The organism is Pseudomonas sp. PI1 (assembly GCF_000812405.1).
Lineage (GTDB): Bacteria > Pseudomonadota > Gammaproteobacteria > Pseudomonadales > Pseudomonadaceae > Pseudomonas > Pseudomonas citronellolis.
The window spans coordinates 1-57,121 of sequence record NZ_JWMC01000068.1; the positions used below are offsets into that span (position 1 = coordinate 1).

Sequence of the window (57,121 nt, forward strand, 5' to 3'; positions counted from 1 at the left end):
GGTATTCCTCCCCCGTAGGAGCGGACCTTGTCCGCGATTAGCCGGAACCTCCGGCGCGATTCGCGGATGAGATCCGCTCCTACGCTGCCCCACCCGCGTCATTCCATGTAGGAGCGCGCCCTGCGCGCGATTTCGCGGGCAGGGCCCGCTTACAGGTTGCCGGGGGACACGGTATTCCGCTTCTATGCCACCCGCGCCGGCAGCACGTACTGCCACACCGCGATGAAGTGCAGCAGGCTGCCGGCGATCACGAACAGGTGCCAGATGCCGTGCCAGTGGCGGAAGCGCTCGTCGTAGGCGAAGAACAGGATGCCGATGGTGTAGCTGGCCCCGCCGGCCACCAGCCAGGCCAGGCCGCCCGGGCCGAGGGCGCGGTACAGCGGGCCCAGGGCGATCAGCACGATCCAGCCCATCACCGCGTAGATGACGATGGACAGCACCCGCGCCTCGGAGCGCGGCTTGAGCTCCTGCAGCATGCCCAGCACCGCCAGGCTCCAGACGATGCCGAACAGCGTCCAGCCCCAGGCGCCCTTGAGGCTCACCAGGCAGAAGGGCGTGTAGCTGCCGGCGATCAGCAGGTAGATCGACAGGTGGTCGAGCTTGCGCAGGATCGCCTTGGCCCGCCCGCGCACGCTGTGGTAGGTGGTGGAGACGCTGTAGAGCAGCAGCAGGCTGCCGCTGTAGACCGAGACGCCGACTATCTTCAGCGCATCGCCGAGCAGGCTGCTGGCGATCACCAGCCAGGTGCCGCCCACCAGCGCCGCCACGGCGCCGAGCAGGTGGGTCCAGGCATTGAATCGTTCACCGTGGTACACGTTCTCCCCCCTGACGCGACCCAGGCACGGCGGGTCGCCTACCAGGATAAGTTAAAACGAAAAAGCCCGGCTGCAAGCCGGGCTTTCGTACGAAGCGACGAACTCACTTCAGAGCGAGGGTGCCCTTCATCATTGCCGAGTGGCCCGGGAAGCTGCAGAAGAACATGTACTGCTCGCCTTCCTTGAGCTTGGAGACGTCGAAGCTCACCGAGTCTTTCTCGCCGGAGCCGATGATCTTGGTGTGGGCGATCACGCGGGTGTCGCCGTCCTTCAGGTAGTTCTTGTCCAGGCCGGCGGCCATGCCGTCGGCGACCACGCCCTGCATGTCGGCGGCGGTGGTCAGCACCCAGTTGTGGCCCATGACGTTCTTCGGCAGGGCGCCGGGGTGGGACAGGTTCACGGTGAAGGTCTTGCAGCTCTTGTCCACGCTGATGGCGTTGGTGTTGAACTGCATCTGGTCGTTGCCTTGAATGTCCACCGAGCATTCGGCAGCCAGCAGCGGGGCGCTGAACAGACCGAGCAGGGTGACAGCAGCGAGTTTGTGGAACATACGAGCCTCCTGGGCAGGTTGGGCGGAGAATCCGGAACGGCAGACTGCCCGATAGTCGGGCGGCGCCTGCTGATCCAGGTCAATTCGGTGCGGGCGGCGCCATAGTCTTGCCAGCATGCAGTTCTATCAGGCTGATACGAACTTTCAACGAGGCAAATTAGCGCGCCCCGTCCAGCATAGACCGTCACGGATGCCTGACGGAGAGCGTCGCCATGCACGACAAATCGGATACAAACATGTATACAATTTTTCAGCAAGTCCTCGCGTGCTATGCCCAGGGCGCCTGCGGCGGCTAGGTCGGCCATGGCGGCTTGGAGCGCGGACACGCAGCAGTTACTCTGACGACCGTTTTGACGGTCACGGAGTTCCAGACAATGACCTTGCGTTCCATCTGCGTATTCTGCGGCGCCAGCCCCGGTGCCAGCCCCATTTACCGCGAAGCGGCCGAGAGCCTCGGCCGGCACATCGCCGAGCGCGGCCTGCGCCTGGTCTATGGCGGCGGCGCCGTGGGCCTGATGGGCATGGTGGCCGATGCCGCCCTGGCCGCCGGCGGCGAGGTGCTGGGGATCATCCCGCAGAGCCTGAAAGAGGCGGAAATCGGCCACAAGGGCCTGAGCCGCCTGGAAGTGGTCGACGGCATGCACGCGCGCAAGGCGCGCATGGCCGAGCTGAGCGACGCCTTCATCGCCCTGCCCGGCGGCCTGGGCACCCTGGAGGAACTCTTCGAGGTCTGGACCTGGGGCCAGCTGGGCTACCACGCCAAGCCCCTGGGCCTGCTGGAAGTGAACGGCTTCTACGACCCGCTGCTGAGCTTCCTCGACCACCTGGTGCAGGAGCGCTTCGTCCGTGCGGAACACCGCCAGATGCTGCAGCGCGGCGCCACCCCGGCCGAACTGATCGACGCCCTGCAGGCCTGGAAGCCCCTGGCCGCGCCCAAGTGGGTCGACCGCGCGCCGACCTAGCGCCAGCACTCGGCGGTGGCCGGGCTACGCTGCCCCAGGGCGTTGAGCGTCAGGGGGCCGCAGCGGGGGTCGTTGCGCTTTGGCGTGACCTTCAGCAGGTAGCCACCATCGCCATCTTCACCGGCCGACAGCGTCAGGACGTAGCGCCCATTGCGCGAGGTCGCCTGCAGGCCGAGAGAGGCGATTTTTTTATTGTCCACCATATAGCGGCGGTTCTGCGCAAAGAAGCGTTCCTGGCGCGCCGCCGCCTCCATCAGCAGGGCCTGGCCTTCGGCGCGGTCGGAACGCCGCGCGTATTCCACGTAGCTGGGATAGGCGACGCTGGCCAGGATGCCGACGATGACCACGGCGATCATCAGCTCCAGCAGGCTGAAACCCCGCTGCCCGCTCATTCCGATGCCTCCATCTGGCGCCAGCTCTGCCGGCCCGGGCGGATGCCGTCGTAGAAGCGCACCGCCCCTTCGCTGCCGTGGGCGACACCCAGGCCGCTAGACAGGTCGAAGCCGAGGGACGCCCCGCCCAGGCCGCCGGGGAGCAGCATGCCTGCGACCTTGTTGCCGTCGTCACGGTCCCGCGCATCGACCACGCCGTCGTTGTTGTAGTCCAGCGCGTCCGTCAGCGGCGCCCCGCCAGTCAGGGGGTTGAGCGCCAGTAGCCAGGTGCTGACGCCATCCTGGCAGGGGTCGGCGTTCGGCGTCAGGGTGGCGAACAAGGCCAGCCGGCCGCTGCTGGCCGGGTCGGCGACGACCTGCTCACCGGTCTTCGGCAGGTCCAGCAGCCAGCCATGCACGCCGTTGCCGCCCGCGCCGGGCTTCTGCGCAACGGGCGCCCAGGCCAGCGGGTTGCTGCTGAGGCTTCGGTAGCTGTCGGCGATCTTGGTGAACTCCTGGGCCTGGAGCCTGCTGCGCGTCACCGTCGAGTCGTTGCCGCCCTGCTCTCCCGCGACCAGCCGGTCCCATATGCCGTAGAGGCTCATCGCCCGGCTGGTGTCGGCCTCGGCGTCGTGGACCTCGAAGTATTTGCCGGTGCCCAGCAGCGCCAGCACGCCCTGGCCCGAGGGATGGCGGACCAGCCAGGGCGCCGCGGTGATGGGCTGTACCTCGCCCTCTTTGCTCGGAGCAAGAGGGGCAAGGCGGGCGCGGAACAGCGGCCGGCCGGCCAGCCCGACCCGGTAGTCGGAGGCGCTGGCGGAGTCGGGGCCGCCATATCCGCCCTGGCTGGTGGCCTTGTAGAGGTCGAAGCGCCAGAGGTTGCCGAGCAGGTCGCCGGCGTAGGCGTGGTCGACGATGCCGTCGCCGTCCATGTCCGCGGCGCGGGGGCTGGACAGGCCGTTGGCGGCATCGCCGCCCTGGCTCACGTTGAGTTCGCGCAGCAGCGAGCCGGTGGCGATGTCGATCAGGTAGAGCACCGCCATGTCCTGCAGGCCGTCGTAGCCGTTGGCCGCCAGCACCGCCCACTGGCCGCTGTGCAGGCGGGTGATGACCGGGCGCGCCAGGGTATGTCCGAGGCGTGCGAACGGGCCGGCGCCGCCTTCGATCTCCCAGAGCAGCTTCGGCTGCTGCGGGTCGGTGACGTCCAGGGCGAAGAGCGCACGGCCGCCGGCGCCGAGGCCGCCGACCAGCACGGTGCGCCAGGCGCCGTCGAAGAACACGTCTTCGGCGACCAGGGGGCCGTCCACCAGGTAGCGATGCTCCGCAATGGTGTAGCGCGGATCGGTCAACCGGTACATGCCGGCCAGGGCGGGACGGGGCACGAAGGCGAAGACCTCTTCGCCGGTCTCGGCGTCGAAGGCGTGCAGCATGCCGTCGTTGGCGCCGACGTAGATCATGCTGCGCCGCGAGGCCTGCGCCGCCTTGAATTCGCTGTAGGCGTCGTCCCTGCTGCTCAGGCCGTCATTGTCGGGGCTTTCCAGGCGGTCGCGCGGCAGCGCCGGGCGGGACGGCGCCGTCACCAGCAGCGGCGCCGAGTTGACGATGTCGCCGAGCAGCCCGCCGCGCACGCGGAACTCGCTCCCTTCGAGGTCGCGCTTGCCGGCCAGGTACTGTACGCGTGCTTCGCCGCGGGAGTCCTGGTCGCCGGAGAGCGTCTGGTTGAAGACGCGCCGCTGCCCGCTGTCGAGGTTGCTCCAGGCGAAGTCCACCAGGCTCTTGCCCTTGCCCATGAGTACCCGCCGCGGGTTCTTGCGCGCGTCGAGCAGCGCCTTGGCGCTCCACAGCTGCTGCCGGCCGGCGTTCGCCGGTTGCAGGTACTTGACCAGGTCGCCGCTCCAGTCCTCGCTGGAGAAGGAGGCGACGTAGACATGCGCCTGGTCCTTCACCTCGCCGGCCGCCACCGCCGGCCGCGCCGCCGAGGCCGCACGGTTGACGATGCGCGAGAGGATGCTGGCGAAGGCGTCGACCATCTGCTGCGGGTCCTCGGCGCTGAAGAACTCGCCGCGGGAGTTGATCGCCGCGTGCCAGAGGTCGTAGACGTTGTTTTCATGATCGGAGCTCGCTGGCGGCCAGGCGATGCTGCCATTGGCCAGGCCCTGGTAGCCGGCCCCCTCGAAGGTGCCGCCGGACCATTGCGGGCTGAGCAGCGAGTGCCCCAGGCCCAGGCCCATGGTGAAAGTCACCAGGTGCTGCCAGGTCGCCGGGTTGTTGCGCGGGTCCCAGTATTGCCGGGTGGCATCCGCCTGGGCGAAGGGAACGTAGGGCTTCAGCTCGTTGGCAAGGTCCGTGCGCGCATCGGTGGCCCAGTAGTGGAAGGCCAGGTCGGCCAGGGTGTTCTTCGCCCCGTCCTTGAAGGGCGAGCGGGCCGCATAGTGAGCGCCGTCCGGCAACGTCCTGCCACTACCATCGACGTTGCCGCCCACCGAGCCCGCCCTGCCGTTCCACAGCCCATCGGTCATCATCAGGTGATAGCTGGGGCGACAGGTGAATTTCGGCTCTTTCTTGCCGCCGGGCTCGAAGTCGTAGGCTGGGCCGTCCTCGTCGGCGATGAATTTGCCGGCCCGGTCCAGCGCCTGGCGCAGAGGCGTACCGCCGCTGAACCTGACGCTCGACAGCCAGTGGAAGAAATCCGCGCGGTGCTTCTTGGCGAATGGACGAAACGGGTTGCCACCGCTGTAGCTGATGCCGTTGCACCCCCACTGCCCGTCGAGCTGGCTGCAGCCGTTCAAATCCTGCCAGGTCAGCCGGATGGACTCGGGCAGGCTGTTGAAGGCCAGGTTGGCGGCGCTCTGGGTGGCCAGGGCGCGGTTGCGGTAGAAGGCGTACCAGATGGCGAAGTTCTCCCGTTCGTCCTCGCCGTTCGGGCCGGAGTTCGCGCCGACCTTGACCAGTTTGTAGCACTTGTCGTCGGTCGAGGACGCCGAGCAGCCGCTCAGGCTCGCGTCGAACCTGTAGTAGTAGGCCGGCACACCATGCTGGGTAAGGTCCACCGTGGAGGTGCCTGCGAGCACATTGTAACTACAGGGAACCCACCTGCCGTTGAGATGCCCATCGCACGAGAACCACCCCGTGCGCTTGATCTCCAGCCTAAGGCCGGGAGCGAGGTCACCATCCCAGGTCTGCCCGGTGGACAGCGAAGCGCTGCGCTTGAAGTCGCTTTCGGGATTCTTCGTCTGCTCGAGATCGCTCGACGAATCCGGAGAATAACGCCAGGTCACCCGGTACTCATTGGCCAGGTCGATCGTCTCGCGTCTTTCATCGAAGCCGTTACGCCTGACCCGGGTGAAATCGAAACCACCGCCCTGGCTGACGGGGTATTCGCGCACCGTCAGTCGACCGTTGCTGAAGGTGACCTGCTTCGGCACCCGGTAGGTCAGTTGGGGGTTGTAGTACATCGGGTTGTAGCTGGCCGCCTTGGCTCGACGACTATCGGCGTGCTTACCGATGGCATCGGGAACGTAAGCCATGTGCATGCTGCCGGAACTGTCCATCGTCAGGATCAGGTTCGGCGCCACCGTCTGGCTGAGGAACAGCGGCTGCTGGCTGATGTGCAGCTTATCGGCGCTCGCCGGCATAGCCAGCCAGGCCGCTGCCAGGCCGAGGAAGAGACGGGGGTAGTGGCGGCGAAGGCTCATCGGTTTTCCTCAGTTCACGTAGCGCCGGGCGAAGACCGATTGCAGGAGCACCGGCGTGCGCCCGTCATCGCTCCCGGCATAGACGTCGGCGTAGTAGTAGTCGGTGCGCAGCTGCGGCTCGTCGAGGTTGCCCAGGTTCAGGCCGTCGCCATCGCTGGCGAAGTAGGCGGCGTGCTGGCGCAGCGTCCGGTCGAAGCCGCTCTGGCCGTCGGCGCCGCGGTAGTCGATGGCGTTCTGCGCCTTTCCCCACCACGCACCCGGATCGCTGCTCCAGCTCCACTGCCAGGCGCCCTGCTCGTCGACGCGCCGCACGCTGTCCACCTGCAGCACGCAGAGGCCCTGGCGCCCGGCGCAACTGGCGCCGCGCAGGTCGTCGCCGCCGGCGATATCCGCCAAGCGCCGCTCGACGTTGCGCAAGGCCGATTCGGCCGCGTTGAAGGCGCGCACCTGTTCCGCGCGGTTGCCGGCCAGGCGGAACTCCAACTGGCTGGCGGAGATGCCGGACAGGGCCAGCACGGTCATCAGCAGCAGCATGACCAGCGCCACGACGAGCACGGCGCCGCCCTGGGCCGTTGCGCTTGCACGGACATTCATGGCTTCAGGTTCCTCTGGGCGATGGCGGCGAAGGCGATCTGCAACGGACGGGTGTCGCTGGCGGCGATGGCGGGGGCTCGGCCACTCAGCGCCTGCCAGTCGTTGCGCACCCCGCTGACGATGCCGTCGCCCTGGCCGCCCTTGCCGGCGAACAGCAGGTACAGGCCGACCTGCTGTACTTGCTCGGTGCTGTCGGCCAGCGGCTGGAAGCTGAAATCCACCATGTCCTCGACCAGCACGCTGGCGGAACCGGGGCCGCTTCCCCCTTCGACGAAGGAAGTGCAAGTCAGCTTTCCGGCGTTGCTGTCCAGCGCCAGGTGGGCGACCACGTTGAGCGGTTTCGTCGAGAAAGGCAGCGACGCGCCGCTGCAGTCCGCCTCTTGCGCCTCCAGGCCACGCTGGTAGCGCACGCACAAGGCCGCGCTCCTGTTGCCCTGGGCCAGGGCCAGCGTCTGCCCGGCGGCGAAAGCCGGACAGCCATGGACGGCTCCCCGTGCCGGGAAGGCTTCCTCGGCTATTTGCGCCTGGGGCCTGGCCCGGTAGCCGGCGCGTGCCACCAGGCGCTCGATGGAGTGGGTGGCGAAACGGGCATTGCCCTGGTTGGCCAGTTGGCCGAACTGGAACTGGGCGTGGCGCTTCTGGTCGAGGAACAACTGGGTGACACCGATGATCAGCACGCTGCCGAGCAGCAGCGCCACCATCAGTTCGACCAGCGACAGGCCCCGCTGGCCATGCTGCAGATGGGAGGCTCTCATTTCACAGCTCCGCGCGCAGCACGTAGCTGCACACGCCCCCGTCGCACATTTTCGAACGCTTGTCGGCCCAGGCGACGCGGATCATCACCAGGGAACCGGCGTCGGAACAGGCTTCGCCCGAAGCGCTGCGGCAGACCGCGAACTCCTTCGTCAGGAGGTCCGCGGTCACCGGCAGCAAGCGCTCGATCCGGCCACGCCAGCAGCCGAGGTCGGCGGTGGCGACGCCGTCGCCACCGCTACCGCGCTGCCGTGTCCCGCAGTTGTCTGGTATGGCTGGAAAGACGGACTTCTCGGCCTTGAAATACTTCGACTCGCCGTTCAATTGCCCCGTCGCGTCGAGCACCGCGTCGCGGTTGCTGCGCATCATCTCCAGCAGGTCGTGGGCGAGCATCACTGCGTTGCCCTGCAGGATGGCCGCCTGGGTGTTCTGCACCGCCTGCGACTGCAGGGCGAGCATGCCCAGGCCGCCCACCGTCAGCACCAGCAGCGCCACCAGCACCTCGATCAGGCCGACGCCCGCGCATGCGGCCCTCATGAGCAGCCTCCACTGGCCGGCAAGGCTATCTGCCCGCTGGCGAGGATGCGGATGCGCTGGCAGGTCGCGCCGTCCACGGCCGGGCAGATGCTGATGCAGGTCGCGTTGCCGCCCAGGCGCCCATCGGCGCGGAAGACGATGCTGTTAGCAGCGCTGGCCAGGACGACGGTATCACGCAGCGTCACCTGCCGCAGGCTGGTGCTGCCGGCCGTCACCGTCAGAGTCCCGCGCCAGGTACTGCCCTGGGCCGGCTTCAGTGTGACGGAGCGCCCGCGGCTGGCCGCCTCGCTGCGGGTATAGAGCAGCAGCGCATACAGCTCCTGGGCGGCGCCCTGCACCTGCTGGCTGCGTACCAGTTGGGTGAAGCCGGGTACCGCGATGGCGAGGGTGATGGCCAGCACGGCCAGGGTGATGAGCAGCTCGATCAGGCTGAAAGCGGCGAAACGGGAATGGCGTGGCATCGGGCCCCCGGGCGATGAAGACGGCGACCGGCGCGGGAAGCGTCGGTCGAGGTCCACCCAGGGTGCGCTTGTCGACGGGGGGAATATGCAGGATGAATCGCCAGCTTCGGCGGGGCCTCCCCACTCGCGGGAAGGTGAAATTTCCTATGGCGGCAGGAAAGCTCCTGCGCACTCACCGGCTGTCGAGGATTGACGACCGCCCATCCCCAACGGCGTAGGAAAACGCATTCGGAAGCACCAGGGGCACCCTTGCGGTGCCCCTGTGTGTGGCGCGGCGATCAGTTGGCGGATTGCTGCTGCACGATGATGGTCTGCGCCGGCATCGGCGCCGGGAAGCCGGTGCCCAGGGCTTCCTTGATGGTGCGGTTGGTGTCGAAGTAGACCTGCCAGTAGTTGTCGTTGTGGCAGTACGGGCGCACCGCCAGCACCGGGCCGACCAGGTTGAACTCGAGGATCTCCACCTCCACCGGCGGCTCGTCGAGCACGTTGGGGATCTGCGCGATGCGCTCCTTGAGCAGGGCCGTGGCGGCCGCGTAGTCGGCGGCGCCGGACAACTGGGCCTTGAGTTCGACGCGGCGGAAGGGGTTGTGGCTGTAGTTCTGGATGGTGTCGCCGAAGACCTTGTTGTTGCCCACCAGGGTCAGCACGTTGTCCGGGGTGTTGATGGCGGTGGAGAACAGGCCGATCTCCTTGACCGTGCCGGTGACGCCGGCGGCGGTGATGAAATCGCCGACCTTGAACGGCCGCAGGACGATGATGAAGCCGCCGGCGGCGAGGTTGGCCAACAGCCCCGACCAGGCCATGCCGATGGCCACGCCGGCCGCGGCGATTAGCGCCGCCAGGCTGGTGGTCTGCACGCCGAAGTAGCCGAGAATGCCGATCACCAGGACGATGTTGAGGGTCACGGTGATGAAGGAGCCGACGTAGCGCAGCAGCGTCGGGTCGACGCTCTGCCGGGCCAGGGCCCGCTCGACCATGCCCACCGCCAGGCCGATCAGCCAGCGGCCGATCACCCAGAAGGCGATGGCGGCGAGGATCTTGATGCCGAAGGCCAGGGCGTACTGCTGCACCAGCGACCAGATTTCGTTGAACTTCTCCGTACCCACGTTGACGATGTTCGTGTCGCCCATGGCCTGGCCCATCCGTTGATTGGGAAATGACCAGGGAAAAGCTAGCACGCCGTTTGCGGCTTGCCCGGCGGGTGGGGTTGCCAGGAGCAACTAACTTGCCGGCTGCGCAGAGGCGCTTTTCGTAGGATGGGTTGAGCTTGCGAAACCCATGCGGCCTTGGTGATGGGTATCGCTTCGCTCAACCCATCCTACGACGGCGTTTCTCCTGCACCACCCTCACCCCAACCCTCTCCCGCAAGCGGGAGAGGGGGCTGTCCTGAGCGGGTGGGGAATCCGAGGTCGTCCTGGTACACCTGGCTACGAACAGCGCTTGCCCGTAGGGCGCAAGATCGTAGCGGACCTTGTCCACGATAGCCGGAACCACCGGCGCGATTCGCGGATGAGATCCGCTCCTACGCTGCCCCACCCACGCCATTCCCCTGCGCGCGTTTCGCGGGCAGGGCCCGCTCCTACAGGCTGACGCCGAACCTCCAGCCCACGCCGAACGGCCCCCTCTCCCTCCGGGAGAGGGCTGGGGTGAGGGAGCGGAGTCAACCGGATACACAGCAGCCACCCGCAAGCACCGTTCGCGAGCAAGCTCGCTCCCACAGGCTGGCGCCGAACTTCCAGCCCACGCCGAACGGCCCCCTCTCCCTCAGGGAGAGGGCTGGGGTGAGGGAACGGAGTCAACCGGACACGCAGCAGCCACCCGCAAGCACCGTTCGCGAGCAAGCTCGCTCCCACAGGCTGACGCCGAACCTCCAGCCCACGCCGAACGGCCCCCTCTCCCTCCGGGAGAGGGCTGGGGTGAGGGAGCGGAGTCAACCGGATACACAGCAGCCACCCGCAAGCACCGTTCGCGAGCAAGAACTAGGCGTCCCCCTCGATCCTACGGAGAGCACCTCGGAGCCTGGCCTTGGCCGCTCTGCTACACCGCCAGCTCCCAATGCGGCATCACCGTCACCCGCACTTCCGGGTCGTGGCTGCCGCCGCCGAGGATCACCCCGCGCAGCGGCGAGACGTCGGCGAAGTCGCGGCCCCAGGCCAGGGTGATGTGTTCCAGGGCCGGGAGGATGTTGTTGGTGGGGTCGAAGTCCACCCAGCCGTTGGCCGGGCAGTACAGCGAGACCCAGGCGTGGGAGGCGTCGGCGCCGATCAGGCGGGGCTGGCCGGGTGGCGGGCGGGTCAGCAGGTAGCCGCTGACGTAGCGTGCCGCCAGGCCGCGCGAGCGCAGGCAGGCGAGCATCAGGTGGGCGAAGTCCTGGCACACGCCGCGGCGGCGCTCCAGTACTTCGGTCAGGGGCGTCGCCACCTGGGTGGCTTCGGCGTCGAAGGCGAATTCGTCGAAGATTTTCTGCATCAGCGCCGCGGCGCCTTCCAGCAGCGGCCGGCCGGCGGGGAAGCAGTCGGCGGCGAATTCGGCGAACTGGCGCTTGATGCGCACATAGGGCGATTCCATGCGGAAGCGGCAGGCTTCCAGTTCCTGCGCCGACAGGGCGCGGCCGCTGAAGGCCAGGTCGGCGGCCACTTGTTCCCAGGCCGGCGAGGCGTGCAGCGGCGGGCGCGGCAGCACTTCGATCTGCAGGCGGGCGTTCACCTGCAGTTCGTCGTGGGGCCGTTCGAAGGCCAGGCGCGTCAGCGGGTTGCCGAAGACGTCGAAGCCGTCGCTGCGCTGGGTGGGCACGGGTTCGATCTGCAGTTCGCGGCCCAGGCAACGCTGCCGCGGGCAGTCGCGCGGCCACAGGTGCAGCAGTTGCTGCGACAGCGACACCGGCGCGGCATAGCGGTAGCGGGTGTCGTGGAACACCTGGTAGCGCGCCACCGGCGCGGGCGTTGGGGAAAGCTGGGCTTCGGCCATCAGGTGGATACCGTGCGCTGGCTGATGTCGTCGACGTGGGCGAAGTAGCGCAGGCCGAGGCGGTCGGATGCCTGGCCGGCGCCCTGGGCCAGTTCGCGCAGCAGGCGCGCCAGGCCGGCGAGCACTTCGTCCTGCCCGGCGCTGCCGAACAGCGGGTTCTCCAGGGTGGCGAAGTCGAAGGCCAGCAGGCGCGCGGTGAGCAGCGCCAGTTCCTGCTCGCGGGGCATGCCGAATTCCTGATGCAGGCGTTCCAGGGAGCGCTCCAGGGCCTGCAGCTGGAAGTACAGGGCGTGGGGATTCTGCTCGTGCAGCAACAGCAGGTCGAGCACCGGGATCAGCTGCGGCCCGGCGAGGTAGCGCGAGCGGTAGGTGATGGTGCTGTTGCCCAGCTCCAGCAGCCATTCCAGGGCGCCCGGGTCCCAGGCCGCGCCGCCGTCGAGGAAGCCGGCGATGGCGTCGGCGAAGAACTGGATGCGCTCGATGCGCCGGCCGATCATCAGGAAGCGCCAGCCGTCGTCGCGGGTCATGTCGTCGAGGGCGAAGCCGGACAGCGCGGCCAGGGACATCAGCAGGCGGTTGAGGAAGTCCAGGGCGTCGCCCAGTTCGGTGTCGCGCGCGTCCAGCGCCTGCAGGTCGCGCTGCAGTTCCATCAGCGCCAGCCAGTTCTCCCGCGACAGGCGCCCGCGCACCTGGGCGGCGGCCCAGTGCAGGCGGCGCAGGTTGGCGCAGAGGCTGTTGCTCCAGTGCTCGTCCAGCAGGGCCGCCAGCAGGCGCTGCTCCAGCGGCGCCTCGCCCCGGGGGATCAGGCCCATGGCGCCGGCCAGGTCCAGCGCGCTGCGCAGGGCCTGCTCGTCGCCATCGGCATCGACGTAGCGCGACAGCACCACGCGCAGCAGCCGGGCGTTGTCGTCGCAGCGCTCGGCGTAGCGGCCGAACCAGTAGAGGTTTTCCACCACCCGCGAGGGCAGGTACGGGTCCTGCCGGATCAGGTCGCGCGCGCCTATGTTGCGCGGCCGCAGCGGCTCGCCGTGGACCGGGCGGTCGGCCAGCACCCAGGTGTCCTTGCTGGCCCCGCCGCGCTGCATGGAGACCACTTCGGCGTCCGCCGCCGAGGCCACCCGCGTCAGGCCGCCGGGCATCACCCAGTAGCGGCCGTCGCTGGCGGCCACGGCGAACACGCGCATGCCGATGGCGCGCGATTGCAGTTCGCCGCGCGCGCCGGCCTGCTGCCACACCGGCGCCTGGGACAGCTGCGCCTGGCGCTGCGCCACGTAGGCGTGGGGCTGCGCGCGCAGGCGCTGGCACAGCTCGGTGCGGGCCGCCGGGCCCAGGGTGTGGCCGAACAGCGGCTCGAAGCTCTGCGAGGGGAAGGCCGGCTTGATGACCAGGCGCGCCAGCTCGCCCAGCGCCATGTCCAGGGCGCCCGGTTCGCCGCACCAGTGGGTCTGCACCGCCGGCAGCAGCAGGTCTTCGCCGAACAGCCGGCGGCTGGCCGCCGGCAGGAAGCCCAGCAGCCCCGGCGATTCCAGCACGCCGCTGCCCAGGGCGTTGGCCACCAGCACGCGGCCGCGGCGCACGGCGTCGAGCAGGCCGGGCACGCCGAGGGCGGAGTCGGTGCGCAGTTCCAGCGGGTCGCAGAAGTCGTCGTCCAGGCGCCGCAGCACCGCGTGCACGCGCTTCAGGCCGCCGAGGGTCTTGAGGTAGAGGGTGGCGTCGCGCACCGTCAGGTCGTGGCCTTCCACCAGCGGGAAGCCCAGCTGGCGCGCCAGGTACAGGTGCTCGAAGTAGGTTTCGTTGAAGCGCCCCGGGGTCAGCAGCACCACCAGCGGCGTCTCGCCGTCGGCCGGGGCGCAGTGGGCGAGGGTTTCCTGCAGGGTGCGGAAGTAACCGGCCAGGTACTGCACGCGCAGTTCGCGGTACAGCTCCGGCAGGGCGCGGGAGATGATCTGCCGGTTCTCCAGCGCGTAGCCGGCGCCCGAGGGCGCCTGGGTGCGGTCGGCGAGCACGTGCCAGCGGCCGTCGGCGTCGCGCGCCAGGTCCACGGCATAGCTGTGCAGGTAGATGCCGCCGGGCACCGGCAAACCGCCGCAGGGCCAGAGGAAGTTGGGGTGGCCGTAGACCAGTTCGGTGGGCAGCACGCCCTCGGCGAGCAGGCGCTGCTCGCCGTAGAGGTCGGCCAGCACCGCGTTGAGCAGCCGCCCGCGCTGCGCCACGCCGGCGGCGATGCCGGCCCATTCCTCGGCGGACAGCAGGTTGGGCAGCAGGTCCAGCTCCCAGGGGCGGTCGGCGCCCTTGGGGTCGGCGTAGACGTTGTAGGTCACGCCGTTTTCCTGGATCTGCCGCGCCAGCAGGGCCTGGCGCTGCTCCAGCTGCGCGGCGCTGGCGCGTTCCAGGCGCTGGACCAGGCGTTGCCAGTGCGGGCGCACGCCGCCCGCGGCGTCCAGCAGTTCGTGGTATGCCGTGGCGGACAGCGGGTAGTGGGCGAGCAACTCGGACATCAGGGACTCGGCGTGCAAGGCGGCCTGTTCACTTTAGCGGGCGGCGGCGCTCATGTCCGCCGCAGGTCGAGGGTCATCGGCAGTTCGGCGTCGGCGCGCGGCGCCTCCACGTTCAGCTTGCCGGGCGTGTGGCCGTGGCGGAAGAAGCGCGCCAGGCGCCGGCTCTCGGCTTCGTAGGCGTTCACCGGGAAGCTGTCGTAGCTGCGCCCGCCGGGGTGGCTGACGTGGTACTGGCAACCGCCGAGGGAGCGCTGCATCCAGGTGTCGACGATGTCGAAGACCAGCGGCGCCTGTACGCCGATGGTCGGCTGCAGGCAGGACGCCGGCTGCCAGGCGCGGTAGCGCACCGCGGCGACGTATTCGCCGACCTGGCCGGTGGGCCGCAGCGGCACCGGGCGACCGTTGCAGGTGACCACGTAGCGGTCCGGGGCCATGCCGGCAACCTTCAGTTGCACGCGCTCCAGGGACGAGTCCACGTAGCGCACGGCGCCGCCGGGGGCGCCCTCCTCGCCCAGCACGTGCCAGGGCTCCAGGGCCTGGCGCAGTTCCAGGTCGATGCCCTTCACCGCGTAGTCGCCGTATTTCGGGAAGCGGAATTCGAAATGCGGGGCGAACCAGTCGCTGCGCAGCGGGTAGCCGAAGGCGTTGAGTTCGTGGACCACGTCGGCGAAGTCCTGCTCGACGAAGTGCGGCAGCAGGAAGCGGTCGTGCAGCTCGGTGCCCCAGCGCACCAGCTTCGGCGGCGTGTAGGGCTCGGCCCAGAAGCGCGCCACCAGGGCCCGCAGCAGCAGTTGCTGGGCCAGGCTCATGCGCGCGTGGGGCGGCATTTCGAAGGCGCGCAGTTCCAGCAGGCCGAGGCGACCGCTGGCGCTGTCCGGCGAGTACAGCTTGTCGATGCAGAATTCGGCGCGGTGGGTGTTGCCGCTGACGTCCACCAGCAGGTTGCGCAGCAGGCGGTCGACCAGCCACGGCGGGCAGTCGGCGCCCGGCTCGGGCATCTGGGCGAAGGCGATCTCCAGTTCGTAGAGCGCGTCGTTGCGCGCCTCGTCCACCCGCGGCGCCTGGGAGGTCGGGCCGATGAACAGGCCGGAGAACAGGTAGGACAGCGAGGGGTGGTTGTGCCAGTAGCTGACCAGGCTGCGCAGCAGGTCCGGGCGGCGCAGGAAGGGCGAGTCCGCCGGGGTGGCGCCGCCGAGGACGAAGTGGTTGCCGCCGCCGGTGCCGACGTGGCGGCCGTCGACCATGAACTTCTCGCTGGACAGCCGCGACTGGCGCGCCGCCTCGTAGAGGAATTCGGTGCGCTCGACCAGTTCGTCCCAGTTCGCCGAGGGGTGGATGTTCACTTCGATCACGCCCGGGTCGGGGGTGACGCGGAAGTTGCTCAGGCGCGGGTCGGCCGGCGGCTCGTAGCCTTCCAGCAGCACCGGGCAGCCCAGTTCGCCGGCGGTGGCCTCGATGGCGGCGACCAGCTCCAGGTAGGCCTCCAGCTCCGCCAGCGGGGGCATGAACAGGTACAGCCGGCCTTCGCGCGGCTCGGCGCACAACGCGGTGCGGGTGATCCAGCCGGCGGACTGGTGCAGCAGCGGCTGGCGCGTGGCGTCCGGGCCGCCGGGCATGCGCTCGCGTACCTGTTGCAGTTGCGCGGCGCGGCGCAGCGGTGGGCGCGGCTGGCTGGGGTCGGCCGGGTTGACGTAGGGGTAGTCGGCCTCGCTGGCCCAGGGCTGCGAGTCCAGCGGCAGGCGGTAGCCCAGCGCCGAGTCGCCGGGGACCAGCCGGCAGTGCTCGCCACGGAGGAACCAGCGGCTGCTTTCCCAGGCGTCGCCGGCGGCGCTGCGCGCCAGAGGCAGCACATGGCCGACCTCCTCGCCCAGGCCGCGCTCGAACACCCGGCACAGGCGTTCGCGCTCCAGCGGGTCGGCCAGGCGCGGGTCTTCCGGGGTGACGTTGCTGGGTAGCCGGCGCTCGCGCCAGAGGTAGTAGAACCAGTCTTCGTAGGCGGCGAACAGGGTGTCGCCGGCCAGGCCCAGGCGCCCGGCGAGGCGGCGCAGGAAGCGTGCGGCCAGGGCGGCGTCGGCGCCGTAGCTGCGGCCCTCCTCGGCGTAGAGCATGGGGTTGTTCCACAGCGGCTCGCCGTCGCGCCGCCAGTAGCAGTTGAGCGCCCAGCGCGGCAGTTGCTCGCCCGGGTACCACTTGCCCTGGCCGAAGTGCACCAGGCCCCTGGGCGCGTAGTGGCGGCGCAGGCGGTGGAACAGCTCGGCGGCCAGCCGGCGCTTGTTCGGGCCCAGGGCGGCGGTGTTCCACTCGGGGTCGTCGGGGTAGTCGATGGCGATAAAGGTCGGCTCGCCGCCCATGGTCAGGCGCACGTCCTGTTCGGCGAGGTCGGCGTCGATGCGCGAACCCAATTCGCGGATCGCCTGCCACTGTTCCTCGCTGTAGGGCTTGGTCACCCTCGGCGCTTCCCACACGCGCTCCACGCGCATCTGGTGGCTGAACTGCACCTCGCATTCCTCCAGCGCGCCGGTGATCGGCGCCGCCGAGGACGGCTCGGGGCTGCAGGCCAGGGGGATGTGGCCCTCGCCGGCGAACAGCCCGGAGGTCGGGTCCAGCCCCACCCAGCCGGCGCCGGGCAGGTAGACCTCGGCCCAGGCGTGCAGGTCGGTGAAGTCCACTTCGGTGCCGCTGGGGCCGTCCAGGGCCTTCTGGTCGGCGCTGAGCTGGATCAGGTAGCCGGAGACGAAGCGCGCCGCCAGGCCCAGGTGGCGCGCCAGCTGCACCAGCAACCAGGCCGAGTCGCGGCAGGAGCCGGAGGCCAGCTCCAGGGTCTGCTCGGGCGTCTGCACGCCGGGTTCCATGCGGATGAGGTAGCGCACGTCGCCGGCCAGGCGCTGGTTCAGCGCGACCAGGAAGTCCACGGTGGGGCTGGCGTCGCGCGGCACCGCGGCGAGGTATTCGGCGAACCGCGGGCTGGCCGGCTGGCGCGCGAGGTAGGGCGCCAGCTCGCGCTGCTCGTCGGCGCCGTAGGAGAAGGGGAACTGCTCGGCGTAGGGCTCGAGGAAGAAGTCGAAGGGGTTGAACACCGCCATCTCGGCGACCAGGTCCACCTCCACCCGCAGTTCCTCGGTCTTCTCCGGGAACACCAGGCGCGCCAGGTAGTTGCCCTGCGGGTCCTGCTGCCAGTTGATGAAGTGCTTGCCCGGGGCGACCTTCAGCGAATAGCCGAGGATGCGCGTGCGGCTGTGCGGCGCCGGGCGCAGGCGCACCAGTTGCGGGCCGAGGTTCACGGCGCGGTCGTAGCGGTAGTGGGTGACGTGCTGCAAGGCGACATGGATCGACACGGCGGGCCTCCTGCGGGCCTGGGCGACACAGCTTCCGCGCAAGTCCCGTGCCAGCCGCCAGGGGCCGTGGAACGGGCTGCGCACGGGCGCCGGGCACCATGGCGGGGCCAGGGGGCGCATGCCGGGCATGGGGGCGCACGGAAATGGGGCGCCGGTGGGGGATAGCCTAGACGGTGGGGTGGTCTTTCGTAGGAGCGAGCTTGCTCGCGAAGGGGGAATTGCCTGGGGGTTTGGTGTTGGGCTGTAGAGCGCCCTCTCCCCAGCCCTCGGCTGCGCGCCCCGCCCTGAAGGGAGAGGGGGCTTGTCCGTGCCGAGAGAAGGAATGGTTTCAGCCGGAAACCGACGGGGCTGCCGGCTAACTCCAGAACACCCAGCCCTACCCAACGGTCCCCTCTCCCTTCAGGGAGAGGGTTAGGGAGAGGGAACGGAGTCCCCCCACGCACCGAAGTCGAAGGGAAACTCCAGCCTCAACTACATCCCCCCGCCAACCCCGCAATCCACCGCTCCAGCACCTCCAACCCCTCCTTGTGCACCAACGCCCGCCCCAGCTCCGGCATCATCTCCCCAGGCTTGTCGCTCCCGACGCGGTAGGTCAGCACCGACAGCTCCGGATGTCCCGGATGAATGTCCTCGCGACGCCCGCCGGTACCATTGCCCGCCGCCACCGGCTGCTTGCAGAACCCGTAGTTCACCCCCAACTCGGCACTGGCATCGATATACAGCCCCGACGTACGCGCCGCCCCCTTCGGGTTGTGGCAATGACCGCAGTTGGCGTCGAGATAGCTGCGCGCCTGCTTTTCCAGGCTCTCGCCCTCACGCGGATGGCCCCACAGGGCGTTCTGCGGCACCTGCACCAGCTCTGGCACTCCCTGCAGAAAACCGCGTGCCTGCCAGTGGCGCAACTGGTTGTCGCTACCCTCGGCGTAGGCGAAGTCCTTGTTCAGGTGGCGGGCCTTGGGGCCCAGCGGGGCAATGCCGGCGCCCTTGGTCTCGGCGTGGCATTCGGAGCACTGGTTGGCGTCCGGCACCATGTAGGTAAAGGCCACCTTCTGCCCGGCCGCATCCTGCAGCTCCAGGGCCTGGCTGTCGCCGGCCAGCTCCAGGTGCGCTTCCTTCTGCTCGGCGTCCCACACGTAGGGCAACGCCGTCCAGCCGTCCCTCTGCTTCACCAGCACGCGGGTCTCGACCAGGCGCACCCTGGCCAGGTCCAGGCCCTGCTGCGGGTCACGGTCGTCCTGCGCGTTCTCCAGCAGTTGGCCCTTGCCGTCGGTGGGGTAGTAGAAGGTCTTGGTCAGCACCGTGCCCAGCGGGTAGTCGAAGTGGCCCTCGGCGTATTTCGCCGCCTGCCCCTCGGGCATCCACACAGTGCGCAGCTTGTGCGCATAGTCGGTGAACAGCGGCGTGTTGAGGTCGTAGGGCAGCACCTCGGGCGCAGGCGCGAGGTGGCCGCCGCCCAGGCGCAGCATGCCCCAGCCGCTCAAGGTCTGCGGGTAGTCGTCGCCCTCGGGCTGGTAGCGCGGCTTCGCCTGCTGCCCGCACCCGGCCAGCGCCACGGCCAGGGCGAGCGACAACCAGGCGCAGGCGGCTCGCGTCATGCCTTGCCTCCCTTCTCGCCCAGGCCGGCCTGTTCGATCTTCGGCAGCGGCTTGAGCTTGCAGCGGTGGCCGCTCATGTCGGTGCTGATGTTCTTGTAGCCGTTGGGGCCGTCGACGTTGACGATGCCGGCCTCGCCGTTGTCGATGCAGATGGCCAGCTCCTCCGGCAGCTTGCCGTCGACCAGTTTCTTCTGGTTCACGTAGCCGTCCCAGAGGATGTCCGGCAGGCGTCCGCTGAGGCCGAACTTGGCGATCTTCAACGCCTTCAGCTCCAGGTGGTCGGGGCTGTCGCCGCCGGGGCCGAAGGTGTTGCCGTGGATGTAGATGCCCTCGGGGTAGGGGTCGAAGTTCGGCTGCGTCGCCTTGTCCGAGTAGTTGGTGCTGTAGTAGCTGCTGATGATGACGTTGGCGGTCTTGTGGTCGCCGATCCTGTTGTCGAAGATTTCCACGTCGTCGTTGGAGTTGACCACCACCCCGGAGCCGGCCGGGACGCTGGCCACCGGCGTGCCCTTGTGGCCGAAGTTGTCGTGGTTGTTGCCCTGCACTTCGTTGTTGTAGACGCGGGAGCCACGCCCCGGCTGCTGCAGGTTGGGCATGTTGAAGACGAGGATGCCGCCGGTGTTGCCGGTGGCGACGTTGTCGTACACGTCGGCGCCGATGGTGTTCTCGATCTCGATGCCGGCGACGTTGCGCTCGGCGCGGTTGTTGCGCACCACCACGTTGCGCGACTGGCCGACGTAGATGCCCGCGTCCGAGGCGCCGATGGCCACGTTGCCCTCCAGCAGCACGTTCTCGGTCTGCACCGGGTACAGGCCGTAGGCGCCGTTCTCGGTGGCCGGGCCGTTGGTCCATTCGGTGCGCACGTTGCGGATCACGATGTTCTTGCCGCCCAGCACCTTGAGGGCGTCGCCCTTGCTGTCCTCGATGGCCAGGTTCTCGATGGTGAAGTCCGAGGCGTCCACCAGCAGGCCTTCGGCGCCGGCCTTCTGGTTCTTGAAGCTGAGGATGGTCTTGTCCATGCCGTCGCCGCGGAGGGTCACGCCATCGACCTTGAGGCTGAGGCCGCGGTCGAGGTGGTAGGTGCCGGCGGGGATCGCGATGACGTCACCGGGCTTGGCCTTGATCAGCCGGGCCTGCAGGTCTTTCTGGAAATCCGCGCTGACCGCGGCGGTGGGTTTGTCCTGCTCGCCGCAGGCGGCCAGGAGCACGGCGAGGCTGATAAGGGACAGGGCGGCGCGACGCATGGCGGGGTCTCCGGTCTTGTTTTTATGATTTTGGAACTATAGTACCAAAATGTTTCGGTGAATAGACCGGACGCGGCTTCCTTCCTGTAGGAGCGAGCTTGCTCGCGAACCGTGCCTCCCGGGGGCTTTGGGGATTGGGCTGTAGAGCGCCCTCTCCCTAACCCTCTCCCTGAAGGGAGAGGGGACCGTTCGGTGCGCGTTGGTATTCCTGAGTCAGCTGGCTAGCGCAGAGATTGCCAGCTGAAACCAGGCCATTTCTCGGCACGGACAAGCCCCCTCTCCCTTCAGGGAGAGGGCTGGGGAGAGGGTGCGGAGGTCGGTCTGATGCCGGCGTATCCGGGAAACTCTGTTCGCGAGCAAGCTCGCTCCTACGAAAGCAGCCCCGGAAACGAAAACGGGGCCTTGCGGCCCCGTCGTCGGTCATGCACTCAGCGCGGTATGTTCGGCTGGCGCTTGGTGGTGCGCTTCTTGCCCTTGGCGTAGGCCGCGGCCTTGCCCTCCTCGCCCTTGTTCCACGGGCGCGAGCCGTCGCTGGCGCGGGGCGGCAGGCCGGTGTGCTGGGTCAGCAGCGGCTTGCCGGCCTTCTTGCTGCCCACCGGGGTGGAGTTCTTGCGCCGGGCGCTCTGGTAGCTGCCGTCGGCGTCGGGCTGGTGGGTGGGGATCAGTTGGTGCTTGCCGTTGCCGATCAGGTCGGCGCGGCCCATGTCCTTGAGCGCCTCGCGCAGCATCGGCCAGTTGTTCGGGTCGTGCCAGCGCAGGAAGGCCTTGTGCAGGCGGCGATGGCGCTCGCCCTTGACGATGGTCACCGCGTCGCTCTTGTAGGTGACCTTGCGCAGCGGGTTCTTGCCCGAGTGGTACATGGCCGTGGCGGTGGCCATCGGCGAAGGATAGAAGGCCTGCACCTGGTCGGCGCGGAAGCCGTTGCGCTTGAGCCACAGGGCGAGGTTCATCATGTCCTCGTCGGTGGTGCCCGGGTGCGCGGCGATGAAGTACGGGATCAGGTACTGCTCCTTGCCCGCTTCCTTGGAGAACTTCTCGAACATCTGCTTGAAGCGGTCGTAGCTGCCGATGCCCGGCTTCATCATCTTCGACAGCGGGCCCTGCTCGGTGTGCTCCGGGGCGATCTTCAGGTAGCCGCCGACGTGGTGCGTCACCAGCTCGCGGACGTACTCCGGCGACTCCACCGCCAGGTCGTAGCGCAGGCCCGAGGCGATGAGGATCTTCTTCACCCCCGGCAGGTCGCGGGCGCGGCGGTACAGCTGGATCAGCGAGGAATGGTCGGTGTTGAGGTTCTCGCAGATACCGGGGAACACGCACGACGGCTTGCGGCAGTGCTTCTCGATCTGCGGGTCCTTGCAGGCGATGCGGTACATGTTGGCGGTCGGCCCGCCGAGGTCGGAGATCACCCCGGTGAAGCCCGGCACCTTGTCGCGGATCTCCTCGATCTCGCGGATGATCGAGTCTTCCGAGCGGTTCTGGATGATCCGCCCTTCGTGCTCGGTGATCGAGCAGAAGGTGCAGCCGCCGAAGCAGCCACGCATGATGTTCACCGAGAAACGGATCATCTCGTAGGCCGGGATCTTCTCGCCGCCGTAGGCCGGGTGCGGCACGCGGGCGTAGGGCAGGCCGAAGACGTAATCCATCTCCTCGGTGCTCAGCGGGATGGGCGGCGGGTTGAACCACACGTCGGTCTCGCCGTGGCGCTGGACCATGGCCCGGGCGTTGCCGGGGTTGGTCTCCAGGTGCAGCACGCGGTTGGCGTGGGCGTAGAGCACCGGGTCGTTCTTCACCTTCTCGAAGGACGGCAGGCGGATGACGGTGCGCTCGCGGGTCAGCTTCGGGTTGGGCAGCAGTTGCACCACCTTGGCTTCGTTGGGGTCGTCCTGCGGGCCCTTGTCCTGCTCGATGGCGCAGACGGCGGTGTCCTGGGTGTTGACGTAGGGGTTGATGATCTTGTCGATCCTGCCCGGGCGGTCGATGCGCGTGGAGTCCAGCTCGAACCAGCCCTCGGGGGTGTCGCGGCGGACGAAGGCGGTGCCGCGCACGTCGGTGATCGACTCGATCGGTTCGCCGGCGGACAGGCGCTGGGCCACCTCGACCACGGCGCGCTCGGCGTTGCCGAACAGCAGGAGGTCGGCCTTGGCGTCCATCAGGATCGAGTGGCGGACCTTGTCCTGCCAGTAGTCGTAGTGGGCGATGCGGCGCAGCGAGGCCTCGATGCCGCCGAGCACGATCGGCACGCCCTTGTACGCCTCGCGGCAGCGCTGGCTGTAGACCATGCTGGCGCGGTCCGGGCGCTTGCCGGCGTTGCCGCCGGGGGTGTAGGCGTCGTCGGAGCGGATCTTCCGGTCGGCGGTGTAGCGGTTGATCATCGAATCCATGTTGCCGGCGGCCACGCCGAAGAACAGGTTCGGCTTGCCCAGCTTCATGAAGTCGTCTTTCGACTGCCAGTCCGGCTGGGCGATGATGCCCACGCGGAAGCCCTGGGCTTCCAGCAGGCGGCCGATGATGGCCATGCCGAAGGACGGATGGTCGACGTAGGCATCGCCGGTGACGATGATGATGTCGCAGGAGTCCCAGCCCAGTTGATCCATCTCTTCCCGGCTCATCGGCAGGAACGGCGCCGGGCCGAAACACTCGGCCCAGAACTTGGGATAGTCGAACAGCGGCTTGGCGGCTTGCATCACGGGCACCGGGGGCATCTCTAGGAATAGGGTCGCGAAATCGCGGGCGCGGAATATAGCACAAAAAGTGAACAATTCCGACCGGGATGCTGGGGTTTTTCCCGGCGCCGGGCGACCGCCGGACGGGGACGATTGGCGGCGCCGCCGCAGTGGCAACTGGCTATACTCGCTCCACCGTCTCAACAGGCTTGGCCACAGCGGCCGGGAACAGGGAGTGTCAACCGTGCGTCATCTGTGGTGTCTGTTGTTCCTCCTGCTCGGTTGCGCCAGCGCCGTGGCCCAGCCCCTGGTGCTCGACGAACGGGCCAGCGGGCGCTGGCTGAACGACGGCCTGATGCTGCTGGAAGACCCGGGCGCACGTCTGGACCTGCAACAGGCACGCGAGCAGGACGCCGCCTTCGTGCCCGCCAAGGGCCGCACCAGCGTCGGCCAGAGCCCCAACCCCTGGTGGCTGCGCCTGGACCTGGAACGCCAGGCCACCCCGCCCGGCGGCTGGTGGCTGGAAGTGGACGCGGTCAACCTGCTCGACCTGCGCCTGTACCTGCCCGACGGCCAGGGCGGCTACCGCGAGCTGCGTTCGGGCGAGGCGGTGCCCTTCGCCGAAGGCCGCGACCGCAGCTACCGCCGCCCGGTGTTCCACCTGCCCGCCGGCGCAGGTCCGCTGCGCCTGTACCTGCGCAGCCTGGACCCGGCCGGCAACTCCTTCCCGCTGCGCATCTGGTCGCAGGACGACCTGCAGGACCACCGCGCCGAGACCAACCTGTTCCTCGGCGGCGTCTACGGGCTGATCGCCGCGCTGCTGCTGTACAACCTGTTCATCCTGTTCAGCCTGCGCGACCGCGCCTACTTCTGGTACGTGCTCACCACCGGCTTCGCCCTGCTGTTCAGCATGGGCATGACCGGCCATGCCTTCGAACTGCTCTGGCCCGGCGACGCGGTGCCCTGGTGGCTGAACCGCATCACCCTGCCCTCGCTGTGGGGCCTGTGCGTCACCCGCTTCACCCAGACGCTGCTGCAGACCCGCCGCAACGTGCCCTGGGCGCACCACATGCTGACGCTGAACTGCCTGCTGTACGTCGCCTCGGTGCTGCTCAACGTCTTCGTCGGCCGCTCCGAGGCCGGCTGGGTGCTGGCCACCACCACCTTCGTCGGCATCCCGGCGGCACTCGGCGCGGCCATCACCCGCTCGCTGCAGGGCTCGCTGCCGGCGCGCCTGTACCTGGTGGGCTTCGGCCTGGTGCTGTCCAGCGTGAGCATTTCGGTGATGCGCGCCCTGGGCGTGGTGCAGCCGTCGCCGACCACCGCCTACCTGTTCCCGGTATCGGTGGCCATGGAGTCCATCCTGTTCTCCTTCGCCCTGACCTCGCGCATCCAGGAACTCAAGCGCGAGAAGGCCCAGGCCCTGGAGCAGGCCAACCGCGAGAAGAGCGCGCGCATGACCCTGCTGCAGAGCGCGCAGAACGACCTGGCGCAGGCCGTGGCGGCGCGCACCGCCGAGCTGACGCAGAGCAACCGCCTGCTGCTCGAACGCGAGGCCCAGCTGCGCCATGCCGCGCACAACGACCCGCTCACCGGGCTGCCCAACCGCCGCTATCTGGTGGAGCACGCCGAGCAGGCGCTGCAGCAGGCCCAGCAGAACGGCGAGAGCCTGGCGCTGATGCTGATCGACCTCGACCACTTCAAGCCGATCAATGACACCCACGGCCACGACGCCGGCGACTTCATGCTCCAGCACGTCGGCCACCGCCTGCGCCAGTGCGTACGCTCCAGTGACTGCGTGGCGCGCCTGGGCGGCGACGAATTCGCCGCGCTGGTATCCGGCCCCGACGCCGAAGGCCACGCCCGGGAGATAGCGGTGCGCCTGCTCAGCGAACTGTCGCGGCCGGTGCACTTCGACCGCCTGGAACTGAGCGTCACCCCGAGCATCGGCGTGGCCATCTACCCGCGCCACGCATTGCAGTTCGCCAAGCTGTACAAGGCCGCCGACCAGGCGCTGTACCAGGTCAAGGGCAGCGGCCGGGCCAGCTACGCGCTGGCCGGGGAGGACGCTGGCAATGGCGACTTCTGGCTGGAGACGCTGAAGACTTCGGACCGGTTGGTCTAAGGCAGCAGCCCACGATGAGCAGAGAAGTGATGCACACCGAAACCCTGAAAGCCAAGGCCCGGGCATTGCGGGCCAACCTGCAGCAGCACCTGGCGCGCGACCCGGCCGCAGGGCAATTGCTGCGTGAACTCGACGATCTGCTCGGCCGTGCCGAGGCCGGCAGCCTGGATGCGCCGGTGCAGTGGCGCGACATTCCCGGGCGCTATCTGTTCACCGAGCAGGGCCTGCAGCAATACCGCGAACTGGAACAGGCCTACGCCGAGTTCTGCATCGAGGCCACCGGCGGCGAGTCGCCGGCGCTGCGCAAGTTGCGCGAGCGCATGGGCGGCTGAAACTAACGGTAGCGCCGCGGCACCCGCGCGGTGACCTTGGTCAGCAGCTCGTAGCCGATGGTGCCGGCGTGGGCGGCCACTTCGTCCACCGCCAGTTGCGCGCCCCAGAGTTCCACCGGGGCGCCGACGGTGGCTTCGGGCAGGTCGGTGAGGTCCACCGCCAGCATGTCCATGGACACCCGGCCGGCCAGCGGCGCGCGCTGGCCGGCGACCAACACTGGCGTGCCGCTGGGCGCGTGGCGTGGGTAGCCGTCGGCGTAGCCACAACTGACGGTGCCGATGCGCGACGGCCGTTCGGCCACCCAGGTGGCGCCGTAGCCGACGCTCTCGCCCACCGCCACTTCGCGAATGGACATCACCTGCGCATGCAGGCTCATGGCCGGGCGCAGGCCCATCTCGGCCGCGCCCAGGTCGGCGAAGGGCGAGGCGCCGTAGAGCATGATGCCGGGGCGGATCCAGTCCATGTGCGCCGCCGGGATGCCCAGCACGGCGGCGGAGTTGGCCAGCGAGCGCTGGTCGAAGTCCAGGTCGAGCAGGCCGAGGAAGCATTCCAGCTGGTCCTCGGTGAGCATATGGCCGCGCTCGTCGGCGCAGGCGAAGTGGCTCATCAGGTTCAGCTCGGCGACCTGCGGGGCGCCGCGCAGGCTCGGGAAGACCGCGCGCAGGGCCTCGGCGGAGAAGCCCAGGCGATGCATGCCCGAATCCAGCTTGAGCCAGACATTGAGCGGCTGCGGCAGGTTGCTGGCCAGCAGCGTCGCCAGTTGCTCCGGGCCCTGCACGGCGATGTCCAGGCGCAGTTGCGAGGCCACCAGGAACTCGCTCGGCTCGAAGCAGCCTTCCAGCAGCAGGATGCGCGCGGTGCCGTGCAGCGCGCGGACCTCGGCGGCCTCCTCCAGGCAGGCCACGGCGAAGCCGTCGGCCTCGTCACGCAGCGCGGTCACCACCTCGCGCACGCCATGCCCGTAGGCATTGGCCTTGACCACGGCGAACGCCTCGCGGCCCGGCGCGCAGCGCTTGGCCAGGGCGTAGTTGTGCTGGATGGCGGAGAGGTCGATATGGGCGATAAGGGGGCGCATGGGGGTCCAGGCTGAAGGCTGAAGGCTGAAGGCTGAAGGCTGAAGGCTGAAGGCTGAAGGCTGAAGGCTGAAGGCTGAAGGCTGAAGGCAAACAGCATAACCCCCGGCCACTGCGCATCAAGCTCTTACGTACAGCCTCCAGCCTTACTCGTCTTTATTCGTCTTCGAAGTTGTACATGCCCGGGGCGAGGTTCTCGAAGCGGGTGAAGCGGCCGAGGAAGGCCAGGCGCACGGTGCCGATGGGGCCGTTACGCTGCTTGCCGATGATGATTTCGGCCACGCCCTTGAACTCGGTTTCCGGGTGGTACACCTCGTCGCGGTAGACGAACATGATCACGTCGGCGTCCTGCTCGATCGCCCCGGATTCGCGAAGGTCGGAGTTCACCGGGCGCTTGTTCGGGCGCTGCTCCAGGGAGCGGTTGAGCTGCGACAGCGCCACCACCGGGCAGTTGAATTCCTTGGCCAGGGCCTTGAGCGAGCGGGAGATCTCGGAGATCTCGTTGGTGCGGTTGTCGCCGGAGGAACCGGGGATCTGCATCAGCTGCAGGTAGTCCACCATGATCAGGGCGATCTCGCCGTGCTCGCGGGCCAGGCGCCGGGTGCGCGCACGCATTTCCGAGGGCGAGATGCCGGCGGTGTCGTCGATGAACAGCTTGCGCTCGTTGAGCAGGTTGACCGCCGAGGTCAGGCGCGGCCAGTCGTCGTCCTCCAGCTTGCCCGAACGCACCTTGGTCTGGTCGATGCGGCCCAGGGACGAGAGCATACGCATCACGATCGAGTCCGAGGGCATCTCCAGGGAATACACCAGCACCACTTTGTCGGTGCGCAGCACGGCGTTCTCCACCAGGTTCATGGCGAAGGTGGTCTTGCCCATGGACGGACGGCCGGCGACGATGATCAAGTCGGCCGGCTGCAGGCCACTGGTCTTCTCGTCGAGGTCGGTGAAGCCGGTGGAGATGCCGGTGAAGGCGTCGTTGGTGTTGAACAGGTGGTCGATCCGGTCGATCGTCTTCACCAGGATGTCGCCGATGCCCACCGGGCCGCCGGTCTTCGGCCGCGCCTCGGCGATCTCGAAGATGCGCCGCTCGGCCTCGTCGAGCACCTCGTTGGCGCTGCGGCCCTCGGGGTTGAAGGCGCTGTCGGCGATGTCGCTGCTGATGCCGATCAGCTGGCGCAGGGTGGCGCGCTCGCGGATGATCTGCGCGTAGGCCTTGATGTTCGCCACCGAGGGGGTGTTCTTCGCCAGCTCGGCCAGGTAGGCCAGGCCGCCGACCTGCGACAGCTGGCCTTCGCGCTCCAGCAGCTCGGAGAGGGTCACCACGTCGATCGGCTGGTTGCCTTCGGCGAGCTTGTACACCGCGCGGAAGATCAGGCGGTGGTCATGGCGGTAGAAGTCGCCGTCGGACACCGCGTCCGACACGCGCTCCCAGGCGTTGTTGTCGAGCATCAGACCACCCAGCACCGCCTGTTCGGCTTCGATCGAATGCGGCGGCACCTTGAGGGTGGCCGTTTGCAGGTCGTATTGCTCGGGGACGGTGATGTCGTTCATGGGCTCGGCGCAGGAAACTCGGATGGATGCAGAAAAACAAAGGGCACGGACCGCTAGGCGGTACCGTGCCCGATGTTAGCGAACTGCCGCGTCCACGCAAGGTGTCCACGGCGTCGCAGCGACGGATCGCTTACTCGGCGACGACGACCACGTGCAGGGTCGCTTCGACGTCGGTGTGCAGTTGCACTTCGATGTCGTATTCGCCGACGGTGCGCAGGGCACCGTTGGGCAGGCGCACTTCGGCCTTTTCCAGCGGGTAGCCGGCAGCGGAGACCGCTTCGGCGATGTCGCGGGTGCCGATCGAACCGAACAGCTTGCCTTCGTCGCCGGCGTGGGCGCCGATGGTGACGATCAGTTCGGCCAGTTGGGCGGCGCGAGCTTCGGCGTCAGCCTTCTTCGCGGCGGCAGCCTTTTCCAGCTCGGCGCGGCGCTCTTCGAAAGCAGCGACGTTGGCCGGGGTGGCAGCGGTGGCCTTGCCCTGCGGCAGCAGGTAGTTACGGGCGTAGCCGCCCTTGACGTTCAGTTTGTCGCCCAGGTTGCCCAGTTTGGCGATCTTTTCCAGCAGGATGACTTCCATTTGAGTCTTACCTCTTAACTTTTAACCTTCACCGTTCGTGGAGCCCTGGCGACGTACCAGGCGACCACGAAAATCAAACAGACTATCGACGACAGCAACCAGACAGATCACATTCCCCAGCATCAGCGCCAGGCCGTACAACAGCACCAGCCAGAACCCCGGCAGGCGTTTCAGCGCGACCAGCCCATGGCCGAGCGCGAGCCCGGCGAACAGCAGCGGCACGGCGCACAACGGCGCCACCACGGCGAACTGTGGGCCCAGCAGCGGCACCACCAGCACGCCCAGCAGCAGCGCGATGGCCACCGCCGGCGCCAGGCGCAGCGCGCGGAACTCGCGGCCGAACCCTTGCGGGTTGTACAGCGCCGCTTGCCAGTAGCGCGCCAGCATCAGGCACAGCAGGCTGATGACCTGCAGCGAGGCGGCCAGCAGGCCGGTAACGGCCGGCACCAGCCCCGCTTGCAGCTCGGCCTGCTGGTCCGCCGAAAGCTTCGCTTCCGACAGCACCTGCGGCAGCACCTTGCCAAACGCCTCCGCCAGACCTTGAACCAGCCCGGCGGATACCGTGCTCAACAGCAGCACGTAGAACACGCCCAACACCACACTGGCCAGCATGACCCGATTCCAGGACATGCTGGTGCGCAACACCTGCGCCAGGACCGCCGAACCCAGCATCACCAGGGTGACCGTAGGGTCGCCCAGGTACCACCAGGCCAGGGCCGGGAGCAGCGCCCAGGCCAGGATGCCAATGGCATCGCCGGTTCCTCGGCGCAGCAGCACCAGGCTGCCGGCGGCGGCACCGAGCCAGAAGAACGGCTGCAGTACCGCGGCTGCGACGACCACCAGGGTCGCCTGCATGCGGCCTCGCATGACGAATTCAGCCAATGCGCGCATGCGATCTATCCATCAAGGCTACGTCGACTGCCCGATCAACGGCCGTGGCTGTCGGTGTAGGGAAGCAGGGCCAGGTAGCGAGCGCGCTTGATGGCGGTCGACAGCTGACGCTGGTACTTGGCCTTGGTGCCGGTGATGCGGCTCGGAACGATCTTGCCGGTTTCGGAAACGTAGGCCTTCAGGGTGTTGAGATCTTTGTAATCGATCTCCTTGACGCCTTCAGCGGTGAAACGGCAGAACTTACGACGACGGAAGAAACGTGCCATGTTATCGGCTCCTCAATACTGTCCGGGATTACTCGTCGGCGCTGTCGCGGCTGTCTTCGCCGTCAGCGGACTCGTTTTCGTTGGAGTCAGGACGCTCACGGCGCTCGCGGCGCTCGTTGCGGCTCTCTTCGGCCTTCAGCATTTCGGACTGGCCGGTAACGGCTTCGTCGCGACGGATCACCAGGTTACGGATGACGGCGTCGTTGTAGCGGAAGTTGTCTTCCAGTTCGGCCAGGGCCTTGGCGCTGCACTCGACGTTCAGCAGAACGTAGTGAGCCTTGTGCACGTTGTTGATGGCGTAAGCCAGCTGACGACGGCCCCAGTCTTCCAGGCGGTGAACCTTGCCGCCGTCTTCTTCGATGACCTTGGTGTAACGCTCGACCATGCCACCGACTTGTTCGCTCTGGTCCGGGTGAACCAGGAACACGATTTCGTAATGACGCATAAATGCTCCTTACGGGTTGCAGCCTGCCGACGATGCGGTCAGGCAAGGAGTGAATGTCTTTTTGACTTGCCGGCGGGTGGACGCGTGAGCGCCTGCCCGGACGGCAAGGGGCGACATTCTAGAGAAGGGGGGAAGGCGGCGCAAGGCAATTGATGAATATTTGAGCAATTGCTGGCGGGGGGCGGCAGAGGCTCTTCGCAGGATGGGTCGGGCTTGCGAAACCCATGCGGCCATGGCGATGGGTATCGCTTCGCTCAACCCATCCTACGACGGCATTTCTCCTATGGCTCCAACTGTCCTGCAGACCGCGCTGGGGGCTCTTCGCAGGAGCGAGCCTGCTCGCGAACCGGGCGGGCACGGTGCCGGATTTGGTTCGCGAGCAAGCTCGCTCCTACGGGGTTCTTAGGCCTGTTTCGCCTGGCGCTGGCGAACGATCTCGAACAGGCACACGCCGGTGGCCACCGACACGTTCAGGCTGCTGACGCTGCCGCCCATGGGCAGCTTGGCCAGGTAGTCGCAGTGCTCGCGGGTCAGGCGGCGCATGCCCTTGCCTTCGGCGCCCATGACCAGCACGGTGGGCCCGGTGAGGTCCAGTTCGTAGAGGGTCTGGGTCGCCTCGCCAGCCGTGCCGACCACCCACAGGCCGCGCTGCTGGAGCTTTTCCAGGGTGCGCGCGAGGTTGGTCACGGCCACCAGCGGGATCACCTCGGCGGCGCCGCAGGCGACCTTGCGCACGGTGGCGTTGAGGGTCGCCGACTTGTCCTTCGGCACTATCACCGCCAGCGCGCCGGCGGCATCGGCGGTGCGCAGGCAGGCGCCGAGGTTGTGCGGGTCGGTGACGCCGTCCAGGGCCAGCAGCAAGGCCGGCCCCGGGGTGCGCTCGAGCAGTTCCTCGAGCATGTTCTCGCCCCACACCTGGCTCGGGCTGACCTCGGCGACCACGCCCTGGTGCACGCCCTCGGCCCACTCGTCGAGTTCCTTGCGCTCACGGGTGCCCACCGGCACCCGCGTCTGCCCGGCCAGCTCCACCAGCGCCTGGACCCGCGGGTCGTGTCGCCCCTCGGCCAGCCACAACTGCTTGACGCGCTTGGGATGATGGCGCAGCAGCGCCTCCACGGCGTGCACGCCGTAGACCTTTTCCCACTGGCTCATGGCTTGGCCTTAGGCTTGCCTGCCGCGGCGCCCTCCGCCTTGGGCTTGGACGGGCCCTTGCGGTGCTTGCTCGGCTTGGCGGCCTTGGCTTTCTGCTTCGACGGCTTGCGCGGCTTCTCCGCAGCGGCCTTGGCGTTCTTCGCCGGCTTGCCCTGGGCCTTGGCCGGCGGCCGCTTGCCGCCCACCTTGGCTTCGTCGAGCAGCGCCTGCTTCAGCGCGCGGCTTCTGTTCACATCGGTGTTGCCGAGCATCTCGTCGGCCTTGGCGAGCATCTCCGGCGCCACCGAGGGCAACGCCTGGACCACACCGACCTTGCGCTTGCGCGGCGGCGCCACGGGCAGCGGCGGCTCCGGCACTTCCAGCTGCAGCTCGCGCGGCTGGCCCTTGGCCCTGGCCGGCTTGGCGGCCGCCTTGGCAGGCTTGCCGGGCTTGGCCGTCTCGGCCTTGTCGCCGCGCTTCTTGCGGCCGATGGGCGCGCTGAGCGCGTTTTCGGCCAGCTCGAAGTCGATCTTGCGCTCGTCCAGGTCGACCCGCGCCACCACCACCTGGGTGATGTCGCCGAGGCGGAAGCTGCGCCCGGTACGCTCGCCGGCCAGGCGGTGGTGCACGGCGTCGAAGTGGTAGTAGTCGCCGGGCAGCGCGGTGACGTGCACCAGGCCCTCGACATAGATGTCGGTCAGCTCGACGAAGATGCCGAAGCCGGTGACCGCGGTGATCACGCCGTCGAAGGTCTCGCCGACGCGGTCGCGCATGTATTCGCACTTCAGCCAGTTGGTGACGTCGCGGGTGGCCTCGTCGGCGCGCCGCTCGGTCATCGAGCATTGCTCGCCGAGCTGCTCCAGGCGCGGCTCGTCATAGGGGTAGATGCGCGCCTTGGCCATCGCGGCGGCGCCGGCGCGCTGCACCAGGTCGGTTTCGCGCTTGGAGCGGATCACGCTGCGGATGGCGCGGTGCACCAGCAGGTCCGGGTAGCGGCGGATCGGCGAGGTGAAGTGGGTGTAGGCCTCGTAGTTCAGGCCGAAGTGGCCGTGGTTCTCCGGGCTGTACACCGCCTGGCTCAGCGAGCGCAGCATCACCGTCTGGATCAGCTGGAAGTCCGGGCGGCCCTGGATGGATTCGAGCAGCGCCTGGTAGTCGCCGGGGGTCGGCTCGCCCTTGCCGCGGTAGAGGGCCAGGCCCAGTTCGCCGAGGAACTGCCGCAGGTTGTTCAGCTTCTCCTGCGGCGGGCCGTCGTGGACGCGGTACAGCGCGGGGATTTCCAGCTTCTCGAGGAACCTGGCGGTGGCCACGTTGGCCGCCAGCATGCATTCCTCGATCAGCTTGTGCGCGTCGTTGCGCTGGGTCGGGCGGATCTCCGAGATCTTGCGGTCGGCGCCGAAGACGATGCGCGTCTCCTGGGTCTCGAAGTCGATGGCGCCACGCACGTGGCGCGCCGCCAGCAGCACCTTGTACAGGTCATACAGGGTGTTCAGGTGCGGCACCACGCCCGGCAGTTGCTCGGCCAGGCGCTTGGCTTCGGGGCTGTCGGGGGTCTCCAGGTACTGGCTGACCTTGGTGTAGGTGAGCCGCGCGTGGGAGTGGATGACCGCCTCGTAGAACTGGTAGCCGGTCATCTTGCCGGCCCTGGACAGGTTCATCTCGCAGACCATGGCCAGGCGGTCGACCAGCGGGTTCAGCGAGCACAGGCCGTTGGAGAGGATTTCCGGCAGCATGGGGATGACGCGCTCGGGGAAATACACCGAGTTGCCGCGCTTGGCCGCCTCCTCGTCCAGCGCCGAGCCCACCTTCACGTAGTGGGAGACGTCGGCGATGGCGACGTACAGCTTCCAGCCGCCGCCCTTGCGCTTCTCGGCGTAGACGGCGTCGTCGAAGTCGCGGGCGTCCTCGCCGTCGATGGTCACGAACGGCAGGGCGCGCAGGTCGACGCGCTTCTCCTTGTCCTTGTCCGCCACCTCGGGCTTGAGCTTGGCCGCTTCCTTCTCCACGCCTTCGGGCCAGACGTGGGGGATGTCGTAGCTGCGCAGGGCGACTTCGATTTCCATGCCCGGCGCCATGTAGTCGCCGAGCACTTCCACCACTTCGCCCTGGGCCTGGCGGTGCACGCTGGGCCACTGGTCGATGCGCACCTGGACGAACTGGTTGTGCCTGGCCGCGCCATGCTTGCCCGGCGGGATCAGCACTTCCTGCTGGATCTTCGGGTTGTCGGCGACCACGGTGCCGATGCCGCTCTCTTCGAAGTAGCGGCCGACCAGGGTCTCATGGGCGCGTTCGATGACTTCGACGATGGCGCCTTCGCGGCGGCCGCGGCGGTCGAAGCCGGAGACGCGCGCCAGGGCGCGGTCGCCGTCGAACACCAGGCGCATCTGCGTCGGGCTGAGGAACAGGTCGTCGCTGCCGTCGTCGGGAATCAGGAAGCCGAAGCCGTCGCGGTGGCCGGCGATGCGGCCGCGGATCAGGTCCAGCTTGTCCACCGGGGCGTAGGCGCCGCGGCGGGTATAGATGAGCTGGCCGTCACGCTCCATGGCGCGCAGGCGACGGCGCAGGGCTTCTTCCTGCTCCTCGCCGGACAGGCCGAGCTCTTCCAGTAGTTGCGCGCGGGTCGCCGGCGCGCCGCGTTCGGCGAGGTGCGCCAGGATCAGTTCGCGGCTGGGGATGGGGTTTTCGTATTTTTCCGCTTCGCGGGCGGCCTCGGGATCGAGGTTTTGCCAATCGGCCATCAGGGTGAGATCACCTTATCGTCTATATAAATGTAAGTGTCATGTGCTTATTGAAGCGCGAAATCCGCTCGTCGGTCAGCTTCGACCAAGAATAAATTTTTTATCGCATCAGGGGTTTACAAGCCAAAGCCTGCTCCGTATAGTTCGCGCCCACAGCGTCACTGCGACGTTGTAACACGGAAACGATGAGCAATCATCGCATCCAGTGCCCAGGTGGCGGAATTGGTAGACGCACTAGGTTCAGGTCCTAGCGGTGGCAACACCGTGGAAGTTCGAGTCTTCTCCTGGGCACCACTTATTTCACGATAGAGCCCCTGGCTGTATCGCGGCGGTTCGGAACCCTGATAACCGGACATTGAGACGCCGAAGCGACCGAAAGGTTGCATTACCGCAAGACGATGAGCGATCATCGCACCCCGTGCTGAAAAGCATGCCCAGGTGGCGGAATTGGTAGACGCACTAGGTTCAGGTCCTAGCGGTGGCAACACCGTGGAAGTTCGAGTCTTCTCCTGGGCACCATCTTCAAGCGAAAAAGCCGAGCACTGCTCGGCTTTTTCGTTTCCGTCGTTCGCAGGAGCGGGCCGGACGAAACGCCCGGCCCTTCTCCCCTCATGCCTTGAACTGCCCCAGGCTGGCGCGCAGCTGCGCCGCCAGGCCGTCCAGCACGCGCCCGCTGCTGGCGGTGGCGGCGACGGCTTCCGCGGCGCGTCCCGCCTCGGCGTGGATCACCTCGACGCGCCCGCGCACCGCGACCGCACCGGCGGCCTGCTGCTCGGCGGCATGGGCCGCCGACTCGATGGCGCCATGCACTTCCTCCACGGCCCGCTGCACTTCACGCTGCAGGCGCTCGCTGTCGTGTAGCGCGGCCAACCCCTGCACTGCCTGCTCGCGGGCCTGGCCGATGGCTTCCACCGCCTCGCGCGCGCCACGCTGCAAGGCATCGATATGCGTTTGTATGTCGCCAGTGGACTGCTGCGTCTTGCTCGCCAGCGCCCGTACCTCGTCGGCCACCACGGCGAAGCCGCGGCCGCTCTCGCCGGCCCGCGCCGCCTCGATGGCGGCATTGAGCGCCAGCAGGTTGGTCTGTTCGGCGATGCCGTGGATCACCGAGAGCACCACTTCGATCTGTTCGCTCTGCTGCGCCAGCTTCTCGATCACCCCGGCGCCGCTCTGCACGCGGGACTCCAGGGTTTCGATGAGGCCGCCGACGCGCCGGGCGATGGCCGCGTTGTCGTCAGCCGCCTTGCGGATGGACGCCACGCGCTCCAGCGCCTCCTGCATGGCCTGGCTTTCCAGCTGGGCTTCGGCGGCCATGCCGGCGAGCGCCTCCAGGCTGCCGGCCACTTCGTTGCGCTGGCGATCGGCGGCCGCCTCGGCGCTGGCGCTGCGTGAGGCCAGGGCGGCGATCTCGCTGCCGGTGCGCTGCGCCACCTGCCCCGCCTCGCGGACGATGGGCTGCAGCTTGTCGACGAAGCGGTTCACCGCGGTCGCCATCTCGCCCACTTCATCATTGCTGTCCAGGCGCACGCGGCGGGTCAGGTCGCCCTCCCCAGCCGCCAGGTCGTCGAGTGCATCGATCAACAGGCGCAGGCGATTCACCACTCGCCGCCCGAGCACCAAAGCCAGCACCAGCAGTACGCCCAGGCCGACCAGCAGCAGCCCCAGGCCGATGTGCCAACGCAGGCTACCGGCGGAAGCCTCCACCGCGCCCTGCGCACCCTGGCTCATCTCGGCGGCCGCCTGCTGCGCCGCCTGCAGACGGGCGCTCAGCGCCTTGTTGCTGTCGGCGGCGGCGCCGGCCAGGCTGTCGGCCACCAGTTGGTCGCCACTGGCGATCAGGGCGGAGAAGCGCTTGTCCAGAGCCTGCACCTGCTTCTCCACTTCGGCCGTGGAAATACCCAGGCGCACGGTACCGATCACCACGCCGTTGGGGCTGATGGGCACGCTGGAGAGGATCACCGAGTCGTCGTGGGCGGCCGCTTCCAGCACCTTGTCCAGGGCGCGCTCAGCCTGGCCCTTGGCGAGCAGCGCCTGGATGCGCGGGTCCTCGCGGTTGAGGTAGCGCGTCAGGTGCTGCCCCTGGGCATCGTCGTAGACCACGAAGAGCACGTTGGGGTTGGCCTGGGCGCGCCGGGCGTACTCGGAGAGCGTCGGTACGTCGTTGTCCCACATGGCCTTGGGCGCCACCGCGGCAAGCAGTTGGGCAAGCTGGTCGGCGGACTGCCGCAGGCTCTGTTCGAGGCTTTGACGGGTTTCGCCGCGCTCCTCCTCCAGCCGCGCCGACAAGGCGGCGCCGAGGCGTTCGCGGGTTCGCGCGGACAGCTCGGTGAGCCCTGAACTGAGCTCGCCACCGGCGCGCTCCAACTCGCCGGCCAGGCGCTGCGACTGGCCGCCCAGGCGTTCGCCCAGGTCGGCCACCAGCTGGTCCACGGTACTGCGGGTGAGCCACAGGGCGATCAGCAACTGCGCCAGCAGCGCCAGGCCCAGGGCGATGAACACGGGGCGCAGCAGGCGGCTGCGCAACAGCGAAAGGACGGCGGACACGGAGTGCCTCCTCGGGTAACGGAATACTGGCGCGGGATGCGCCGATGCCATTTGCCAGCAAGGGGCGTGCCGTTGGGGTGGCCATTGGCCGACTGATTGGGAGAGATTACTTTTTGTAGGAGCGAGGGGGACGCCTGGTTCTTGCTCGCGAACGGAATTTCCCGGCAGTTGCAGTGCGGCTGGCACGGTTCGCGAGCAAGCTCGCTCCTACAATTTCAGGCCCTCCGGAGGGTACAACGCCAACGGTTCCCGGGAAGCACGGCCGTAGGAGCGGACTCCGTCCGCGATAACCGGACATACCGGCGCGAATCGCGGATAAGATCCGCTCCTACGCAACCCCACCCACGCCATTCCCCTGTAGGAGCGCGCCCTGCGCGCGAATCGCGGGCAGGGCCCGCTCCTACGAAGAGCCCCAGCCCCAAACGAAAAAGCCGCTTCCCCATCAGGAGAAGCGGCTTTTCACACCCTTCGCAGCGGCTAGCGCCGCGACGGATCAGCCGAACGGATGGCGCAGGACGATGGTCTCGTTGCGGTCCGGGCCGGTGGAGATGATGTCGATGGGCGCACCGACCAGCTCCTCGATGCGCTTGATGTAGGCGCGGGCGTTGGCCGGCAGGGCTTCCAGGGTCTTGGCGCCGACGGTGGATTCGCTCCAGCCCGGCAGGTCTTCGTACACCGGCTGCAGGCCGATGTAGCTGTCGGCGTCGGTCGGCGCGTCGGTCAGCAGTTCGCCGGCGGCGTTCTTGTAGCCGGTGCAGATGCGCACGGTCTGCAGGCCGTCGAGGACGTCCAGCTTGGTCAGGCACAGGCCGGACAGGCTGTTGATCTCGATGGCGCGACGCAGGATCACGGCGTCGAACCAGCCGCAACGGCGGGCACGGCCGGTGGTGGCGCCGAACTCGTGGCCTTTCTTCGCCAGGTAGGCGCCCACTTCGTCGAACAGCTCGGTCGGGAACGGGCCGGAACCGACGCGGGTGGTGTAGGCCTTGGTGATGCCGAGGATGTAGTCCAGGAACAGCGGGCCGAAACCGGAGCCGGTGGCGGTGCCGCCGGCGGTGGTGTTGGAGCTGGTGACGAACGGGTAGGTGCCGTGGTCGATGTCCAGCAGCGAGCCCTGGGCGCCTTCGAACATGATGTTCTGGCTGGCGCGACGCAGGTCGTGCAGGGTGCTGGTGACGTCGGCCAGCAGCGGCTTGAGCTGCTCGGCGTAGCCCATGCACTCGTCGAGGGTCTTCTGGAAGTCGACCGCCGGCTCCTTGTAGTAGTTCTGCAGGACGAAGTTGTGGTAGTCCAGCAGTTCGCCCAGCTTGGCGGCGAAGCGCTCGCGGTGGAACAGGTCGGCCACGCGCAGGCCGCGACGGGCGACCTTGTCTTCGTAGGCCGGGCCGATGCCACGGCCAGTGGTGCCGATCTTGGCGTCGCCGCGGGCCTTCTCGCGCGCCTGGTCGAGGGCGACGTGGAAGGACAGGATCAGCGGGCAGGACGGGCTGATGCGCAGGCGCTCGCGCACCGGTACGCCCTTCTCCTCCAGCTTGGCGATCTCGCGCATCAGCGCGTCGGGCGCCAGCACCACGCCGTTGCCGATCAGGCACTGCACGCCTTCGCGCAGGATGCCCGACGGAATCAGGTGCAGCACGGTCTTCTCGCCGTCGATCACCAGGGTGTGGCCGGCGTTGTGGCCGCCCTGGTAACGAACCACGGCAGCAGCCTGGTCGGTGAGCAAGTCGACGATCTTGCCTTTGCCCTCATCACCCCATTGGGTGCCCAGGACTACGACATTCTTACCCATAACACTTGTCCCCATCGTGGATATTCGGTGCCGGCCTCGGCCGGCGGAAACTCGCGGTGCCCGTCGATCACGGGTCAGAAGGGCACCACCTGCCAATTGCCTTCGCGCAGCTGCAGTTGCGCATCGCAACCCGCCTCGCGCGCCGAAGCCGCATCCTGCCCGGGCAGCGCCTGAACCACGCGCCGCCCGTCGCGGCGCAACTGCTGCACCGCCTGCCAGAGGCCGGCCCCTTCGGCCGGCGCCCAGATGCCTTGCACCGGCGCGTCCAGCCGTACCTGGCCCAGGGTCACCAGGGTCTTCAGGTCGGTGGAGAAGCCGGTGGCCGGCCGCGCACGACCGAAGTCGGCGCCGATGTGGTCGTAGCGACCACCCTGGGCGATGGACTCGCCGACGCCGGGCACGAAGGCGGCGAACACCACCCCCGTGTGATAGTGGTAGCCGCGCAGCTCGCCGAGGTCGAAATACAACGGCAGCTGCGGGAAGCGTTGCGCCAGGGCGTCGGCGATGACGACCAGATCCGCCAGGGCGGCCTTCACCACCGCCGGCGCATCGGCCAGCACTGCGGCGGCCTGCTGCAGCACCTCACGGCTGCCGCACAGCTCGGCCAGGGCGCGAAGCATGCCGGCGAGCTCGGCCGGCAGGCCGTCGGTGAGCGCGGCGACTTCATCCACCGCCTTGCGCTGCAGGGCGTCGAACAGAGCCTGCTCGGCCTCGCCGGACAGGCCGGCGGCGCGGGCCAGGCCACGATAGATACCGACATGGCCGAGGTCCATGTGCACGTCCGGCACCTCGGCCATGGCCAGCATGTCGAGCATCAGGCTGATGACTTCGACGTCGCTCGCCGGGCTGGCGTCGCCGTAGAGCTCGGCACCCAGCTGGATCGGGCTGCGCGAGGTGGCCAGGGCGCGCGGGCGGGCATGCAGCACGCTGCCGGCGTAGCACAGGCGGTTAGGGCCCTCGCGGCGCAGGCTGTGGGCGTCCATGCGCGCCACTTGCGGCGTGATGTCCGCGCGGAAGCCCATGAGCCGGCCCGAGGCCGGGTCGGTGACCTTGAAGGTGCGCAGGTCCAGGTCCTGGCCAGCGCCGGTCAGCAGGGACTCCAGATATTCGATGTGCGGGGTGACGACGAACTCGTAACCCCAGCGCTGGAACAGGTCCAGCACCTGACGGCGGGCTGCTTCGACGCGCGCCGCCTCAGGTGGCAGCACTTCTTCGATCCCATCTGGCAGCAGCCAGCGGTCTACCGTTGCCATGTCGCCTCTCCCCTTTCAGCCGGGCGGCAATTCATCTAGTGAATCCAGTAAAGAAGGCCGGTGCCGAGCAGCATGCTGCCCAGCCCGATGAGCCGCAGGCGCCGGTCGTCCAAGCGACCAAGCCCGCTGACGGCCTCACGCCAGCCACGCGGATACAGGAAAGGGAGGATGCCCTCCAGCACCAGCAACAGACAGAACGCTTTGCCGAATTCCTGCCACATGGCTCTCTGTACATAAATCTCGCGGACGCAAAAAAGCCGGGATTTCCCGGCTGACCCATGATAACACGTTTTCTCCGGCGGGCGCTGCCGCCCGCCGGAGAACCCACTCAGGGCTTGGACTTCTCCAGATAACGGAAGAACTCGTTGTCCGGGCTCAGCACCAGGACGTCCTTCTTGTCGGCGAAGCTGTCGCGGTAGGCCTTGAGGCTGCGGGTGAAGGCATAGAACTCCGGGTCCTGGTTGTAGGCCTTGGCGTAGATCGCCGCCGCCTTGGCGTCGCCCTCACCGCGGGTTTCCTCGGACTGCCGATAGGCCTCGGCCAACAGCACGCGGCGCTGGCGGTCGGCGTCGGCGCGAATACCCTCGGCCAGTTCGCGGCCCTTGGCACGGTGCTCGCGGGCCTCGCGCTCGCGCTCGGTGCTCATGCGCTCGAACACGCTGCGGTTGACTTCCTTCGGCAGGTCGATGGCCTTGACGCGCACGTCGATGACCTCGATGCCCAGCTCCTTCTGCGCCATGCGATTGAGCGACGCGGTGATGTCGCCCATCAATGCGTCGCGCTCGCCGGACACCACCTCGTGCAGGGTGCGCTTGCCGAACTGGTCGCGCAGGCCGGCTTCCAGGCGCCGCGACAGGCGCTCGTCGGCGATCTGCTTGAGGCCCGAGGTCGCGGTATAGAAGCGCTCGGCATCGGCCACACGCCACTTGGCGTAGGCGTCGACCATCACTGCCTTCTTCTCCAGGGTGAGGAAACGCTGGGTCGGCGAGTCCAGGGTCAGCAGGCGGCCGTCGAACTTGCGCACCTGGTTGACGTAGGGAATCTTGAAGTGCAGGCCGGGCTGCACGTCCGACTCGACCACGCGGCCGAAGCGCAGCAGCACCGCGCGCTCGGTCTGCTGCACCACGTAGATGCTGCTCCACAGCGCCACGGCAGCCACCACGGCGGCGATCAGGGCGATCAGGGACTTGTTACTCATCAGCGGCTCTCCCTGGTGCGCAGGTCACGTTGCTGCAGGTCGCTGGCGACCCGCGAGCCGATGTCCGGCGTGCTGCTCGTCGTACCCGCCGCGCCGCTGCCCGGCGTTGCCGAGCCACGGCCGTCGATCATCTTGTCCAGCGGCAGGTAGATCAGGTTGTTCTGCCCCTGCTGCCCGGTGACCAGCACCTTGCTGCTCTGCGACAGGACCTCCTGCATAGTGTCCAGGTACAGGCGCTCGCGGGTGACCTCCGGCGCCTTGCGGTATTCGCCGGCCAGCTTGCTGAAGCGGTCGGCCTCACCCTCGGCTCGGGCAACCACCTCGTCGCGGTAGCCGTTGGCTTCCTCGATGATGCGCTGGGCCTGGCCGCGGGCTTCGGGCACCACGCCGTTGGCGTAGGCTTCGGCCTGGTTCTTCTCGCGCTGTTCGTCTTCGCGGGCACGGATCACGTCGTCGAAGGCTTCCTGCACCTCGCGCGGGGCGGCGGCGCTCTGGATGTTCACCTGGGTCACGGTGATACCGGTCTTGTAGGTGTCCAGGAAGCGCTGCAGGCGATCGCGCACCTCGGTGGCCATCTGTTCGCGGCCCTCGGTGAGGATCTGGTCCATGGTGGTGGAGCCGGCCACGTGGCGCAGGGCGCTCTCGGTGGCGTGCTGCAGGCTGACCTCGGGCTGGTCGACGTTGAGCACGAAGTCCTTCAGGTTGCTGACCTTGTACTGCACGGTCAGCGGGACCTCGACGATGTTCTCGTCCTCGGTGAGCATCTGCCCCTGCTTGCTGTAGGCACGCTCGCGGGTGACGTTCTCCTGGAACTTCCTGTCGATCGGCGGGAAGTAGAAGTTCAGGCCCGGGCCCACGGTGTCGTAGTACTTGCCCATGCGCAGGATCACCGCCTGCTCCTGCTCGTCCACCACGTAGATGGCGTTGTACAGCCAGAGCACGGCGAGCACGGCCAGGCCGATGCCGAACAGGCCCAGGCCACCGCCCTTGCCGCCGACGGGGCTGCCGCCGCGCGGTTTCTTGCCGCCGAAGATGCGATTGAGGCTGTCCTGCAGCTTGCGGAAGGCCTCATCGAGATCCGGAGGGCCCTGGCGGCCGCCGCCACGGCGCCCACCCCAGGGGTCCTGATCGTTCTTGTTCGAGTTGTCACCCGGCTCATTCCAAGCCATAGCGCTCTCCATCTAGTAACGCGAAACGCGCCAGCGGCGCGACCACCCATGCTACCGAATGCCCCGCCCGGTGCCAAAAGCACCGTTCCGGGCTTTATTGCAAAGTGTGTTGCGCAATGAACTCCGCCGGCTGCCATCCCTCGCGGCTGACCAGGCGGTTCAACTCGACACGCGGCAGGCGAACCTGCAAAACGGCGCGTCCCTGCTCGTCGTGGTCCTCGGACTGCACCGCGCCCAGCTCGAAGAACTGCGCGCGCAGGCGCCCCAGGCGCTGCGGCAGGCAGAGCGTGCCGACGAACAGGTCGTCGCCCAGCAGCTCGGCCACCGCCTTTTCCAGCAGTTCCAGCCCGCGCCCGTCTCGGGCGGAGAGCCAGACCCGCACCGGCTTGCCGCTCTCGTCGCGCTGGATTCGCGCGTCCATGTCCGGCAGCAGGTCGATCTTGTTGTACACCTCGAGCATCGGCAGCTCGTTGGCGCCGATCTCGGTCAGCACCGCGTGCACCTGCTCCACCTGCGCGTCGCGCTCCGGCTCGTGGGCATCGATCACGTGCAGCAGCAGGTCGGCGTTGCTCGACTCTTCCAGCGTAGCGCGGAAGGCCTCGACCAGCTTGTGCGGCAGGTGGCGGATGAAACCCACGGTATCGGCCAGCACGACCGGGCCGACGTCCTCCAGCTCGAGCCGGCGCAGGGTCGGGTCGAGGGTGGCGAACAGCTGGTTGGCCGCATAGACCTCGGAAGTGGTCAGGGCGTTGAACAGCGTGGACTTGCCGGCGTTGGTGTAGCCGACCAGGGAAACCGAGGGGATTTCCGCCCGGCGCCGGCCACGGCGGGCCTGTTCGCGCTGGCTGCGGACCTTCTCCAGGCGCTGCTTGATCTGGCGGATGCGGGCGCGCAGCAGGCGGCGGTCGGTTTCCAGCTGGGTTTCACCGGGACCGCGCAGGCCGATACCGCCCTTCTGCCTTTCCAGGTGGGTCCAGCCGCGCACCAGGCGCGTGCTCATGTGTTCGAGCTGCGCCAGCTCCACCTGCAGCTTGCCCTCATGGGTGCGGGCGCGCTGGGCGAAGATGTCGAGAATCAGACCGGTACGGTCGAGCACCCGGCATTCGAGGACGCGTTCGAGGTTGCGTTCCTGGCTGGGCGTGAGGGTGTGGTTGAAGATGATCAGCTCGACGTCCTGGACTTGCACCAGGTCGCGCAGCTCATCGACCTTGCCACTGCCGATCAGGAACTTGGCCGACGGCTGATGGCGCGAAACGTTGACGAATGCCACCGACTCCGCGCCCGCCGAACGGGCCAGCTCCTGGAATTCCTGCGGGTCTTCGCGCGCCTCGGGGTCCTGACCTTCCAGATGGACCAGAATGGCCCGTTCCCCACCACCCGGGCGCTCAAAGAACAAGGCGGGCTACCGTCAAGCGTTGCCCGGCTCGGCCGGTTGATCGCCGCTGGGCAGACGCACCGGACGGCTGGGCACGACGGTGGAAATGGCGTGCTTGTAGACCATCTGGCTGACAGTGTTCTTCAGCAAAATCACGAACTGGTCGAAGGATTCGATCTGACCTTGCAGCTTGATACCGTTCACCAGGTAGATGGAGACCGGTACGCGTTCTTTTCGCAGGGTATTCAGGTAAGGGTCTTGTAGCGAATGCCCTTTTGACATATGCCGCACTCCTTTAGGGAATCAATAGATTTAGTAGTAGTCGAATGGCTTGTTGCCGTCGGTAACCCCAAGGATAGACGGCTGAATTATGGTCTCGAACCTATATGGAGACCGCCTCAAGATATTTCAAGGCACGCGGCAGATTGTCGCCTGCCAGACTGTCCAACCAGTGTAGATGGCCCCAGCTGCGCAGCCAGGTGAACTGGCGCTTGGCTAGTTGCCGGGTGGCAATCACGCCGCGCTCCTCCATCTCAGCGTAGGACAGTTTGCCCTCGAGGTATTCCCATACCTGTCGGTAGCCCACGGCACGAATGGATGGCAGAGCGGCGTGCAAGTCGTCTCTCGCGCGAAGTGCTTCGACCTCGGCGATGAAGCCCTGTTCCAGCATCTGACGAAAACGTTGCGCGATTCGCGCGTGCAGTACCTGGCGCTGCTGAGGTGCAATCGCCAGTTGCGCCACAGTATACGGTAATTGCGCCGCGCCTGGCGCGCTGGCACCGGCATTTTCAGCCGCCTGGCGCCGGCGGTGGTCGCTCATCGACAAGCCGCTGACGCGTTGCACTTCCAGCGCCCTGACCAGGCGTTGCGGATCGTTGGGGTGGATGCGCGCCGCCGATTCCGGGTCGACCCGCTGCAATTCGGCATGCAGCGCCGCCCAGCCCTCGGCCGCGGCCCAGGCTTCCAGTTCGGCGCGCACCGCCGGATCGGCGCTGGGCATGTCCGCCATACCTTCCAGCAATGCCTTGAAATACAACATGGTGCCGCCGACCAACAGGGGGATGCGCCCCGCCGCGGTGATCTCGGCCATGGCCGCCAGGGCGTCGGCGCGGAATTCCGCCGCCGAATAGCTTTCGGCCGGATCGCGGATGTCGATCAGGCGGTGCGGGAATTCGGCCAGGATGTCCTTCGAGGGCTTGGCCGTGCCGATGTCCATGCCGCGGTAGACCAGCGCCGAGTCGACGCTGACCAGCTCGATGGGCAGCAGCCGCGCCAGCTCCAGCGCCAGGTCGGTCTTGCCGGCGGCGGTCGGGCCCATGAGGAAGATGGCGGGAGGCAGGGAGGACATCGGCAACTCTTCGGCAGAACGGGCGCGCGCAAACCGCGCGCTGAATCGATTGGCGCGCAGTTTACTGCACTTGGCTTAACGCTGGCTTTATTTCAGCGCCCGCGCAGGAAGAGTTTGTCCAGCTCGTCCAGGCCCAGCTGCGTCCAGGTGGGCCGGCCGTGGTTGCACTGGCCGCTGCGCTCGGTGATTTCCATGTCGCGCAGCAGGGCGTTCATCTCCGGCAGCGTCAGGCGCCGGTTGGCGCGCACCGCGCCGTGGCAGGCCATGGTCCCGAGCAGTTCGTTGAGGTGCGCCTGGATGCGGTCGCTGGTGCCGTATTCCAGCAGGTCGGCGAGCACGTCGCGCACCAGCTGGGTCGCCTCGGCCTGCTTGAGCAGCGCGGGAATCTGGCGGATCGCCAGGCTTTCCGGGCCCAGGCGCTGCAGTTCGAAGCCGAGCCGGCTGAACCAGCCGCCGTGTTCCTCGGCGCAGTCGGCCTCGCGCTCGCTCACCGCGAGGGATTCGGGCACCAGCAGCGGCTGGCCGCGCAGGCCTTCGCTGTCCATGGCGACCTTCAGGCGCTCGTAGGTGATGCGCTCATGGGCCGCATGCATGTCCACCAGCACCAGGCCGTGGGCGTTCTCGGCGAGGATGTAGATGCCCTTGAGCTGGGCCAGGGCGTAGCCCAGCGGCGGGACATCCTGGGCGCTTTCCGGCAGAGCCTGGGGCGCGGCCGTCGCGGCCTGTTCCGGCAGCGGCGCGAAATAGGCGCGGTAGGCGCCCTGGACCTCGGCGACCGGGGGCATTTCCTGACGCGGCGACTGGTAGGAATAGCCGCCGCCGGAACCGGAGGAACCGCCCGAGCCGCTCCAGGTACGCGCTGCGGCCGGGGCCTCCAGCACCTTGTCCGACAGGCTCATCTCGCCCTGCGGGCCGAATTCCCCGGCGGCCTGCCCGGTGGGGCGCGGGACGGTCAGGGAGGTAGCCCCCGGTGGCGCCAGCTGGTCGTCCGGGCGTACCTCGGCGAGCGCCCGGTGCAGGGTGCCGTAGAGGAAGTCGTGGACCATGCGGCTGTCGCGGAAGCGCACTTCGTGCTTGGTCGGGTGCACGTTGACGTCCACCGTCGCCGGGTCGACCTCCAGGAACAGCACGAAGGTCGGGTGGCGGCCGTTGTAGAGCACGTCGCGGTAGGCCTGGCGCACCGCGTGGGCGACCAGTTTGTCGCGCACCATGCGGCCGTTGACGTAGAAGTACTGCAGGTCCGGCTGGCTGCGGGAGAAGGTCGGCAGGCCGACCCAGCCCCACAGGTGCAGGCCGTTGCGCTCGATCTCGATGGGCAGCGCCTGTTCGAGGAAGGCCGGGCCGCACACGGCGCCGACGCGGCGCGCGCGGGCGGTCTCGTCCGCGGCCTCATGCAGGCTGAAGACGGTCTTGCCGTTGTGGCGCAGGTGGAAGGCCACGTCGAAGCGGGCCAGGGCCAGGCGCTTGATGACTTCCTGCAGGTGGTCGAACTCGGTCTTCTCGGCGCGCAGGAACTTGCGCCGCGCCGGGGTGTTGAAGAACAGGTCGCGGACCTCGACGCTGGTGCCCACCGGATGCGCCGCCGGCTGCACCCGCGGCTGCATGTCGCGGCCCTCGGTCTCCACCTGCCAGGCCTGCTCGGCGTCGGCGGTGCGCGAGGTCATGGTCAGCCGCGACACCGAGCTGATCGAGGCCAGGGCCTCGCCGCGGAAGCCCAGGCTCATCACCGCCTCGAGGTCTTCCAGCTCGCGGATCTTGCTGGTGGCGTGGCGCGCCAGGGCCAGCGGCAGGTCGTCGGCAGGAATGCCGCCGCCGTCGTCGCGTACCCGCAGCAGCTTGATGCCGCCCTGCTCCACCTCGACGTCGATGCGCCGGGCGCCGGCGTCCAGGCAGTTCTCCAGCAGCTCCTTGATCACCGAGGCCGGGCGCTCGACCACCTCGCCGGCGGCGATCTGGTTGGCCAGCCGCGGGCTGAGCAACTGGATGCGGCGTGAATCGTTCATTGCTGCGCCGCCAGGGAGGTCGCGGGGATGTTCAGCACCTGGCCGATGCGCACGCTATCGGTCTTCAGGTTGTTGGTGCTGCGCAGGGTGGCCATGCTCACGTCGTAGCGCGCGGCGATCATCGACAGGCTCTCGCCGGCGCGCACCACGTGCTGGCGCGGCCCGCTGGAAATCTGCCCGCCGTCGCGCAGCGAGGCGATGTAGGTGCCCGGCGGCGGCGTCTGCACGAAGTACTGGCGCACGCCGGCGGCGATGGAGCGGGCCAGGGCCTGCTGGTGCGAGGCGCTGTTGAGCTTCCGCGACTCGCCGGGGTTGGAGATGAAGCCGGTCTCCACCAGGATCGACGGGATGTCCGGCGACTTCAGCACCATGAAGCCGGCCTGCTCGACGCGGTTCTTGTGCAGCGAGGTGACGCGGCCGACGTTGGTCAGCACCTTGTGCCCGACGTCCAGGCTGGAGGACATGGTGGCGGTCATCGACAGGTCGAGCAGCACGCCGGCGAGCATGTGGTCCTTGTCGTCGAGGCTGACGCTGCCGTCGCCGCCGATCAGGTCGGAACGGTTTTCGCTGTCGGCCAGCCAGCGCGCGGTCTCGGAGGTGGCGCCGCGGTCGGAGAGGGCGAACACCGAGGCGCCGAAGGCACTGCGGCTGGGCGCGGCGTCGGCGTGGATGGAGACGAACAGGTCGGCGCCCTTCTTGCGCGCGATGGCGGTACGCCCGCGCAGCGGGATGAAGTAGTCGCCGGTGCGCGTCAGCTCGGCGCGGAAGCCCTTCATCTGGTTGATCTGCCGCTGCAGTTCGCGGGCGATCGACAGGGTGATGTTCTTCTCGTGCAGGCCGTTCGGGCCGGAGGCGCCCGGGTCCTCGCCGCCGTGGCCGGCGTCGATGGCGATGATGATGTCGCGCTTGCCGCCGGCCGGCACCGGCGCCTTGGCCACCGGCTGCGTCGGCGTCACCGGGGTGGCCGGCTGGTTCGGCGTGGGCGTGGCGGGCACGTCGGGGGTGATGTCCGCGCCCTGGTCGTAGAGGTCCACCACCAGGCGGTTGCCGTACTGCTGGTTGGGCGGCAGGACGAAACTCTTGGGCGTCACCTGGGCGGACAGGTCCAGCACCAGGCGCAGGTCGGTGGGCGAACGCTGCGCCGAGCGCACCGAGGTGATCGGGGTGTTCTTCAGCTTGAGCTGGTTCAGCGCGGTGCTCAGCTGCGCGCCATTGAGGTCGATGACGATGCGGTTCGGCGCGCTGAGGGTGAACAGGCTGTGCTGCACCGGGCCGGACAGGTCGAACACCAGGCGCGTGTTGTCCGGCGCGCGCCACAGGCGCACGCTCTTGATCTGCGTGATTTGCGCGGCGGCAAGAACCTCGCCGGCGCCCAGCGCCAGCAGGATGAACAACCCGGCCAACAGCGCCCGAAGGCGCAACCCCCAACCCATGTTTTTTCTCATGCTCCCGTAGCCAGGACGGCGCACCAGGCTTCGCCCCGCACTCCGTGCGGTTCCAGGCGCAGCATGCGGCCGCCCGCTTGCGGGGTAATGGTAATGTCCAGGTCGGCCTTTGGCAAAATGCCCGCGCCCCTTTCGGCCCACTCGATCAGGCACAGGGCGTCGCCTTCGAAGTAATCGCGGATGCCCAGATATTCCAGTTCCTCGGGGTCGGCCAGGCGGTACAGATCGAAATGGAAGGCGCGCACCTCGCCCAGCTCGTAGGGCTCGACCAGGGTGAAGGTCGGGCTCTTCACCGCCCCGGCATGGCCCAGGCCGCGCAGAATGCCGCGCGAGAGCGTGGTCTTGCCGGCGCCGAGGTCGCCGTGCAGGTAGATCACCCCGCGCCCGCCGGTGGCCCGGGCGATCCTCGCGCCCAGCGCGTACATGGCTTCCTCGCCGTCGGCGAACAGCTTCAGTTCAGGCATGGGGCGAACTCCTCGAGCAACTGACGAACGGCAGGGATCAGGTCGCTGGCCGCGAGCCCCCGCCCCTGCGCGCCAAGCATTTCGCCGGCGCGAGCGTGCAGCCAGACGGCCAGGCAGGCGGCGTCGAAGGGTTCCAGTTTCTGCGCCAGCAACGCGCCAACTATCCCGGACAGCACATCCCCCAGGCCCGCAGTGGCCATGGCCGGATGACCATGGGAGCACAGCGCCAGGCGGCCGTCCGGCGCGGCGACCAGGCTGCCGACGCCCTTGAGCACGGCCACCGCCTGGTAGCGGCTGGCCAGTTCGCGCGCGGCGGCGGCCCGGTCGGCCTGCACCTCGGCGGTGGAGCGGCCCAGCAGGCGCGCCGCCTCGGCGGGGTGCGGGGTGATCACCAGGCTGCCCGCCGGGCGCTGCACCTGGCCCTCGGCCAGCAGGTTGAGCGCATCGGCGTCCCACACCTGGGGCAGCTCCAGACTGGCCGCGGCGCTGGCCAGGCAGCGCCCCCAGGCGTTGCGGCCGATGCCGGGGCCGACCACCAGCACGCTGGCGCGCTCGGCGGCGCGCAGCACCTCGGCGGACGAGGACAGGCCGCGGGTCATCAGTTCCGGGCAGCGCGCCAGCGCCGCCGGCACGTGGGCGGCGCGGGTGGCGATGGAGACCAGCCCGGCGCCGCTGCGCAGGGCCGCTTCGCCGGCCAGCAGGGTGGCGCCGCCCATGCCGTGATCGCCACCGATCAGCAGCAGGTGGCCAAACAGGCCCTTGTGCGCCGCCTTCGGCCGCGGCGCCAGCTGTGCCAGGCTGCTGGGCGCCAGGCGCGTGGCCTGGGCCTCCTCGGGCAGTTGCGCGGGGTCGGCGTCGAGGTTGTCGAAGGCCAGCTCGCCGCACTGGTCCGGACCTTCGCCGGTGAACAGGCCGAACTTGAGGCCGATGAAGGTCACCGTCAGGTCGGCGCGCACCGCGCAGCCCAGCACCTGGCCGGTATCGGCGCTGAGGCCGGAGGGGATGTCGATGGCCAGGACCGGCAGGCCGCTGGCGTTGATCCGCGCGATGGCCGCCGCGTACGGGTCGCGCACCGCGCCACCGAGGCCGGTGCCGAGCAGCGCATCCACCAGCACGCCATGCAGTTCGGCGTGTTCGTGCCAGGGCAGGAGGGTCACGCCGGCGGCCAGGGCCTCGGCGTGGGCGGATGCGGCATCGCCGGCCAGCCGCGCGGTGTCGCCCACCGCCAGCACGCGCACGTTCCAGCCGGCGCGCTGGGCCAGGGCGGCGACCAGGTAGCCGTCGCCGGCGTTGTTGCCGTGCCCGGCCAGCACCGTCAGCCGCCCGGCGTCCGGCCAGCGCCGGCGCAGGGCGCGCCAGGCGGCGTGGGCGGCGCGCTGCATGAGTTCGAAGCCGGGGGTGCCGGCGGCGATCAGGCGCGCGTCGAGGTCGCGCACCTGCCGGGCGCTGTACAGCGCGGTCGGCAGACTGTCGTGAGAGTGCGAATTCATCGGGTTTCCGCGGGGAATCGGGCGCCGGTCGGCGCGGTCTGGCAGAATTATACCTACCCCGGTCCCGCTTTCCCGCCCCCGCATGCACGATTCCACATCCGATTACAGCGCCATCGCCGAGCGCATCAAGGCCTGGGGCCGCGAGCTGGGCTTCCAGCAGGTCGGCATCGGCGGCCTGGACCTGGCCAGCCACGGCGAGCACCTGCAGCGCTGGCTGGCCGCCGGCTACCACGGCGAGATGGACTACATGGGCGCCCACGGCAGCAAGCGCTGGCGCCCGGACGAGCTGGTGCCCGGCACCCTGCGGGTGGTCTCGCTGCGCATGGACTACCTGCCCGGCGACACGCGCATGGCCCAGCGCCTGGCCGAGCCGGAGAAGGCCTACGTATCGCGCTACGCCCTGGGCCGCGACTACCACAAGCTGGTGCGCAAGCGCCTGCAGCAGCTGGCCGAGCGCATCCAGCAGGAGGTCGGCCCCTTCGGCTACCGCGCCTTCGTCGACAGCGCGCCGGTGCTGGAAAAAGCCATCGGCGAACAGGCCGGGCTCGGCTGGATCGGCAAGAACACCCTGCTGCTCAACCGCAAGGCCGGCAGCTACTTCTTCCTCGGCGAACTCTTCACCGACCTGCCGCTGCCCCTGGACGAGCCCCACGGCAGCGAGCACTGCGGGCGCTGCAGCGCCTGCCTGGACATCTGCCCGACCAACGCCTTCGTCGGCCCCTACGTGCTGGACGCGCGGCGCTGCATCTCCTACCTGACCATCGAGCTGAAGGGCCCGATCCCCGAGGAGCTGCGCGCGCCCATGGGCAACCGGGTATTCGGCTGCGACGACTGCCAGATCGTCTGCCCCTGGAACCGCTTCGCCCGGCCCAGCGAACAGGGCGACTTCCAGCCGCGCCACGGGCTGGACAATGCCGAGTTGGCCGAGCTGTTCCTCTGGAGCGAGGAAGAGTTCCTCAGCCGCACCGAGGGCTCGCCGCTACGCCGCGCCGGCTACGAGCGCTGGCTGCGCAACCTGGCGGTGGGGCTGGGCAATGCGCCGTCGAGCATTCCGGTGATAGAGGCGTTGAAGGCGCGGCGGGAGTTTCCGTCGGAGTTGGTGCGCGAGCACGTCGAGTGGGCGCTGCGGCGGCATGGGGTGGGACGGTAGAGGTTCTGCTGGCTGGGTTCGGAGCGCGTCCTGAAGAGCCCCTCTCCCCAGCCCTCTCCCTGAAGGGAGAGGGAGCTAGTTCGTGCCGGCTGAAAGCAAGGTTTCAGCCGGACACCACAGCGGAATATCCGGCTGACTGCAAAACATCCAACCCTGCCCAACGGTCCCCTCTCCCTTCAGGGCGGGGCGCGCAGCCGAGGGTTAGGGAGAGGGAGCGGAGCCAAACCGACACACCTCAGCCACCTGGAAACCCCGTTCGCGAGCAAGCTCGCTCCTACGAAAAACCAGCGACTCAGACCTTGATGAAGGTCTCGCGGTAATAGCGCAGCTCGGCGATGGATTCGCGGATGTCGTCCAGCGCCAGGTGGGTATTGCCCTTCTTGAAGCCATCCCGCACCTGCGGAGCCCAGCGCGCGGCCAGTTCCTTGAGGGTGGAGACATCCAGGTTGCGGTAGTGGAAGTAGGCCTCCAGCTTCGGCATGTACCTATAGAGGAAGCGGCGGTCCTGGCAGATGCTGTTGCCGCAGATCGGCGAGGCGCGCTTGGGCACCCACTTTTCCAGGAAGGCCAGGGTCATGGCCTCGGCCTGGGCGGCGTCGATGGTGCTTTCGCGCACGCGCTGGGTCAGGCCCGACTGGCCGTGCTGGCGGGTGTTCCACTCGTCCATGCCGGCGAGGGTCTCCTCGCTCTGGTGTACGGCGATCACCGGGCCTTCCGCGAGAATGTTCAGCTCGCTGTCGGTGACGATGGTGGCCATTTCGATGATCACGTCCCGGTCCGGGTCCAGGCCGGTCATCTCCAGGTCGATCCAGATCAGGTTCTGTGGGTTCTGCATGCTGCGCTCCTCGGCTCAAGCCCCCTAGTTTAGCGGGAAGCGCGCCGGGGCATGCTAAACTCGCCGGCGATTTTTCACTCGGGTTCCCTATGGCCAAGCGTCATCTCACCCGCCGGCAGAGCTGGCGCATCGAAAAGATCCAGGAAGAGCGCGCCGCGCGTGCCGCCAAGCGCGAGTCGCGGGCCCTGGAAGAGCTGGAAGGCGGCGACCTGGGGCCGGAGCAGAACGGCCTGGTGATCGCCCACTTCGGCGTCCAGGTGGAAGTCGAGGCGCTGGAGGGCGAGCACGCCGGCGAGGTGCTGCGCTGCCACCTGCGCGCCAACCTGCCGCCACTGGTGACCGGCGACCGCGTGGTCTGGCGCCCGGGCAACCAGGGCATCGGCGTGATAGTCGCGCAGCTGCCGCGCACCTCCGAGCTGTGCCGCCCGGACATGCGCGGCCTGCTCAAGCCGGTGGCGGCCAACGTCGACCGCATCGTCATCGTCTTCGCTCCGCGGCCCGAGCCCCACGCCAACCTGATCGACCGCTACCTGATCGCCGCCGAGCACGCCGGCATCCAGCCGCTGCTGCTGCTGAACAAGGCCGACCTGATCGACGAGCAGAACGCCGAGCAGATCGACGCGCTGCTGGGCACCTACCGCGACCTGGGCTACCCGCTACTGGAGGTCTCGGCCTTCAACGGCCTGGCCATGGACGCCCTGCGCGCGGCGCTGAACGATCACGTCAGCGTGTTCGTCGGCCAGTCCGGGGTGGGCAAGTCATCGCTGGTCAACGCCCTGCTGCCGGGGGTGGACACCCGCGTCGGCGACCTCTCGGAGATCACCGGCAAGGGCACCCACACCACCACCACGGCGCGGCTGTTCCACTTCCCCGCCGGCGGCGACCTGATCGACTCCCCCGGCATCCGCGAATTCGGCCTCGGGCACGTCACCCGCGACGACGTCGAGGCCGGCTTCATCGAGTTCCGCGACCTGCTCGGGCACTGCCGCTTCCGCGACTGCAAGCACGACCGCGAGCCCGGCTGCGCGCTGCTCAAGGCGCTGGAGGAAGGCCGCATCAGCCCGCAGCGCATGGCCAGTTATCGGCACATTCTCGCCAGCCTGCCGGAAACGGATTACTGATCAACACCCGCACTCCGACAGCCTTGTCGGAGCGCCAGGCCCGCCTTCACTGCTTCTTCAGCTCGTCCAGCTTCAGCTTGCCGTCATCGAACAGGTTGAGCTTCTCGCGCACCTGTTCGGCGGGCAGCGGCTGGGACGCGGGCGCGGCGCCCTGGGGCGGCGTCGGCGCGGCCCCGGCTGGCGTTGCCGCCCCGGCAGGAGAAGTGGCCGGCTGGCTGGCCGCCGGCTCCTCGGCGGTGCCGTCCTGGCCCTCGATGGCGCGTTGCGCACGCTTGGTCAGGACGATGATGTCAATGCGCCGGTTCACCGGGTTCAGCGGGTTCTTGCGGTCGAACAGCTGCGACGAGGCGTAGCCCACCACCCGGGCGATCTGCCCTTCCGGATAGCCGCCGGCCACCAGGGCGCGGCGCGCGGCGTTGGCGCGGTTGGCCGACAGCTCCCAGTTGCCGAACTCGTCGCCGGCGTAGGGCTTGGCGTCGGTGTGGCCGCTGATGCTGATCTTGTTCGGCACCTGCTTGATGGTCTCGGCCATGGCCAGCAGGATGTCCTCGAAGTACGGCTGCAGGCGCGCGCTGCCCAGGTCGAACATCGGCCGGTTCTCGGCGTCGACGATCTGGATGCGCAGGCCGTCGCGGGTGATCTCGAACAGAATCTGGTCCTTGAAGCGGCGCAGCGTGGGGTTCTCGTCGACCTTGTTCTGCAACTCCTGGAGCAGCAGCTCCAGGCGCTCGTGCTCGATCTGCTCGGCCTGGCGCTCGGCCTCGGCGGGGTTGACCTCCTTCTCCGACTCCGGGCTGATGCGCGTCTCGTCCGCCTCCGGCTGCGCCTGGATCTGCGGGTTGAGGGTCTTGTCCGGGGCCGGCGTCGGCGTGCCGCCGAGGTCGATCACGTAGGGGCTGGCGCTCTCGGTGAAGCCAATGGGGTCCTGGAAGTAGCCGGAAATCGCCTTCTTCTGCTCGGGGGTGGCCGAGGACAGCAGCCACAGCACCAGGAAGAACGCCATCATCGCCGTGGCGAAGTCGGCGAAGGCAATCTTCCAGGAGCCGCCGTGGTGACCGGCGGCGTAGCGCTTGACGCGCTTGACGATGATCGGCTGGTTGTTATCCATCGCTTAGCGCCCGCGTACCGCCTGTTCCAGCTCGCTGAAGCTCGGACGGTGCGCCGGCAGCAGCACCTTGCGGCCGAACTCCACCGCCAGCGACGGCGGCATGCCCGAGGCCGAGGCCACCAGGCAGGCCTTGATCGCCTCGTAGAGGTTCAGCTCTTCCTTGGCGTCGTGCTCCAGGGCGTTGGACAGCGGGCCGACGAAGCCGTAGGCGGCGAGGATACCGAGGAAGGTGCCGACCAGCGCCGCGGCGACGTGGTGGCCGATCTCCGCCTGGCTGCCCTGGCCGAGCAGGGCCATGGTGATCACGATGCCGAGCACCGCGGCGACGATACCGAAGCCGGGCAGCGCGTCGGCGACGCGGGTCACGGCGTGGGACGGGTGCTCGAAGTCTTCCTTGAGGCTGCCCAGCTCCATGTCGAACAGGCCTTCCAGCTCGTGGGGCGCCATGTTGCCGGAAGACATGATGCGCAGGTAGTCGCAGATGTAGGCGGTCATGCGCTCGTCCTTCAGCACCGCCGGGTACTTGCTGAAGATGGGGCTGGAAGCGGGCTCCTCGAGGTCGGCCTCGATGGCCATCATGCCTTCGCGGCGGCTCTTGTTGAGGATTTCGTAGAGCATCCCCAGCACTTCCAGGTAGAAGACGTGGGTGAAGCGGTTGCTGAACATCTTCGGCGCCTTCTTCAGCACCGTCATGAAGGTGCTGCCGGGGTTCGCCTGGAGGAAGGCGCCCAGCGCGGCGCCACCGATGATCAGCACTTCGAAGGGCTGCACGATGGCCATGATCTTGCCGCCGGAGAGCAGGTAGCCGCCGAGGACGCTGCCCAGCAGGACAATGATGCCGATGATTTTTGCCATTGAAGAGTCGACTGGAACGGTGGACGGGACGGGAGCGCCAATATGCGCCACCCTCTTGTTATCGGAGAAACCGCGCAAGACTATAGGCTGCAAATTGTAAAAACCAGTTCGGCGGCCCAAGCATGCCCATCCAGACACCCGACCCGCAGCGCCTCGCCTCCTGGCTCCAGTTGCTGGAGGAGTTGCCGCTGCCGGTACCCGCCGAACAGCACGAACGCGTGCGCCGCGCCCTGGCGGACAACCGCCGGTCCCTGCGCGACATCGTCGACCTGCTGCAGGACAGCCCCACCCTGGCCCTGGCCATCCTGCGCGAGGCCAACCGCGCGCGCATGGCCCAGGACAACCCGGCGGAAAGCCTGGAAGTGGCCCTCAGCCGCCTCGGCCTGGCGCGCGCCGCTGCCCTGCTGGAGAGCCTGCCCAGCGTGCCCGCCGCGCAGATGCCGCCGGCCCTGGGGCAGATGCTGCTGATCAGCCGCCACGCCATGCAGCAGGCCAGCGGCCTGTTCGCCAGCCGCCTGGCGCGCCTGTGGCAGGAAATCCACTGGGGCAGCCTGTTCATCCTGGCGCCGGTTTGGGCCCTGGCCACGGCGCGCCCGGACCTGCTCGAAGAATGGCAACAGCAGGTGCTCGGCGAAGGCCGCGCCAGCGCCGAGGTGGAGCAGGAGCTGCTGGGCATGCGCCTGCTGCCGCTGTGCGCGGCCCTGGCCGAGCGCTGGCGCCTGCCGGAGTGGATCGGCCAGGGCCTGCGCCTGCTCGGCGAGGACCACGAACTGCTGGTCCGCGCCCTGCACCTGGCCCACGCCGAATGCGAGCCGCTGGCCCAGCAACAGCGCCTGGACGCCGATCCCGAGCTGGCGCGCTGGCTGACGCGCCCGGCCAACACCATCCTCCTGGCCAACAGCCTGGCGATGGCCGCGCATCAGTCCTGGGGCGGGCCGCACATGCTGCGCTGGCAGCGGCTCACCGCGCTCTATCTGCAGGAACCGCTGGAGGCGCTGCAGCAACAGGTCCACGCCCTGGCCGTGGAAAGCGCCCGCAAGGACGCCGACGCCCGCTACTGGCACCCGGCCCAGGCGCTGCTCTGGCCCTGGGACAGCCAGCGCTGGCTGCCGCGCCACGCGCCCGCGTCCGAGCCCGCGGCGGCGAACGCTCCCGCCCCCGCCGCCGGCAACCCCGAGCAATGGCGCCGGTTGTGCGCCGAGCTGCTGCGCACGCCCAGCCCGTTCGGCAACCTGGTGCCGCTGCTGGAATGCGCCAGCGAAGCCCTGCACACCTGCGGCCTGGGCCGCGCCGTATTGTTGCTCGCCGACCGCCAGCAGAACCTGCTGCAGGCCCGCCGCAGCTTCGGCCTGGCCCCCGCGGAGCAGAACCTGCAACTGCCGGTGGCCGGCAGCCAGTTGCTGCGCCGCCTGCTGGAACGCCCGGCGCGCCTGCACCTCACCCCGGCCAACATGGCCGAGTACTCCGCGCTGCTGCCCGGCCGCCTGAAGGCGGCGTTGCCCGGCAACCACCTGCTGCTGCGCTCCCTGGCCCGCGGCCCGCGCGTGGTGATGCTGGTGGTCGCTGACCGCAACGGCCACCCCATCGGCGAGGTCCAGGGCCAGGCCTTCGACAAGACCTGCCAGTGCATCGAGCGCGCCCTGCAGCAATTCGGCGCACCTGCGGCCCAGTGACACGCCCTGAAGCGATTGCCCGCCAGCGCCCCGCGCTTTTTCGTTAAACTGCGGGGTTTCGCGGGTAGCCCAGGGCGCCAGCTCACGCCATCCCGTCCCCCGCACCCGCCCTCAGGGAGATGCCGACATGT

Annotated in this window: 46 protein-coding genes and 2 tRNA genes (1 of these 48 cut by a window edge); 9 read left to right on the plus strand and 39 right to left on the minus strand. The window is 68.4% G+C overall.

Features of this window, described 5'->3' with window-relative positions:
* Positions 1 to 182: 182 nt before the first annotated feature.
* Positions 183 to 815 (minus strand): PAQR family membrane homeostasis protein TrhA, encoded by a 633-nt coding sequence (trhA, locus tag RN02_RS21995; RefSeq protein WP_043268620.1) that lies wholly within the window; start codon positions 813 to 815, stop codon positions 183 to 185.
* A 103-nt stretch (positions 816 to 918) separates the two neighbouring features.
* Positions 919 to 1,365 carry an azurin gene (gene azu, locus RN02_RS22000; protein WP_009613416.1) on the minus strand — a complete coding sequence of 149 codons (447 nt, stop codon included), beginning with the start codon at positions 1,363 to 1,365 and terminating at the stop codon, positions 919 to 921.
* A gap of 374 nt (positions 1,366 to 1,739) precedes the next feature.
* Between azu and RN02_RS22005 the strand changes: the two genes are divergently transcribed.
* Positions 1,740 to 2,327: a TIGR00730 family Rossman fold protein gene (locus tag RN02_RS22005; RefSeq protein ID WP_043316848.1), complete on the plus strand. Its 588-nt coding sequence runs from the start codon at positions 1,740 to 1,742 to the stop codon at positions 2,325 to 2,327.
* Here RN02_RS22005 and RN02_RS22010 read toward each other — a convergent pair.
* From RN02_RS22010 to RN02_RS22070, 13 genes are all read right to left on the minus strand, one after another.
* A complete protein-coding gene (locus RN02_RS22010; protein WP_043316851.1) occupies positions 2,324 to 2,719 on the minus strand; it encodes a type IV pilin protein in 396 nt (131 codons plus the stop codon). The two genes, RN02_RS22005 and RN02_RS22010, sit on opposite strands and share 4 nt — an antisense overlap.
* Positions 2,716 to 6,393 carry a pilus assembly protein gene (locus RN02_RS22015; RefSeq protein WP_052267795.1) on the minus strand — a complete coding sequence of 1,226 codons (3,678 nt, stop codon included), beginning with the start codon at positions 6,391 to 6,393 and terminating at the stop codon, positions 2,716 to 2,718. The genes RN02_RS22010 and RN02_RS22015 overlap by 4 nt, the downstream gene beginning before the upstream one ends.
* 9 nt (positions 6,394 to 6,402) lie before the next feature.
* On the minus strand, positions 6,403 to 6,987 hold the full coding sequence (locus RN02_RS31740; protein WP_009613422.1) for a pilus assembly PilX family protein: 585 nt from the start codon (positions 6,985 to 6,987) through the stop codon (positions 6,403 to 6,405).
* The gene (locus tag RN02_RS31745) at positions 6,984 to 7,742 is read right to left on the minus strand and encodes a PilW family protein (RefSeq protein ID WP_009613424.1); all 759 of its coding nucleotides are present in this window, start codon (positions 7,740 to 7,742) and stop codon (positions 6,984 to 6,986) included. Before RN02_RS31745 ends, RN02_RS31740 begins: the two co-directional genes overlap by 4 nt.
* A gap of 1 nt (position 7,743) precedes the next feature.
* Positions 7,744 to 8,277, minus strand: a complete 534-nt coding sequence (pilV, locus tag RN02_RS22030; protein ID WP_043268616.1) for a type IV pilus modification protein PilV — start codon at positions 8,275 to 8,277, stop codon at positions 7,744 to 7,746.
* The gene (locus RN02_RS22035) at positions 8,274 to 8,738 is read right to left on the minus strand and encodes a GspH/FimT family pseudopilin (RefSeq protein WP_052267796.1); all 465 of its coding nucleotides are present in this window, start codon (positions 8,736 to 8,738) and stop codon (positions 8,274 to 8,276) included. The genes pilV and RN02_RS22035 overlap by 4 nt, the downstream gene beginning before the upstream one ends.
* Before the next feature lie 278 nt (positions 8,739 to 9,016).
* Positions 9,017 to 9,868: a mechanosensitive ion channel family protein gene (locus RN02_RS22040; RefSeq protein WP_043269128.1), complete on the minus strand. Its 852-nt coding sequence runs from the start codon at positions 9,866 to 9,868 to the stop codon at positions 9,017 to 9,019.
* A gap of 907 nt (positions 9,869 to 10,775) precedes the next feature.
* A complete protein-coding gene (locus tag RN02_RS22045) occupies positions 10,776 to 11,705 on the minus strand; it encodes a transglutaminase family protein (RefSeq protein WP_152623805.1) in 930 nt (309 codons plus the stop codon).
* Positions 11,705 to 14,203, minus strand: coding sequence for a circularly permuted type 2 ATP-grasp protein (locus tag RN02_RS22050; protein WP_043317008.1), 2,499 nt, complete (start codon positions 14,201 to 14,203; stop codon positions 11,705 to 11,707). The genes RN02_RS22045 and RN02_RS22050 overlap by 1 nt, the downstream gene beginning before the upstream one ends.
* Before the next feature lie 50 nt (positions 14,204 to 14,253).
* A complete protein-coding gene (locus RN02_RS22055) occupies positions 14,254 to 17,538 on the minus strand; it encodes a transglutaminase family protein (RefSeq protein WP_043316854.1) in 3,285 nt (1,094 codons plus the stop codon).
* Between the two features lie 467 nt (positions 17,539 to 18,005).
* The gene (locus RN02_RS22060) at positions 18,006 to 19,133 is read right to left on the minus strand and encodes an SO2930 family diheme c-type cytochrome (protein WP_043316855.1); all 1,128 of its coding nucleotides are present in this window, start codon (positions 19,131 to 19,133) and stop codon (positions 18,006 to 18,008) included.
* Positions 19,130 to 20,377 (minus strand): parallel beta-helix domain-containing protein, encoded by a 1,248-nt coding sequence (locus RN02_RS22065; protein ID WP_043316858.1) that lies wholly within the window; start codon positions 20,375 to 20,377, stop codon positions 19,130 to 19,132. The genes RN02_RS22060 and RN02_RS22065 overlap by 4 nt, the downstream gene beginning before the upstream one ends.
* A gap of 428 nt (positions 20,378 to 20,805) precedes the next feature.
* Positions 20,806 to 23,061, minus strand: a complete 2,256-nt coding sequence (locus tag RN02_RS22070) for a YgiQ family radical SAM protein (RefSeq protein ID WP_043317010.1) — start codon at positions 23,059 to 23,061, stop codon at positions 20,806 to 20,808.
* A 223-nt stretch (positions 23,062 to 23,284) separates the two neighbouring features.
* Between RN02_RS22070 and RN02_RS22075 the strand changes: the two genes are divergently transcribed.
* Entirely contained in the window at positions 23,285 to 25,165 is a 1,881-nt protein-coding gene (locus RN02_RS22075) for a diguanylate cyclase (protein WP_043316862.1), read from the plus strand.
* Positions 25,166 to 25,179: 14 nt separating this feature from the next.
* Positions 25,180 to 25,497 carry a hypothetical protein gene (locus RN02_RS22080; protein WP_236695212.1) on the plus strand — a complete coding sequence of 106 codons (318 nt, stop codon included), beginning with the start codon at positions 25,180 to 25,182 and terminating at the stop codon, positions 25,495 to 25,497.
* A 2-nt stretch (positions 25,498 to 25,499) separates the two neighbouring features.
* Here the strand turns inward: RN02_RS22080 and alr are convergent, their stop codons facing one another.
* From alr to rnr, 8 genes are all read right to left on the minus strand, one after another.
* Positions 25,500 to 26,573 carry an alanine racemase gene (alr, locus tag RN02_RS22085; protein WP_043316867.1) on the minus strand — a complete coding sequence of 358 codons (1,074 nt, stop codon included), beginning with the start codon at positions 26,571 to 26,573 and terminating at the stop codon, positions 25,500 to 25,502.
* 154 nt (positions 26,574 to 26,727) lie between these two features.
* Positions 26,728 to 28,122, minus strand: a complete 1,395-nt coding sequence (gene dnaB / locus RN02_RS22090; RefSeq protein WP_009613453.1) for a replicative DNA helicase — start codon at positions 28,120 to 28,122, stop codon at positions 26,728 to 26,730.
* A 130-nt stretch (positions 28,123 to 28,252) separates the two neighbouring features.
* Complete coding sequence (gene rplI, locus RN02_RS22095) at positions 28,253 to 28,699, minus strand: 50S ribosomal protein L9 (RefSeq protein WP_009613455.1); 447 nt, start codon at positions 28,697 to 28,699, stop codon at positions 28,253 to 28,255.
* A 21-nt stretch (positions 28,700 to 28,720) separates the two neighbouring features.
* The gene (locus tag RN02_RS22100) at positions 28,721 to 29,590 is read right to left on the minus strand and encodes a hypothetical protein (protein ID WP_043268604.1); all 870 of its coding nucleotides are present in this window, start codon (positions 29,588 to 29,590) and stop codon (positions 28,721 to 28,723) included.
* Positions 29,591 to 29,625: 35 nt separating this feature from the next.
* Entirely contained in the window at positions 29,626 to 29,856 is a 231-nt protein-coding gene (gene rpsR / locus RN02_RS22105) for a 30S ribosomal protein S18 (RefSeq protein WP_009613459.1), read from the minus strand.
* Positions 29,857 to 29,884: 28 nt separating this feature from the next.
* Positions 29,885 to 30,301 carry a 30S ribosomal protein S6 gene (gene rpsF / locus RN02_RS22110; protein WP_009613460.1) on the minus strand — a complete coding sequence of 139 codons (417 nt, stop codon included), beginning with the start codon at positions 30,299 to 30,301 and terminating at the stop codon, positions 29,885 to 29,887.
* A 402-nt stretch (positions 30,302 to 30,703) separates the two neighbouring features.
* A complete protein-coding gene (rlmB, locus tag RN02_RS22115) occupies positions 30,704 to 31,453 on the minus strand; it encodes a 23S rRNA (guanosine(2251)-2'-O)-methyltransferase RlmB (protein WP_043316869.1) in 750 nt (249 codons plus the stop codon).
* Positions 31,450 to 34,170 (minus strand): ribonuclease R, encoded by a 2,721-nt coding sequence (rnr, locus tag RN02_RS22120; protein ID WP_043316871.1) that lies wholly within the window; start codon positions 34,168 to 34,170, stop codon positions 31,450 to 31,452. The genes rlmB and rnr overlap by 4 nt, the downstream gene beginning before the upstream one ends.
* A gap of 207 nt (positions 34,171 to 34,377) precedes the next feature.
* On the opposite strand from rnr, the gene RN02_RS22125 reads away from it, so the two are divergent.
* A tRNA-Leu gene (locus RN02_RS22125) sits at positions 34,378 to 34,464 on the plus strand.
* A 138-nt stretch (positions 34,465 to 34,602) separates the two neighbouring features.
* Positions 34,603 to 34,689, plus strand: a tRNA-Leu gene (locus RN02_RS22130).
* A 90-nt stretch (positions 34,690 to 34,779) separates the two neighbouring features.
* Here the strand turns inward: RN02_RS22130 and RN02_RS22135 are convergent.
* The 13 genes from RN02_RS22135 to RN02_RS22195 form a co-directional block, all read right to left on the minus strand.
* Positions 34,780 to 36,714: a methyl-accepting chemotaxis protein gene (locus RN02_RS22135; protein ID WP_043316873.1), complete on the minus strand. Its 1,935-nt coding sequence runs from the start codon at positions 36,712 to 36,714 to the stop codon at positions 34,780 to 34,782.
* 493 nt (positions 36,715 to 37,207) lie between these two features.
* The gene (locus RN02_RS22140) at positions 37,208 to 38,503 is read right to left on the minus strand and encodes an adenylosuccinate synthase (RefSeq protein ID WP_009613464.1); all 1,296 of its coding nucleotides are present in this window, start codon (positions 38,501 to 38,503) and stop codon (positions 37,208 to 37,210) included.
* A 74-nt stretch (positions 38,504 to 38,577) separates the two neighbouring features.
* Entirely contained in the window at positions 38,578 to 39,756 is a 1,179-nt protein-coding gene (locus RN02_RS22145; RefSeq protein ID WP_043316876.1) for an ATP phosphoribosyltransferase regulatory subunit, read from the minus strand.
* 35 nt (positions 39,757 to 39,791) lie between these two features.
* Positions 39,792 to 39,977, minus strand: coding sequence for a DUF2065 domain-containing protein (locus tag RN02_RS22150; RefSeq protein ID WP_009613466.1), 186 nt, complete (start codon positions 39,975 to 39,977; stop codon positions 39,792 to 39,794).
* A gap of 107 nt (positions 39,978 to 40,084) precedes the next feature.
* Positions 40,085 to 40,954 carry a protease modulator HflC gene (hflC, locus tag RN02_RS22155; protein ID WP_009613467.1) on the minus strand — a complete coding sequence of 290 codons (870 nt, stop codon included), beginning with the start codon at positions 40,952 to 40,954 and terminating at the stop codon, positions 40,085 to 40,087.
* Positions 40,954 to 42,123, minus strand: coding sequence for an FtsH protease activity modulator HflK (hflK, locus tag RN02_RS22160; protein WP_009613468.1), 1,170 nt, complete (start codon positions 42,121 to 42,123; stop codon positions 40,954 to 40,956). The genes hflC and hflK overlap by 1 nt, the downstream gene beginning before the upstream one ends.
* Positions 42,124 to 42,217: 94 nt before the next feature.
* The gene (gene hflX / locus RN02_RS22165) at positions 42,218 to 43,519 is read right to left on the minus strand and encodes a ribosome rescue GTPase HflX (protein WP_043316877.1); all 1,302 of its coding nucleotides are present in this window, start codon (positions 43,517 to 43,519) and stop codon (positions 42,218 to 42,220) included.
* A gap of 12 nt (positions 43,520 to 43,531) precedes the next feature.
* Complete coding sequence (gene hfq / locus RN02_RS22170) at positions 43,532 to 43,780, minus strand: RNA chaperone Hfq (protein ID WP_003095657.1); 249 nt, start codon at positions 43,778 to 43,780, stop codon at positions 43,532 to 43,534.
* A gap of 100 nt (positions 43,781 to 43,880) precedes the next feature.
* The gene (gene miaA, locus RN02_RS22175) at positions 43,881 to 44,846 is read right to left on the minus strand and encodes a tRNA (adenosine(37)-N6)-dimethylallyltransferase MiaA (protein ID WP_009613482.1); all 966 of its coding nucleotides are present in this window, start codon (positions 44,844 to 44,846) and stop codon (positions 43,881 to 43,883) included.
* Between the two features lie 92 nt (positions 44,847 to 44,938).
* A complete protein-coding gene (gene mutL / locus RN02_RS22180; RefSeq protein WP_043316878.1) occupies positions 44,939 to 46,849 on the minus strand; it encodes a DNA mismatch repair endonuclease MutL in 1,911 nt (636 codons plus the stop codon).
* Entirely contained in the window at positions 46,846 to 48,282 is a 1,437-nt protein-coding gene (amiB, locus tag RN02_RS22185) for an N-acetylmuramoyl-L-alanine amidase AmiB (protein WP_043316880.1), read from the minus strand. The genes mutL and amiB overlap by 4 nt, the downstream gene beginning before the upstream one ends.
* 8 nt (positions 48,283 to 48,290) lie before the next feature.
* Positions 48,291 to 48,758 (minus strand): tRNA (adenosine(37)-N6)-threonylcarbamoyltransferase complex ATPase subunit type 1 TsaE, encoded by a 468-nt coding sequence (gene tsaE / locus RN02_RS22190; protein WP_043268590.1) that lies wholly within the window; start codon positions 48,756 to 48,758, stop codon positions 48,291 to 48,293.
* Complete coding sequence (locus tag RN02_RS22195) at positions 48,746 to 50,248, minus strand: NAD(P)H-hydrate dehydratase (protein ID WP_043316882.1); 1,503 nt, start codon at positions 50,246 to 50,248, stop codon at positions 48,746 to 48,748. The genes tsaE and RN02_RS22195 overlap by 13 nt, the downstream gene beginning before the upstream one ends.
* Before the next feature lie 82 nt (positions 50,249 to 50,330).
* On the opposite strand from RN02_RS22195, the gene queG reads away from it, so the two are divergent.
* Positions 50,331 to 51,398, plus strand: a complete 1,068-nt coding sequence (gene queG, locus RN02_RS22200; protein ID WP_043316883.1) for a tRNA epoxyqueuosine(34) reductase QueG — start codon at positions 50,331 to 50,333, stop codon at positions 51,396 to 51,398.
* A 292-nt stretch (positions 51,399 to 51,690) separates the two neighbouring features.
* Here queG and orn read toward each other — a convergent pair whose 3' ends face one another.
* Positions 51,691 to 52,233 carry an oligoribonuclease gene (gene orn / locus RN02_RS22205; RefSeq protein ID WP_043268584.1) on the minus strand — a complete coding sequence of 181 codons (543 nt, stop codon included), beginning with the start codon at positions 52,231 to 52,233 and terminating at the stop codon, positions 51,691 to 51,693.
* 89 nt (positions 52,234 to 52,322) lie between these two features.
* Between orn and rsgA the strand changes: the two genes are divergently transcribed.
* Positions 52,323 to 53,354, plus strand: coding sequence for a small ribosomal subunit biogenesis GTPase RsgA (gene rsgA, locus RN02_RS22210; protein ID WP_009613493.1), 1,032 nt, complete (start codon positions 52,323 to 52,325; stop codon positions 53,352 to 53,354).
* A gap of 46 nt (positions 53,355 to 53,400) precedes the next feature.
* On the opposite strand, the gene motB is transcribed toward rsgA, so the two are convergent.
* Both motB and motA read right to left on the minus strand, forming a co-directional pair.
* The gene (motB, locus tag RN02_RS22215; protein WP_009613494.1) at positions 53,401 to 54,462 is read right to left on the minus strand and encodes a flagellar motor protein MotB; all 1,062 of its coding nucleotides are present in this window, start codon (positions 54,460 to 54,462) and stop codon (positions 53,401 to 53,403) included.
* 3 nt (positions 54,463 to 54,465) lie between these two features.
* On the minus strand, positions 54,466 to 55,317 hold the full coding sequence (gene motA / locus RN02_RS22220) for a flagellar motor stator protein MotA (RefSeq protein WP_043268576.1): 852 nt from the start codon (positions 55,315 to 55,317) through the stop codon (positions 54,466 to 54,468).
* Positions 55,318 to 55,439: 122 nt separating this feature from the next.
* Between motA and RN02_RS22225 the strand changes: the two genes are divergently transcribed.
* Both RN02_RS22225 and rhdA read left to right on the plus strand, forming a co-directional pair.
* Positions 55,440 to 56,990: an HDOD domain-containing protein gene (locus tag RN02_RS22225; protein ID WP_043316884.1), complete on the plus strand. Its 1,551-nt coding sequence runs from the start codon at positions 55,440 to 55,442 to the stop codon at positions 56,988 to 56,990.
* Positions 56,991 to 57,117: 127 nt separating this feature from the next.
* Positions 57,118 to 57,121, plus strand: the 5' portion of a protein-coding gene (gene rhdA / locus RN02_RS22230) for a thiosulfate sulfurtransferase (RefSeq protein WP_043316885.1). 812 nt of this gene lie beyond the right edge of the window; 4 of the gene's 816 nt are visible here — the first part of the coding sequence; the start codon lies at positions 57,118 to 57,120; the stop codon falls past the right edge of the window.

Bases quoted from the DNA above. Each gene is read 5' to 3' on its own strand.
- mutL (WP_043316878.1), bottom strand. From the start codon at position 46,849: ATGAACGATTCACGCCGCATCCAGTTGCTCAGCCCGCGGCTGGCCAAC.
- rlmB (WP_043316869.1), bottom strand. From the start codon at position 31,453: ATGAGCCAGTGGGAAAAGGTCTACGGCGTGCACGCCGTGGAGGCGCTG.
- RN02_RS22070 (WP_043317010.1), bottom strand. From the start codon at position 23,061: ATGCAAGCCGCCAAGCCGCTGTTCGACTATCCCAAGTTCTGGGCCGAG.
- azu (WP_009613416.1), bottom strand. From the start codon at position 1,365: ATGTTCCACAAACTCGCTGCTGTCACCCTGCTCGGTCTGTTCAGCGCC.
- RN02_RS22225 (WP_043316884.1), top strand. From the start codon at position 55,440: ATGCCCATCCAGACACCCGACCCGCAGCGCCTCGCCTCCTGGCTCCAG.
- RN02_RS22015 (WP_052267795.1), bottom strand. From the start codon at position 6,393: ATGAGCCTTCGCCGCCACTACCCCCGTCTCTTCCTCGGCCTGGCAGCG.
- RN02_RS22010 (WP_043316851.1), bottom strand. From the start codon at position 2,719: ATGAGCGGGCAGCGGGGTTTCAGCCTGCTGGAGCTGATGATCGCCGTG.
- RN02_RS22045 (WP_152623805.1), bottom strand. From the start codon at position 11,705: ATGGCCGAAGCCCAGCTTTCCCCAACGCCCGCGCCGGTGGCGCGCTAC.
- RN02_RS22080 (WP_236695212.1), top strand. From the start codon at position 25,180: ATGAGCAGAGAAGTGATGCACACCGAAACCCTGAAAGCCAAGGCCCGG.
- rpsR (WP_009613459.1), bottom strand. From the start codon at position 29,856: ATGGCACGTTTCTTCCGTCGTCGTAAGTTCTGCCGTTTCACCGCTGAA.
- RN02_RS22040 (WP_043269128.1), bottom strand. From the start codon at position 9,868: ATGGGCGACACGAACATCGTCAACGTGGGTACGGAGAAGTTCAACGAA.
- RN02_RS22005 (WP_043316848.1), top strand. From the start codon at position 1,740: ATGACCTTGCGTTCCATCTGCGTATTCTGCGGCGCCAGCCCCGGTGCC.
- RN02_RS22060 (WP_043316855.1), bottom strand. From the start codon at position 19,133: ATGACGCGAGCCGCCTGCGCCTGGTTGTCGCTCGCCCTGGCCGTGGCG.
- rplI (WP_009613455.1), bottom strand. From the start codon at position 28,699: ATGGAAGTCATCCTGCTGGAAAAGATCGCCAAACTGGGCAACCTGGGC.
- hflK (WP_009613468.1), bottom strand. From the start codon at position 42,123: ATGGCTTGGAATGAGCCGGGTGACAACTCGAACAAGAACGATCAGGAC.
- RN02_RS31745 (WP_009613424.1), bottom strand. From the start codon at position 7,742: ATGAGAGCCTCCCATCTGCAGCATGGCCAGCGGGGCCTGTCGCTGGTC.
- RN02_RS22050 (WP_043317008.1), bottom strand. From the start codon at position 14,203: ATGTCCGAGTTGCTCGCCCACTACCCGCTGTCCGCCACGGCATACCAC.
- RN02_RS22145 (WP_043316876.1), bottom strand. From the start codon at position 39,756: ATGGCAACGGTAGACCGCTGGCTGCTGCCAGATGGGATCGAAGAAGTG.
- queG (WP_043316883.1), top strand. From the start codon at position 50,331: ATGCACGATTCCACATCCGATTACAGCGCCATCGCCGAGCGCATCAAG.
- tsaE (WP_043268590.1), bottom strand. From the start codon at position 48,758: ATGCCTGAACTGAAGCTGTTCGCCGACGGCGAGGAAGCCATGTACGCG.
- hfq (WP_003095657.1), bottom strand. From the start codon at position 43,780: ATGTCAAAAGGGCATTCGCTACAAGACCCTTACCTGAATACCCTGCGA.
- RN02_RS22065 (WP_043316858.1), bottom strand. From the start codon at position 20,377: ATGCGTCGCGCCGCCCTGTCCCTTATCAGCCTCGCCGTGCTCCTGGCC.
- orn (WP_043268584.1), bottom strand. From the start codon at position 52,233: ATGCAGAACCCACAGAACCTGATCTGGATCGACCTGGAGATGACCGGC.
- dnaB (WP_009613453.1), bottom strand. From the start codon at position 28,122: ATGAACGACATCACCGTCCCCGAGCAATACGACCTGCAAACGGCCACC.
- RN02_RS22195 (WP_043316882.1), bottom strand. From the start codon at position 50,248: ATGAATTCGCACTCTCACGACAGTCTGCCGACCGCGCTGTACAGCGCC.
- pilV (WP_043268616.1), bottom strand. From the start codon at position 8,277: ATGAGGGCCGCATGCGCGGGCGTCGGCCTGATCGAGGTGCTGGTGGCG.
- miaA (WP_009613482.1), bottom strand. From the start codon at position 44,846: ATGTCCTCCCTGCCTCCCGCCATCTTCCTCATGGGCCCGACCGCCGCC.
- RN02_RS31740 (WP_009613422.1), bottom strand. From the start codon at position 6,987: ATGAATGTCCGTGCAAGCGCAACGGCCCAGGGCGGCGCCGTGCTCGTC.
- RN02_RS22035 (WP_052267796.1), bottom strand. From the start codon at position 8,738: ATGCCACGCCATTCCCGTTTCGCCGCTTTCAGCCTGATCGAGCTGCTC.
- rsgA (WP_009613493.1), top strand. From the start codon at position 52,323: ATGGCCAAGCGTCATCTCACCCGCCGGCAGAGCTGGCGCATCGAAAAG.
- alr (WP_043316867.1), bottom strand. From the start codon at position 26,573: ATGCGCCCCCTTATCGCCCATATCGACCTCTCCGCCATCCAGCACAAC.
- motA (WP_043268576.1), bottom strand. From the start codon at position 55,317: ATGGCAAAAATCATCGGCATCATTGTCCTGCTGGGCAGCGTCCTCGGC.
- RN02_RS22100 (WP_043268604.1), bottom strand. From the start codon at position 29,590: ATGCGCGCATTGGCTGAATTCGTCATGCGAGGCCGCATGCAGGCGACC.
- motB (WP_009613494.1), bottom strand. From the start codon at position 54,462: ATGGATAACAACCAGCCGATCATCGTCAAGCGCGTCAAGCGCTACGCC.
- amiB (WP_043316880.1), bottom strand. From the start codon at position 48,282: ATGGGTTGGGGGTTGCGCCTTCGGGCGCTGTTGGCCGGGTTGTTCATC.
- rpsF (WP_009613460.1), bottom strand. From the start codon at position 30,301: ATGCGTCATTACGAAATCGTGTTCCTGGTTCACCCGGACCAGAGCGAA.
- RN02_RS22150 (WP_009613466.1), bottom strand. From the start codon at position 39,977: ATGTGGCAGGAATTCGGCAAAGCGTTCTGTCTGTTGCTGGTGCTGGAG.
- RN02_RS22140 (WP_009613464.1), bottom strand. From the start codon at position 38,503: ATGGGTAAGAATGTCGTAGTCCTGGGCACCCAATGGGGTGATGAGGGC.
- hflC (WP_009613467.1), bottom strand. From the start codon at position 40,954: ATGAGTAACAAGTCCCTGATCGCCCTGATCGCCGCCGTGGTGGCTGCC.
- rnr (WP_043316871.1), bottom strand. From the start codon at position 34,170: ATGGCCGATTGGCAAAACCTCGATCCCGAGGCCGCCCGCGAAGCGGAA.